Origin of the sequence: Scytonema millei VB511283, from assembly GCF_000817735.3 — a bacterium.
Classification (GTDB): Bacteria; Cyanobacteriota; Cyanobacteriia; order Cyanobacteriales; family Chroococcidiopsidaceae; genus Chroococcidiopsis; species Chroococcidiopsis millei_B.
This window is the reverse complement of sequence record NZ_JTJC03000003.1, coordinates 576,109-633,779: the sequence shown is the minus strand read 5'-3', so window position 1 is coordinate 633,779 and position 57,671 is coordinate 576,109. Positions and strand designations below refer to the sequence as shown.

Genomic DNA, 57,671 nt, shown 5'->3' with positions numbered 1-57,671 from the left:
CGTTGTCTCTACACCCAAGTTGCGAGAGATCGCCACGATTGTTCGCAAAATCTCTAAGCTCTCTTCATCAGTATCAATTTGATTGACGAGGGAACGATCGACGCTGAGGCGATCGAATTTTTCATAGCACATGCGATTGGGTAGCCTTTGCAGTAAGCTCAAAAATGAATAGCCGATACCCAAATTATCAATTTGCAACTCTACGTTTAAGGCTTTGAGTTCTATTACCCTTTGATTCGCAAATTCAATATCCGATAAGATGGCGCTTTCAGGAATTTCCAGACGCAAATTTCGAGGATTCAATCCAGTCTGTTCTAGAACTAGCCCCAACTGCGCCACCAAATTTGGATGAGCGAACTGGGTGTTGGAAAGATTCACGCTCACAGTCAAAGGAATTTTGGGATAGCACTCTTGCCACAGGCGTAGCTGTTGACAAGCTTGCCGCAACGACCACCAGCCGATAGTTGAGATCGCATCTGTTGCTTCTAGAGCAGAAATAAAGTCCGTAGGTGAAACTATACCTTGCGTGGGGTGCTGCCAGCGTAAGAGCGCTTCAAACCCAACAATTCTATTGGTTTGCAACACAACAATCGGTTGGTAGTGAATCTCAAATTCACCCTGCTCGAATGCTTGCTCAATTTCCTGTAGCTGAATTTTGGACTGGCGATCGAGTGCAGCAATAGGTGTATCTAGAATATGCTGCCGCTTCGATCTTGGAACGATAAGTTCATCCAGCAGTTTTTCTTGGCTTGCAGGTAATTGTTTGGGAATTGGAGAGTTTTGTGGCTTATATTCAGGTACGAGCTGTTGTAATAAGAAGGCGATCGCCGGAGCATCATTTTGCCGCGCGGCATCGCACAGTGCTTCTACCAAAGAATTTAAAGTTTTTGGCGTAAAGTTACTGGCATTTTTGACAATCAGAATTTTTTCGTGTTCTGTCTTTTCGTACTGTTCGCCAGGAATAAACAGTTCTTCAAATAGCTTTTCTCCTGGTCGCAACCCGGTAAACTGAATCTTAATGTCTTTATTGACCTGCAATCCAGACAGCCGAATCAAATCTTTCGCTAGATCCACAATCTTCACTGGCTGTCCCATATCTAGCATTAATATGGCTCCGCCACAGCCAACAACTGCCGCTTGCAAGACTAATTGCACGGCTTCGGGAATGGTCATGAAATAGCGTCGAATATCGGGATGAGTAACGGTAATCGGTCCCCCTTTAGCAATTTGTTGCTTGAAGGTAGGCACGACACTACCTCTGCTACCCAGCACGTTACCAAATCGGACGACGACATAGGGTTTGCCGCTCTTTTGCGCTGCTTGCAGAACGAGCATTTCGGCAGTCCGCTTGCTAGCTCCCATAATATTAGTTGGGTTGACTGCCTTATCCGTAGAAATCATTACGAATTGGTTGACATCGTATCTCAGCGCCAGATCGAGCAGGTTTTTCGTCCCCAAGACGTTGTTGGTGATCGCTTCTGGTGAGTTTACCTCCATCAGGGGTACGTGCTTGTGCGCGGCAGCATGAAAAACGATATCTGGGCGAAATTGGTCAAAAGCATACTCTAAGCGCGATGGAAAGCGAATATCGGCGATAAAAGCGCGCAGGCGTGGCATATATCCCTGCAACGCGCCGTCTTGCCGTAGCACTTCCATGACTCGTTCTAATTCTTGTTGGATGTAAAAGACCGAATTTTCGCCGTGTCCTATCAGCATGATTTCTGCCGGACGACAGCGAAAGACTTGACGGCAAAGTTCGCTACCAATCGACCCACCTGCGCCAGTGATGAGTACTTTCTTACCTGTTAATAACTGCGAGACTTTTTGCCCGTCTGTTTGAATTGGTTCCCGACGCAATAAGTCTTCAATTTTGATTTCGCGAATGCTTTCGATCGCCACGCGACCGTTGAAACCGTTGACGATCTCGCTGACGCTAGGTAAAGTGCTGGTACGCACACCGCTCGATTGGCAGATATCTAAGATCTCGCGAATGACTTCGCCAGGGGCGCTCGGCATGGCGATCGCGACGCGATCGACGCGCAAGGATCGAACAATTTTCGGGATCTGATGGCGATCGCCAACTACAGGTAAATTGCGAATTCTTAATTGAAATTTCGCTGGATCGTCGTCGATAAAAGCGATGGGGTAAAGATTGAAGTGTGGGTTCTGCTGCATCTGTTGGGCAATTGTCACGCCTGCATTACCTGCACCAACAATTAGCAAGCGTTCGCTACTTTTAGGTTGAGCCTGCCTGTGGTTTGCTCTTTCGACCACTCGAATGCTCAAGCGAAGTCCACCTACGAAGATTAGGCTGAGCATTCCATCTAGCAGCGCTAGCGATCGCGGCAAGACAGCGGAAAAATTAGACCAGTTATTGAAGGCATAGACAATTATTGTTTCGAGAACAATCGCTGCTAGCGTCAGCATGACGATTTGTGTCAGCTCGTCAATACTAGCGTAGCGCCAACACCGTCGATAAAAACCAAAACTATATAAGATGCTCAGTTTTACGATGATAAATAGGGTAGAGACGATCGCTAACTGAAGCCCATGAGTGTTGAGGGTTTCAACAATGTTAAATTCGTCCAAGCGCAGGCTTAGTGCTAGGACTGGCGCGATCGAAAATACGATTGTATCGAGAATAATAAAATGTCGATTTCTGATTCCCAATAAAGCTTTGGATACTTGTTCTACTATGATTTTCATTTTGTTGACAGGTGCTTCGGAAATTGAAGAGTTTAAGCTTCATTTACTTAAGAGTTTGCAGCAGATACTAGATGCAATTTTTGCACGAATACTTATCTCTGCTTTCCATCACTACAGTCTGCAATCGGAGTAAACCTCAGAAAAATTTAGGCATTTTACGCCCGATTCAGGATATTGCGATATTTTTGAAATCTGAAAAAACATGAGGAATCTAGTGCTTAGATATCTCTAGCACAACGACAGAATGCTCGCCAAATTAGACCAAGCTTCTCGTCCATTTTTTCAGAAAAAGCTAATACGCTCTATTTTAATTGAATGGATTTTAACGTTGTAGATAAATCAATAATATGATGCCAGGATTTACATTAGCATCTTTTAACCTTGCTAGTTCGATCGCGAAAAATTGAGTTATTAACCGTTGATTTTATTTTTGTGCTCCTCCTTTCCGATCTATGCAATACTCGCTAAGAGTTTACCACAACTTTCACGCCCCTTGAAAGAATTTTTACCGCAGATTCATAGAATTTTGAGTTTTCATGTTGCTGAATCTCAGTAAATCTACAGTTGCTAAAGCATTTTTAGATACATATACTTCGTCAAAAGAAAAACTACTACTTCACCCAATCTAGTTCAAATTCGATCCGGTTTTAGAGCGATACTGCAAATTTCGACACGATTTTTGCTGATGTAGTTGCACCGAGTTAGATGAGATTGGACGTGGGGAGACATCACAGCCACCTGGACTTACAGCCACTATACCAATTTAAAAAGGTAAATTTTAACTAAAATATTAGTAACACTTAACTAGCAAAACTCGCAAAAACAGACAGAGTTTAGATTTGTCTGAAGAAAAGGCAGCTGGCTATTAAAAATGCTCTAAAAACTCTAAAAATAAGATCAGAAGTATAGTTTTATAAAAACTCGATCGAGCTGAAGTATCTATCAAATACTAAAGCTAAAGCCAATCGTACTGAGTCTTGATTTTAATAGGTTGGAGAGACAAAAGGGAAGTCTCCAAGTCAAAAGTCAGAAGTCAAAAGATTCTACACCTCAAATCGCGGATTACCGATCGCCGATCGCGTGGCAGTATAGATAAAGAATACGTCAGCCATGTCGTAGATCGACAGCAGCCGCAGTGCAGATTACTTTTTTAGGAACGAGTTCCGGTGTACCGACGCGATCGCGTAATGTTTCTAGTGTTGCCCTTCGCCTACCGCAACGAGCAGAAGTCTGGCTATTTGACTGCGGGGAAGGAACTCAGCATCAGATTATGCGGAGTGACTTAAAAATTAGCCAAATTAACCGCATTTTCGTCACTCACATGCACGGCGATCATGTTTTTGGCTTAATGGGATTGCTAGCCACCTGTGGTTTGGCGGGTAGTCCGCACCGAATTGATATTTACGGTCCGCCAAAGTTAGAAGAGTATCTCCGCGCCTGCGGTCGCTATTCTCAAACTCATCTATCTTACCCGCTGCACGTCCATACAGTACAGCCTGGGATGGTTTACGAAGATGAAGAATTTACAGTGAGTTGCGATCGCTTAGAGCATCGCGTCCCCGCTTTTGGCTATCGGATTGCTGAAAAAGATCGTCCTGGGCGGTTTGATGTCGAAAAAGCCAAGGCGCTAAACATCCCTCCTGGGAGAGTATACGGTCAACTAAAGCGGGGTGAAACGGTAACTCTCAATGACGGGCGGGTGATTCGGGGAGTCGATCTATGCGGTGACACAGAAGCAGGGCGCAAGCTAGCATACTGTACTGATACAATTTTCTGCGATGGGGCAGTTGCTCTTGCCCAAGGTGCGGACGTACTAATCCACGAAGCGACATTTTCTCATATCGATGCAGAACTCGCTTTTCAACGTTTGCATTCCACATCAACAATGGCAGCACAAACAGCATTAGCTGCCCAAGTAAAGCTACTGGTTATGACACATTTTAGCCCTCGCTACGCCCCTGGGAATGACATTCAATTACAACACCTTCTAGAAGAAGCGCGGGCGATCTTTCCCAATACTGAAATGGCACACGACTTTTTAACTTATGAAATTCCCCGTCGTCGTCAACCAGAAGGAGAAAAGCAAGCGGCAAAGGTCTAGTTGAGCTGCGTGCCTAATTTATTTAAGCTATCTAACCGCGATCGCGCATTGACATCAGCCGTTGTTGTATGTCTTTGAGTCTAACTTGGGAATTGACTGGCGATCGCGGCTGCGGAACGTCAAGGTTGGGCCAATTCAATAAGTCGTTGCAAGGACAACAAGCAGGAGGCATTCCCACATGACGCATGGGTACGGGCATAGCGCAACGGGCGCAAGGAGACACATCCCATTCTGGCGTGAGTAAATCGGCTACTGATTCCTCTGTTGCCTCCAAGTAACAGTCGCCTGCATCAGGTGCGCTAATGCGTTGCCAGCACTCTTCAAAAGCTTGGCTGTAGCGATCGCCTTCTATCACTGGTTGTGGTAGCAAGCGTTCTTGTCCGTCACGAATGACGACATGCTTACCTAACTGAAACCAGTATGCGAGATATCTTCTAACGTCTTGTGTGGATGCCATTTTAAGAAGGGAGTAGGGAGTTGCTAGTTGCTAGTGGCTAGTGGCTAGTGGCTAGTAGTAGAATTCTTCATCTAGTCACTAGTCACCAGCCACTAGTCACTCTCTTGCTGATAACTGATAACTGACTCTATGCTATCGTTTCTCATTTAAAGGGGTAGGTAACGGGGAACCTAGTAGACTGAGGTTGAGGACGTGTCCGCCTGCGATGAGGTAAACGGAGTTGGCAACAGCTCCTAAGCGACGGACTAATTGACCCAAGCGATCGCGAAACAGCCTACCGCTTGCATAAGCTGGCACTACGCCCCAGGCAGCTTCTTCTGCTACAACAATTACATCTTTGTTGTCTAAGCGCTCTAAACTTAAGATTAAATTTTGCTCCGTTGCTGCCCAAGTAATGCTATCCTGCTCCAGCAAATTCGCTACCCACGTTCCAAGCGAATCGACTAGCAAGCAGCAAGAGGAGGGAGCTGTGGTGATTGTTTCGATCAAGTTTTCTGGCGCTTCTACGGTTAACCAGTCAGCAGGACGGCGATCGCGATGTTGAGAGATCCGCTGTTGCCACTCAGGATCGTCGGCATTGGTTTGAGCCGTCGCAATGTAAATCACCGATTTTCCAGATTGCATTGCTAGAGTTTCTGCCCATTCGCTTTTACCAGATTTAGTTGGTCCAGTAACGAGTACAATTCGACTCGAAGGAGAAGTTGGCATCATTGCTGTAAGTCGTAAGTCGTAAGTCGTAAGTCGTAAGTCGTAATTAAAACACGCACCACTCACTACACCCCACAACGCCAGTTGCTCATGGGGGGAACCCCCAAGACCGCACTGGCTCCCCCACACCCTATTGATTACTAGCCACTAGCCACTAGTCACCAGCCACTAAATATAAACACATGAAACAGGCACTACAACGCATTCACGCAACTTTAGACCAACTAGAGACGCTCAAGCAGTCTACCACTGAACCGTCTCCTGTAACCGATCGCCCGCTCTCATTTCAGATTTTGCCAGTAGCGCCAAAAGTCGATCTACCTCCGCCATCAGCAGAGAGCGAACGTCCCCATTCACCCCAGTCACCACAGTTACCCCAGTTTTCTACTAGCAGCGTTGAACCGTCACCAACAACGACAATTCAAGTAGAGCGATCGCCGTCAGCACCAATTGTCGATTTAGAACGAATAGCACAGAGAATTCAAGCACTCTACTACGAAGGTCCAATTGTTGATGCTTGGATCGATTCTTATCCAACTGCTCCAGAATCGGACGACGAGATCGAGGAAATCGTGTTTGAACGTCCAGATTTATTGACAACAGATTCATCTGGTAGTCTCGATCGCTCGTTATCTCCAACTAGCTATCGTGTTTGCGGTTTCGATGCCTCTGGTGAGCAATGGTCTTATCCTTGTCCTCTCGATCAATTGTTGGAGCTGAGTGTAGCGATCGCTCGCTATCACAAAATACAAGAACTTTTAGCACAAAAACGACAACTAGAATCTCAGATCGAATCAAATGCGATCGGAGAGAATATTAATAACTCCTGAAAGTCTAATTTAGCAATTTGTGCTGAGGTTATCTATGAATATCTCGCAAGTCGAGCTACCAACCGATACCTGGGTGAAAGCTAGTTGGGATGAGTACGTTCAGATCGTTGAAAATCCGCAGTTAGAAAAAGCTAAGGGCTACTATTTTAACGATAGGATGAGAATTGAAATGCCTCCAGTGGGAAATGACCATGCTAGCGACCACTCAATAATTAATTACGCCGTTCACTTATGGGCGGCGATAAAAGGTATAGATTTAAATGGGAAAGACAACTGTACCTACCGGAAAACAGGTATTCGAGAAGCACAGCCCGACGTGTCTTACTATATTGGTGGCAATGCCGAAGCAATTCCTTGGGGAACGACAATTATCAATCTCGATCTTTATCCACCACCAACTTTAGCGATCGAGGTGGCTAATACTTCTCTATCAGATGATAAAGGCGAAAAGCGTCTGCTTTACGAACAACTAGGAGTAGCGGAATATTGGATTGTAGATGTAAAAAATATTGAAATTTTTGCTTTTTCTGTTGCCAATGGTGGTAGTAGAAGAATTACTCAGTCTCAAGTTTTACTAGGTTTAGAAATTGCTTTATTAGAAGCAGCTTTGCGGCGAACTCGTGAGATGAATCACGGTAGAGTTAGCGCGTGGTTATTATCTCAGTTTCAACAATAGTTAGATTTGCAGCTTTGCTTCTCTTCACAAATTAGTGTTGGCAAAGGTAGAAATAGTTGCATCTTCTGATAAACTATGCCTCATACTGTTCTTACAGGGTAGAAGTTGCCAAATTGGAATAGTGCAACGCTATGGGTTGCCAGGTTGGTGTCAGGTAGTTGAATTTAACATAAAATATTAAGTTTTGCGATGATTAAAACTTTTTTAGGTATCTGTTCCCACAAACCAGAGGAGAGGTGGGAATGGATGTAAGCTTGATCGCGTCTAACGTCCTGAGTCCGCCAGTGCTGTTCTTTTTTCTGGGGATGTTAGCTGTTTTTCTCAAATCAGATTTAGAAATTCCTCAACCATTACCTAAACTTTTTTCGCTTTATCTCCTATTTGCCATTGGGTTTAAAGGAGGAAACGAACTTGTCAAAAGCGGAGTCAGCCAAGAAGTCATACTCACACTTTTGGCAGCGGTGATGATGGCTTGTATCGTGCCGATTTATACATTTTTTATTCTCAAAGTCAAACTCGACTTATATAACGCAGCTGCGATCGCGGCTACCTATGGTTCTATCAGTGCTGTCACCTTCATTACTGCTGGTTCTTTTCTGACTGAACTGGGAATCGATTTTAGCGGTTACATGGTAGCGGCTTTAGCTTTGATGGAATCCCCAGCAATTATTGTCGGACTGCTTTTGGTGAAACTATTTGCGATCGACAAGGAAGATGGCGATTTTTCTTGGTCGGAAGTTTTGCAAGAGGCTTTTCTTAACAGTTCGGTTTTTCTTTTAGTTGGTAGCCTAATAATAGGTGCAGTGTCAGGAGAAAAAGGCTGGAAGGTAGAAGAACCATTTACTCAAGGCATATTTTACGGAGTCCTGACCTTCTTTTTGTTAGATATGGGATTAGTTGCTGCTGGAAGAATCAAAGATTTAGGTAAAACTGGTACGTTTTTGATTTCTTTTTCTATATTGATACCAATAGTTAATGCGGCAATTGGCATACTTTTAGCAAAAGCGATCGGGATGCCGCAAGGAAATGCACTGTTATTTTCGGTGTTGTGTGCGAGTGCGTCTTATATAGCGGTTCCAGCTGCTATGAGGATGACGCTACCAGAAGCCAATCCCAGCCTTTACGTTACTGCCGCTCTAGCACTGACATTTCCCTTCAATATCATTGTGGGAATTCCTTTGTATTTGTACGGCATCAACCTGCTTTGGGGGTAGAAATTATGCACGCGGTCAAAAGAATAGAAGTCCTCGCGGATTCGGTAGAACTGCCAAAAATTTTAGCAGGCTTTGATAAAGCAGGCATCATCGGACACACTGTCATCCGCAATGCGATCGGTAGAAGTCCTGGTGCAGATGCAACACAGCTTGATAATGTCTACATTATTGCTTTTTGTATGCCAGAACAGATTAAGCCAGTCATAGAAAATGTGCGACCGATTCTGAATAAATTCGGCGGTGCTTGTTATATCTCCGATGCGATGGAAATTCGTTCTGTTAGATGTATTGCTTCGCTTTAATCAGTTATCAGTTATCAGTTATCAGTGACTGGTGGCTAGTGACTAGTGGCTGGTGGCTAACGTGCTGCTGTCTAGTTACTTGCTTTGTTAGGAAGAATTATGAGTCGTCAGAATAAGTTTATCGATCGCCGTCAGTTTTTAAAGATAGCGGGTGTTGGTGTTAGCGTTGCTGCGAGTAGCTTACTTGGTGGCGAACCAGCACAAGCCGCAGTTATAGAGGATATTGAACCAGATAGTCCTAATACAGCATTGCAAAGGTTGCTAGCGGGAAATCAACGTTTCGTGCAGCAAAAGCTGGAACATCCGCATCAATCGCAGACACGCTTGCATGAAGTGGCTACAGCACAGCATCCGTTTGCGACTCTCCTGAGTTGTGCTGATTCTCGGGTTCCGGCGGAAATTTTGTTCGATTTGGGAATTGGCGATTTGTTTGACGTGCGGATTGCTGGGAATATCGTGACTGCTGAAGCACTTGGCAGCCTAGAATATGCCGCAGTAATGTTAGGGACTCCCTTAATTATGGTACTAGGTCACGAGCGATGCGGTGCAGTGACAGCAGCAGTCAAAGGCAAGCCACTCCCCGGACAAATTAGTAGTTTTGCAAAAGCGATCGAACCCGCGATAACTACGTTAAGCTCCGCTAACGCGCAACTTAATAATAAATCAAATAGTAAATCAGAAGACGATTTAGTTGAAAATGCAGTTGTGGCAAACGTGCGCTATCAAGTGAAAAAATTAGAGCAATCCGATCTTTTAATGCAACTGGTACGAGAAGGCAAACTGCAAATTGTTGGGGGACGATACGATCTAGACACGGGAGAAGTCGCGATCGTGACTTGAGGTTTAAAAATTTCAACTTGCAAAAGTCACGCGATCGCCAATCTTCAGCCGATCTTCAATTGGCTTTTGGAGATGAGCGATCGCCCCCAAATACCAACCGACTCTTTACAAGTCAAGTGGACTATGCACCCTCGACCACCCCGATTTAAGACGTGGGTGGAAATCATCGTTAGGCTGCTAGCTGTTCAGTGGGGATAGCAGCCTGAAAGTTATCTGCGAGCATTCAGAGCCAAGCTATTCGTATTTTGTAGTATTTTGTAGTACGATTGGTGTGGTTGACTAACCCTATAACCATTGCACATGATTCGACTGCTCTGATTGCCCTAGCAGATGCAACTGGGCTTTTTCCACCGAGTGGATTAGAGTTATTGCGCCAGATGTTGAACGATTCTTTGGGAGGCAACAGTGACACAGATCCCTTCTGGATTACTGACAAAGTGTTGAACGCAGACTAGATCGCTATCTGGGGCAGTGAGCGACAAATGAGCCTAACAACCCTGTTGGAGCGGACTACCGAAAGATTTTGATGGAGTTGTCAAGGTTACTTGTAGCTGCTCAACAGGAACGTTAAGTGTTCAATTACTAAGAGAATACACTGACAGAAATGACTATGCTGATTGAATTGGATAGTGACAACCGAGAGTCCGTACGGAGGCTGTTCGATCGTTATCCGTGCCTGCGTGGTTTTGTCGCAGCAGCCATCGAAGGTGGCATGGGGAAGGTCTTTGCAGATTCACAAGAGGAGCCTTGTGTAGCCCTCGCCGTGCTTGATTTTCATTTCCTGGCAGGCGATCCACTCCACGCAAATGCCCAGCAGCTCTTCAAGTTGCTGTAGCCTGGGGGGATGTTGATTGCCCCCACCCCAGCGTGGCAGCATCTGGTCGCCGCGACCTATCCGAATGCGTTGACTGTAGATCGTCGCGAAGCCTTTCAGGCAGACAAGTTCGATGTCGATAAGTTGAGGAGGTTTTGTCAGGCACTGTCCAGCGGGTTTGAACTGCGGCAAGTGCGCCTCGAAGAGGTGGCGCAATTCGCCGCAGACCTCGATCCTTGCCTGGTCGGCAGTTTTGGCAGCTTTCGTTCTCACGAAGAGTTTATTACCCAGGGAGTCGGTCTGGGCATCCTGCATCAGGGCATGTTTGTCTCCGGCGCTTCCTCCGCAGCGGTTGGCGGGAGAAAATTGGAGATCGAGATCCAGACCCACCCTCAGTTTCGTCGCCGTGGGTTGGCTAGAGCTGTCGCGGCAGCCCTGATACTGTATTGCCTCGAACGCGGGTTAGAGCCATGTTGGGATGCGGCGCATGAGCCGTCTTCAGCCCTCGCGCGACAACTGGGGTTTCGCTCGACGGGGAAATACGAGGCACTGAACCTGCCGGACGATGAGGGTGCCGCAAGCTGATGCCTCACGGCGCACCGAACAAGGCAGTGGGCCCGACTGCCTACAGCGTCCGTTTCCGCTTCCGGCGGCGGCTCATCGCCAGCGGTATCTGTATTTAGAAATTTGGCACAGGATTAGACTTTTCCTCTTACTATGCAGTAAGCAATATCAATTTATTTAAACCAAGGTTTTTCAGGGCGAGTTAACATATAGCCGTCGCGATCGCGCCCTTCCACTTTAAAATGACGATCGCGCCGCTTAGCTTGTCGGGACTTTTATGATATTACTATCGAAGAGTATACCGCCTTTGACATCACTTTTTAGCCTCTATCTATTCACGTCCAAACAATCGCGAAGTTGTAAATCGATCCGTCCAATTTTCGAGATCGGCTATACTTATTTGTTACTCTAATGGATCTTTTATATTTGCCGGATAAGGCATCAACAGTAGAACGGGCGCTCGAAACTGATGAAGCAACGGCAACTATATTGATGAATCAGCGAATTTAGGCTCTGGAGGCAAAACTGACATGACTATTACTGCTATTGAATTACCGATAGAAAAAATTGCTGAATTTTGCGATCGCTGGCAAATTACCGAGTTTGCTCTATTTGGTTCCGTCCTGCGCGATGGCTTCCGCCCCGACAGCGATATTGACGTGATGGTGCAATTTCACCCAGATGCTCGCCCTACGTTCAGTACTTTGGATCGGATGGAAGCAGAGTTAAAAACCATTTTCCAGCGAGACATTGACTTAATTACCCGTCAGGGCGTTGAAACCAGTCGTAATTACCTACGCCGCCAAGAAATTCTTTCCTCTGCTCAAGTGATTTATGCAACGGGATCTTCAATTCTTGCTTGATATGCTGCAATCTGCAGAACTCATCATCATCTACACTGCTCAATGCTCGAAAGGTGAGTTTGTGAAAAATGTGCAGCTTCAAGATGCAGTAATTCGACGATTGCTGGTGATTGCCGAAGCCGCAAGACGAGTTTCCGAAGCAACCCGACAGACCTTGCCAAACGTTTCATGGCAAGAAATTAACGGAATGCGAAATCGGTTAGTACATGAATACGATGCTGTCAACTTCAACATCGTTTGGAATGTCGTGCAAAATGAGATACCGATCTTGATTGAAGAATTGAAGACACAAATTCCTCCTGAAACGTAAGTTAGGCGAGGTAACTGGGCAAGGGACAGGCTTCACCAATAGCTGTAGAGAGAGTGGCGATCGCACCCTTCCATCCTAAAACAATGCGATCGCCTCTCACCATCTACCTATTCACATCCGACTATCTATTTACATCCAACAACCGCGAAGTCATAAACCGATCCATCCAATTTTCGAGGTAAGTAATATTTGCCTGCTGTTCTGACGGATCTTGAGTATTTGCTGGATAAGGCATCAGTCCTAAAATTGCGGCTGTGGTGACGCAAAACATCGACTTTTGGAAAGTCATACAAATTTGTACCCGCAAGTCATCTTCTCCGCGCTTAGTGCGACGATAGACTTCATGCAGATATTCGGGTAAGTAATGCCGCATATCTTGCATCAACAGCGTCGGAGGAATACCAGCACCACCAATCGGTAAAGGATCTGCATACAACGCACCGTAAGCAAATCGCGCTTGATCGGGGGAAATTTGATGTGCTTGAGCGTTATAAGAAACTGTACCTTGGAACGGCGTACCTCGAAAGAAAACTGCCTCGACGTAGGGTACGGCTGTATCGGGAAGGAAAGTTAAACCCGCGCTTTTGGGAATAATTTCGTAGTCTTTGCCTTTAATGTTTACCGTGTAAGTAATTGGTGTATTAGCATCGGCAACCAAACCATTTAAGATATGCTCGACTACCTGCGGAATAGTTTTGATTTCACCGCGATCGTAGCGATCGCTCAGCTGCAAAAACATATCGCTCATGACGTGCCAAAATTGACCCAAGCCGCTGTAATAAGCTTGCTGGCGCACCAATTCCGGTAAAAATTCGGGGAAAAGTTGGTTTACTCCCAAAACCAAAGGATTGTTTTTAAACTTTGCTTGAATGGCTGCTGCTGCTCGTTCTTTAAATTCCAGCGTGTCTAAATAAGCATCCAAACCGCCGCCACCATGCCAAAACATAGCTTTCATGCAATATTCGGCGTACTCAAAATTGATCCGATCGTGCCACCAATGACGGAGTAATTTGCTAATAGAAAATTCCCCATTGAAATACTTGAAAAAGGGGAAAAAGACTAAAAACTGATTTTCGGAAATATAGGTTAAATTTCGCCAGTAGGCATCTAAAACCACACCGTAGCTTTTGAGGATTCCTACAACTTCTAAAACATTTTCAGGAGTATCTGCGAGTAAAGCTTCTCCGGTTTGTAACCTTTGAATATATTCTGCTAAAGGATGGCTGGTAGGCTTGTTAGTGATGCTGACCATATCAGTTATCAGTTATCAGTTATCAGTTGTCAGTTATCGGCGTACAGACTTTGCGTATATGTCTGTACATAGCGCTCGGCAAATGGCTTTATTATTGGCGGAACAGAACTTTATATTTAATTCTTCCATACATCGGTTGGCAAAATCTGCCCCTATGGATGTGAATCTTGCCAGTAGGGACAGATGTTAGTCAAACTAATTTACGATCGCGGATTCTTGACCGCTAGATGAGCGATCGCCTCTACATTATTTACCATTGCCGTAGTTGTGCGTTCGCTCCAGCGGGACATCCAACTCGGTTGAATCCCCAGCACTACAATTAGTATTGCTAAAGCGATCGCGGGAAGGCGATCCGACCAGTAAACTTTAGGTAAATTCTCAACCTGGGGCGATAGCCGTCCGAAAAAGGCGCGGTTCACCAAGAGTAAGAAATACACCGCAGTCAAACCAGTCCCCACCATACTGAGGAGAGTTTGGGTAGGGAAGACGGGAAAACTGCCGCGAAAAACGAGAAACTCTGCCACAAACCCCACCATACCAGGAATTCCAGCGCTTGCCATCACGCCCAAAATCATCAAGCTGCCAATGACAGGTAAACCTCGTTCGGGGTTGAGTAGTCCTCTTAACACTTGAGTATCCCGACTACCAGCTTTTTCGTAAACTACCCCTACTAGTAGAAACAGAAGTGCTGAAATCAAACCGTGACTGATCATTTGCAACACTGTTGCTAAAATACTCAAAGGTGTCGCCGCCGCTGCTGCCAGTAACACGTAACCCATGTGACCGATAGAGCTATAGGCTACCATCTTTTTCATATCAGTTTGGGCAATCGCGCAGGAAGCCCCATACAGCACGCTGACGACTGCCCAAGTTGCTAGCCAAGGGGCAAATGCTGCCCAAGCCTCCGGTAACAAGTCCATGCCAAAGCGCAACAAACCGTAGGTTCCCAACTTCAACAGCACCCCCGCCAACAGCACGGAAACGGGTGTAGAAGCCTCGACGTGAGCATCTGGTAGCCAGGTGTGAAAGGGAACTAGGGGGATTTTAATCCCGAAACCGGCAACAATTGCCCCTAGTAAAATCAATTGTGTTGTCAACGGTAAACTCAAGGCAGCAGTACGTAAAGGTTCGTAAGCAAAAGAACCCGTCCCACTTAATAAAACCAGACCCAAAAAGGCAGCTAAAATCAGAATGCCCGAAATTGCTGTATAAATTAGAAACTTCGTCGCTGCATAGCCGCGTCTTGCGCCACCCCAAATCGCAATTAACAAATACAGGGGAATCAATTCCAGTTCGTAGAACAGAAAGAATAGCAAGAGATCCTGAGACAGGAAAGCTCCAGCAACACCCGTATTGAGTAGCAGAATCAGAGAATAGTAGAATCGCGATCGCGCCACTTGGTTATTGGTGCTGTAAAGTGCAACGCAAGTGAGTAAGCCATTCAACACCAATAATGGGAAAGATAACCCATCCACACCGAGGCGATAGCTCAAACCCAAAGCATCTATCCAAGGTAGTGCTTCTTGAAACTGAAAAGCACCATCCCCAGGATCGAATCGAAACCCGAGAACAATACTCCAAATAAATGTAGCAGCAGTAACTGCTAAAGCAATATAACGCGATCGGCTCTCACCTGGAGGCAAAACCCAGATTAGCACCGCACCTAAGACTGGTAAGCAAATGAAAGCACTGAGCATCTGTGAAGGAGTGAGGAGTGAGGGGTGAGGGGTGAGGGCTGGATTCTTTATCTAGTGGCTAGTCGCCAGCCACTAGCCACTACTTACTGAAAAATGTATCCTAAAGACCAGCTGATAATTAAGCCGAGCAGACCGACTCCGAGGAGGATGGTGAGCATATAGGCTTGCGATTGACCGGAGATGGTGTACTTCAAGCTTTGACCGCTAAAGATGGTGACAATGCCAACTAAATTTACTAAGCCATCTAAGATGTAGCGATCGATCCAGGCGGAAATTTTGGAGATCGAATTCACTGCCAAAACAACGGTGACTTTGTAAACCTCATCTACATAGAAATCGTAGCCCAACAAGTCTTGCAAAAATCGCCATTGCAATTGCACGGGTCGCGACCAAGCTTTATGTAGGTATATTGTCGAGCCGATTGCTAGTCCTAATCCACTTGATGCCATTAAGAGAGTGACTGCTTGCCAGTTGGTGTTTTCCCAACTCGGTAACAATCCCCACTGCTGTAACATCAACGGAACTAGCAGAGTTACTATTGTCAGCGATACCATAGGTAAAGCCATGTGCCACATGACCTCTGGAGCGCGGCGAGTTTTTGGCTGCGGGTCGCCCCAGAAAACGAGTCGGAAGACGCGAGTGAGATTGAGTGTCGTTAAACCATTCACTACGAGCAACACGCCGACAACCCAAGGGCTAACTATCCAAAAGCCGTTTGCCCACTGCACCATTGCCCAGAAGCTACCCAGGGGAATGAGCGTCACCAGTCCGGCTGCACCGACGACAAAAGCCGTTGTGGTCGCAGGCATCCGCGACCACAAACCTCCCATTTCCGTTAAATCTTGGGTGTGCGTAGTGGCAATGATCGAGCCTGCACTCATAAATAGTAATGCCTTGGCGATCGCGTGGGTAAATAGCAACATCAGCGCTACGCCACCCTGCTGCAAACCTACCGATAAAAATACCAGTCCCATGTAGGCGCTAGTGGAATGGGACAGCGCCCGCTTAATATCAATTTGGGCGATCGAAACTAACGATGCTCCTACTGCCGTTACCGTGCCGAGAATGACTAAAATTTCAGATGCTACAGGTGACAGTGCCAATATGGGTTGCAATTTATACAACACATATGCCCCACCCGATACCACCATCGAGTTTCGTAGTACAGAAGCGGGGTTTGGACCTTCCATTGCCTCGTCTAACCACAAATGCAAAGGAAATTGAGCGCACTTCCCGGCTGGTGCGGCAATTAAAGCTATGCCTAGTAGCGTTGATGTTAAAGGTGATAGTTGAGCTGTTTGCGCCCATTCATTCAAGTCGGAGAAGTTGAGGCTACCAGCGAAGGAAGCGAGGGTCACAACTCCCATCAATAACAGTATGTCCCCCACTCGTTTTGTTAAAAAGGCATCCCTTGCCGCTGTCACTACTAACGGCTGAGCGTACCAAAAGCCGACCAGCAAATAAGTAGAAAGCGTCAGCATTTCCAGTAGAGCGTAGCTGAGGATCAAGGAATCGCTCAAAGCCAAGCCCGATAGCGCTGCCTCAAAAAATCCCATCAAGGCAAAAAACCGCGCTATGGCATAGTCTTTCTCCATGTATCCCAAGGCGTAAATCTGTGCCAGCAAGCTCAAACCAGTAATGAGAACTGCTGCACCAAGGGTGACTGGCGACACGTCCAACGCAAAAGATAAATCTAAGTCGGCAGCTTTGAACCAGGTAAAGAGAAAGCTTTGCGGTTCTCGATCCCACATATCCCTGAAGAGGATAACGCTGTGGATAAAAGCTACCACAGTCATCAATAAATTTAGGTAAGCAGCAGGTCTAGGTCCAGTGCGACGCACTATTCCCATTGCCCAAGGTAAGGTGAGGACTGCACCAATCAAGCCATAGAAGGGAACCCACCAACTATTTATGAATAAAAACTGCGTCATTTGCAATTTTCCCACTTATTTGCAACTAAAAAAAAATTTATTTGGGGGCAATTCTAGTGTTCTCAGTAGAGACGTTTGAATTGTTTTAATTTCTGTTTGTCAATCTCGTTTGGACTATTTTCGTTCTCTGAATGTTTTTGTTATTAATAGTTTTTCCTTGCAAAATGTAGCCGGGTGAGTATTTTCTCAAATGATTTGCACTCTTGCCAAAATTCACTCTTTGTATTAACCATGTCAAACTGATTTAGCTTGAGTGTAGGCAATTATAGCACCCAAGCAGGCGAGATTTCGTCGGTCAGTGGCTATTGGTCAGTAAAAACTCCTAGAGCCATCAGACGTGACCTTCGGCAATCGCTCTAGAGGATGAAGTGGATGAGGTATAAGTTTGCTTTATCTAAATGTAATTAAAAAATTATAAAACAAAAGTAGAATAGCGATAAACAGGGGCGGTTTAGATGTCAGATCGAGCGAAAAATACACCGTTAAGTTTTTTTAAACATTCTCATTCAAAATTATCATAATGATTTATATTGTCAGGGGAGCAAAGCTTCCCTATGCTTATTTCAGGAAGACTTTTTTCTAATTAAGAATGGGTATTCTCGTCAAAAATTTACTGTCAAACTAAATCCACTAGGTTTACTTACGCGCCATCAAGGAGAAGAGTAAAAATGCCGATCGCGGTTGGAATGATTGAGACTAAGGGCTTTCCCGCAGTTGTTGAAGCAGCTGATGCGATGGTAAAAGCTGCCCGTGTCACTCTAGTGGGTTACGAGAAAATTGGTAGCGCTCGCGTCACGGTGATCGTGCGGGGCGACGTTTCAGAAGTACAAGCTTCGGTTTCCGCTGGCATTGAAGCAGCTAAACGAGTCAATGGTGGTGAAGTTCTCTCCACCCACATCATTGCCCGTCCCCACGAAAACCTCGAATACGTACTGCCAATTCGCTATACCGAGGCTGTAGAACAGTTCCGCACTTAGCCGCAATAAATCCTCAGCTTTCAGTTTTTCAGTTTGATAACCTTACGCTACTTTCAGTTACGGAGTAAAACAAAATGGCAATCGCAGTAGGAATGATTGAAACGTTGGGCTTCCCCGCAGTTGTGGAAGCAGCTGACGCGATGGTAAAAGCAGCTCGCGTCACTCTGGTGGGCTATGAAAAGATCGGTAGCGGTCGAGTCACGGTGATCGTACGAGGCGACGTTTCGGAAGTGCAAGCTTCGGTATCCGCTGGTATAGATTCCGTCAAGCGCGTGAATGGCGGACAGGTCTTGTCTACCCACATCATCGCTCGTCCTCACGAAAACCTAGAATACGTGCTGCCGATTCGTTATACAGAAGCTGTAGAACAGTTCCGCGAGAGCGTCAGCGGTATCCGTCCTTACAACAGACCGTAACCCTGAATGCAAATCGCTCAAGTTCGGGGTACGGTCGTCAGTACCCATAAAGAACCGAGTTTGCGAGGAGCCAAGCTACTGCTGTTGCAATTTATCGATGCTGACGGTCGCCTGCTACCCGAATATGAGGTAGCAGCCGATTGGATAGGTGCTGGTGTGGATGAGTGGGTTTTAGTTAGTCGCGGCAGTGCTGCCCGTCAGATCGAGGGCAATCAATCGCGTCCCCTAGATGCATTGGTAGTAGGAATTATCGATACTGTCAGCGTAGACAATCGCAACCTGTACAGCAAAAGAGAGCAAGATCGATCGAGCTTTCCTTAGGCGATCGCGGCAAAGTCAATTCATAGCAACAGGATATTTCTGAGGATTTTAACGTATGGTAGCCCGCAGCTATGCTGCCCCGCCTACCCCCTGGTCGAAAAATTTGGCAGAGCCACAGATTGACGAAACTGCATACGTACATTCCTTTTCCAACGTGATTGGGAACGTCCATATCAGTTCTAACGTCCTAATCGCGCCAGGAACCTCAATTCGCGCCGATGAAGGCACTCCTTTTCATATCGGTGCAGGCACGAACGTGCAGGATGGGGTAGTGATTCACGGACTGGAACAAGGTCGCGTGATCGGGGACGATGGCAAACAATATTCGGTATGGATCGGGAAAAATACTTCCATTACTCACATGGCGTTGATCCACGGACCGGCATACGTGGGAGATGATTGCTTCATCGGCTTTCGTTCCACTGTATTCAACGCCAGGATTGGTAATGGGTGCATTGTCATGATGCACGTCCTGATCCAAGATGTAGAGATTCCGGCTGGGAAGTACGTACCTTCGGGAGCGACAATTACCAACCAACAGCAAGCCGATCGCTTACCCGACGTGCAACAAGTAGACCGAGAGTTTGCGCGTCACGTCATTGGGGTCAATAACTCGCTGCGCTCGGGTTATCTTTGCGCTGACGATAAGGCTTGCATCACCCCCATTCGCGACGAGCTGTCACAACCTCAAGCGGATGGGGATAGAGGCGTTAATGGGAGTGCTAGTGGAATTATGGGTAGACGATTGAATACAGAAGCAGTAGAGCAAGTGCGACACCTATTGTCGCAAGGATACAAGATTGGCACAGAACACGTAGACCAGCGCCGTTTCCGCACTGGAACGTGGAAGAGTTGCACGCCACTCGAACCTCGCTCGGAGTCAGAGGCGATCGCGGCTTTAGAATCTTGTTTGGCAGAACATGAAGGCGAATACGTCCGGTTGTTTGGAATTGACCCCAGACGCAGGCAACGAGTATTAGAAACAATTATTCAAAGACCTAACGGACAAGCCTTAATCCAGAGTAACGGCGCGGCGAGAGCTACCGTACCACCAACTAGCAGCAGCTACCGCAGTAGTGCGGCTAGCAGTAGCAGCTATGGCGGCGGTTCGACAGGCAGCTCCAAACTCGATTCCGAGACCGTCGAGCAAATTCGTGGTTTGCTGGCACAAGGCTATCAAGTTGGGACGGAACACGTCGATCGCCGTCGCTTCCGCACCGGTTCTTGGGCTAGCTGCGGCACGATTAACTCTAACCAGTTATCTCAAGTCATCTCAGCCGTGGAAGCCAGCCTCGCTGAGTTTTCAGGGGAGTACGTGCGCTTGATCGGCGTTGACCCCAGACGCAGACAGCGGGTACTAGAAACCATCATTCAGCGTCCCGACGGACCAGTGGTTTCTCAGTCAGCAGGTCATTCAGCAGGTCATTCTAACTACGCCTCTACTCCTTCATATGGTAATGGCAGTAGTTCCAATTCAGGTAGGGCAACAAGTTCTAAACTAGGGGGCGATGTTGTAGACCAAGTACGCCACCTCATAGCAGCAGGGCATACAATTGGCTCGGAACACGTAGACCAACGCCGCTTCCGCACTGGTTCTTGGAAGAGTTGTAGCCCGATTACCAGCAGAAACGAGTCCGAGGTCGTTGCCGCGCTGGAAGCTTGTCTTGCCGAACATGAAGGCGAATACGTCCGGTTGGTCGGGATTGACTCCAAACAAAAACGACGGGTGCTGGAAACGATTATTCAACGTCCCTAGTACCAGGGAATCGTAGGGGCGGGTTTGGTCTGAATTCTTTGCTAATTTGCAAAACATATTTGCTAAACCCGCCCGTACAGGAATCAAGAGTAGGAGTAAGTCAAAAGTCAAAAGTCAAAAGTTAAAATTACCTTCTGGCTCCCTCCTGTCTCCTATCTTCTGTCTCCTGTTCAAAGGTTTCAATTTAAATGTCTTTATCGCCACTACACCCAATTGGTAACTTTAATTCGCATATCAGTGGCGAGGTAATCATCGATCGCACGGCAGCGATCGCTCCTGGGGTAGTTTTCCATGCCGACCCAAACAGTAAAATTATTATTGCAGCGGGAGTATGTATCGGCATGGGAGTCGTGCTGCACGCCCATGACGGAAATTTAGAGATCGAGACGGGAGTTAATCTAGGGGCTGGGGTTTTAGTAGTGGGAAAAGCTACAATCGGAGCAAATGCTTGTATCGGCGCGGCAACGACAATTTTTAATTGTTCTGTCGCCCCCAAACAAGTGATTCCTCCAGGTTCGTTATTAGGAGACACCAGCCGCCACCTAACGGCAGATTCTACCGTTGAAGTTGAAGCACCAACACCGCCAGCTGATGAAACTCAGCCATCGCCATCAACATCGGCAACACTTGGGGCAACACCTGAGTCTAACGGTCAGGTGGCTGTACAAGAACAAGGTCAACTAGAATCAACTCAACCGAGTGGCGATCGCATTGTTTATGGTAAAGCTTCCATCACGCGGTTGATGGCAACGTTGTTTCCCCATAGTCAATCATTAAACCAGCCACCACCAGATACTCCTCCATCTCAAGGAACCTAAGTCAAGGCAATTTTAGATTTGAAAATTGGATGGGATTAACTTTATCTGTAAATAGGATGAAGCAGGAAAATGCCCTGACTGACGATTTTAGAATTATTCTGACTTGCGTTGTCGCGGTACGCACCGACAAATCCTCATTTAAAATCTAAAATCTAGAATCTAAAATCGGTTAGATCTACCATGCAGACACAGAATCAAGGGTTCGCCACTTCTGGGCAAGAACATCGGGTACAAAACTTTCAGGAAATGGCTTTAGGCTTGGTATCTACCCGCAGCTTTCCCGCGATTGTCGGGACGGCAGACATGATGCTCAAGACTGCTGAAGTCACCCTAGTAGGATACGAGAAGATTGGCGGCGGTCACTGTACGGCGATCGTGCGCGGTCGCACTGCCGATGTTCGCCTCGCCGTTAGAGAAGGTGCGGCAACGGCTGAAAGCTTTGGCGAATTGGTTTCCTCATTAGTCATACCCCGTCCCTTGCCGAATCTAGAAGCTGTATTACCAATTGGTCTGCGCCTGCAACAATTGACAGCAAGAGGCTACAGCCGCCTCAGCCATCAAGCTGTCGGACTGCTAGAAACACGCGGATTTCCGGCGATGGTAGGTGCAGCCGATGCCATGCTCAAAGCTGCTGACGTGCAACTTGCCTCTTACGAACGCATTGGGGCTGGGTTGTGTACCGTCATCATTCGCGGTAGCGTCTCTAATGTTGCTGTCGCTGTAGAAGCAGGAATGTACGAGGCAGAACGGATCGGCGAACTCAACGCCGTGATGGTGATTCCTAGACCCTTGGACGATTTAGAACAGACCTTACCACTGGCAAGCTGCTGGATCGAGCAACAGCAACCTCTACAACTACCACTCGCGATCAAAGAGAAGGAAAAAGAAAAAGAACTCGTACAATTACCAGATTTAGCTAATTTGCCCGTGCCACTTAAAGAAGAAGAAATCATCCCTCGCGATCTGTAATTGCTGCTATTGACTGCTACTCGTAAGAACTAAGAAAAAGCATCGCACGCGCTGATGAAATGTCGGTGAAATTCTGCGGCTGGTGGGCTAGACCATTCACAGGAGAAGAGTAAATCAATTCCCTACACCCCATAGCGACGTGCAACGCTGCTTGGAAGTCATCTTACGCTCTTTCAGTTGTAAAGAATGGTAACTCATATTCACTATAAATAAAAGCCATTGTTTTTAATAGGTATTATAGGTACATATCTATAATTCAATCTGCTAGGAGAATAGCAGTGAAGCAAGCAACGCTTCACCAATTAAAGGTGTTTGAAGCTGCGGCGCGTAATGGTAGCTTTACCCGTGCCGCAGAAGAGTTGTTTTTAACCCAACCGACTGTTTCCATGCAGGTGAAGCAGCTAACTAAGGCAGTCGGTCTACCTCTATTCGAGCAAGTGGGTAAGCGTCTCTACCTCACGGAGGCGGGACGAGAATTATTTGCTACCTGTCGGGAAATTTTTGAGAAACTCGCTCAATTTGAAATGACGGTAGCAGATTTGAAAGGTTTGAAGCAGGGGAGGTTGCGACTTGCGGTCATTACCACTGCCAAATACTTCGTACCGCGTCTGTTGGGACCATTTTGCCAGCTTTACCCAGGGATTGATATCGCCTTACAGGTAACGAATCATTCAGGGATTGTCGATCGCCTCAAAGAGAATCTGGACGACTTGTATATCATGAGTCAGCTACCAGAACATCTCGATATCGGTTTCCAGCCGTTTTTAGAAAACCCCTTAGTCGTGCTTGCGCCAGCTCATCATCCGCTAGCAGGAGAAAAAAATATTTCCCTGCAACAGCTCAGTGAAGAACCGTTTATCCTGCGCGAACCAGGTTCGGGGACGCGCACGGCAGTACAAAAGCTGTTTGACGAGCAGGGAATTAAACTGAAAGTCAAGCTCGAATTAGGTAGTAATGAGGCAATCAAGCAGGCGATCGCTGGAGGTTTGGGTCTTTCCGTCCTCTCCCGCCATACCATCATTCCAGAATCGGCTAATCCAGAGTTAACCGTGCTAGATGTGGAATATTTCCCCATCGAGCGCAACTGGTACATGGTCTATCCTGCTGGCAAGCAAATGTCCGTCGTCGCCCGCACTTATTATGAGTATTTGTTAAATGCCGCAAAGCAAATTGTAGAACAAACAAATGGATCTGTGTAATGGGACTCTGTGGAGATGCGATCGCATCTCTCATTTACTTTTTATTGGTATTGTTGTCCATCACGCCGATCTCAAAGCAGTTTTTGATTACAGAGCGTTAGGGGCGCACAGCTATGCGCCCCTACTACAATTATTGCGCCCTTATAAATGTATTGCATTTCAATGGGAACGCTATATCCACCCGCCAAAATCGATTTAATATATTTGGTGTTTGCTAAGAAACTGTAATAATCGATTAAAGAAAGTATTTAAAAATAAAAACGATTTTTACAAATGGCAATCTACTTTTACAAGGTATGCGAACCCTATGGGTGTTTCTCTAACTTTTCACCCCACCCGATTGACATCCAGGGTACTTACTGGTCAACAGTAGAGCATTATTATCAAGCACAAAAGTTTGTCGGTAGTGCTAATGAAGCCATTATTCCTATTATTCATGCAGCGGCAACCCCAGAGCAAGCCGCCGCACTAGGACGCGATCGCACCCTTCAAGTTCGCCGTGACTGGGAAACAGTCAAAACCCAGATCATGCACGTCGCCGTGCGCCAGAAGTTTCTTACCTATCCCGATATTCAATCGATTTTGATTGCAACTGGAGACGAATTACTGGTAGAAAACTCGCCGACTGATTACTATTGGGGCTGCGGTTGCGATCGCACTGGTCAGAACTACCTCGGTAAGATCTTGATGAGCGTGCGCCAAGAAATTCGGGAACTAGCTTTAGTCAGTGACCAGTGACCAGTGACCAGTTATCAGTAACCTCTTCTCACGCACCACGCCACCACGCAACTACCAATTATCCATTACCTATTACCAAATTAGCTTTTCAAAACTTAACTTTGTCTAAAAAGGTAAAGATTATTTTCTAAGATATTGCGTTTAGAACTAACAGTGATAAGTTAGTAATTGAAGCAAAAAAGCTTCCATTGGCAAATTCAAAAGCCAAGTTCTATTGAGCTAAGAGGTAAAAAAGAACTGCTTATTTCTAATCTGTCTCATCAAGTAACACCAACACCCAACTCACAGGTTGATATTTCCTCAGATACTAGCAAATAGGGGGCAATATATTCGCTCTTGCTATACTAATAATAGTAAAGTAAAGTCCAGAATATCCCTACCTAAGCTTGAAAGAGAGAGGAAATTCCTCAGCTAGTGCTAGCTTGGGTGTTGTTGTTTTGCGGTTGAATCGAGAATGGCAATTATTGCACTCAAAGCTTGGTTTCTAGAAAAATACGAGCCAGTCAAAGAATTAGAAAAACGTCCTCACGACTTGCGACTAAGCAAGAATAGCCTGTTGAAATCAGGATTGAGAGCTGATTTTTTAAATGACAGCGAAGAAGTCAAAAAATCGGCATGGTTTCAACGTTATTTAGAAGGGGAAGCGGTCGAGTTTTATATTGAAGGTAGTGGCGGTTACATTATTTCTAATATTGACTTAATCAGCCACGAAATTTATTTTACCAAGCAAGCGGTATCGGCTTTACAAGACCCGACAATTTTTTTGTCTTATCAAACAGAATATAGCGCAGCTAGCGAAATTTTGCGGGAAGGATTGCAACAAGCCTTAGAAACATTAAATAAGCGATCGCGCCTCCCCATATCCTTAGTAGAATCGTATCGTTCCAACGAGAATCCGATTCGACTCAATCGCCAAATGTTACTTAACATTCGTAAGAGCTTACTATTTATTGCCGATAGTACACCAATTGTAAGTATTTCTAAAGAGGATACGAATCAATTAATTCCCAGCCCTAATGTTTGTGTAGAAATTGGCTACGCCATCCAAACAAAACGTTCCGAGCAAATTTTACTCGCACACATGCAGCGAGATTTAGAAGGACAATTACCCTTCGATTTACCATCTTTACAAACTCTACAATTTAAAGACGGTAAAGAATTAAATAAAATTTTGCCCAAAACAATTGAAACCCAATTACAGAGATATAGTTTGTTTTCCTAATTTGTTTTTCTACACGAAATTGCGATTTGGATATTAGGGGCGTACAGATGTACGCCCCTGTGTCATAGGGAGGAATTCCCTACTTGATGTTCGGTTTTCACATATTGAGGCTTTTAGCAAGGAACTGTTACTTTTATTTACATAAAGTTACATAACTTAAAACGAGGTAACAGCGATGACTATTCTAATTGCACTATTAGTAATTGGCTGGGTAGCGGCTTCTGTCATCGGAACCCAAGCATACTTTTTGGGAGAACAAAGAAAACCAATCCACGATCGCAATTGGCGCAGCAAGTCTTTTGAAAAGTTAGCCAAATCTATTACTGGTGCTGATATAGACTACAGCGATCGCACTCCTGCTTATCGAATGGATGCTTATACGAGCAATAATTTACCTGGTTAATGTGTAAACGGAGTAGGGGCGCACAGCTGTGCGCCCCTACCATAGATTTGTGCGTCTTTAGTTGTAAATTACGTCTCTACCTGTAATTTACAAAGGACGATAAACGCGGTAATTAATTTCGGGGAAGATATTATCCATTTGTTCTACCTTCTCCAGCCAGCCGCTATCGATTTTGCCGATTTTGATGTCCTCGTAGAGCTTATTAAACCGCATCAAGTGCGATCGCGTCCTTCTCACCGCATAAGGAACCATCGTTCCCGTCCGCATGATAAACGCCCAGTCGGAAGACTGCGCCAACAATAATTCCCGCGCCGCTTGGTTTAATGCCTTCCATTCCAACTCATCAACGGGTTCGCGGTAGGCAATTTCGATCATTCGTTCGGCGGCTTTGTGGAGATGCGGATAAATCCAAGCATTTGTCTCGTTCAACCAGTATTCGTGAAATCCCTTGTAACCCCAACTCGATTGCGAAGGACGACACACTTGCTGAGTCGGGTTTTCCCGTAGATAATCCGCCAAGTGCGTCATTTGATAAGTCTGCTGGTCGTACCAAGACTTGCGGAATAGATAATCGATAAACCAAGGACCTTCATACCACCAATGCCCGAATAACTCCGCATCGTAAGGCGAGACAATAATCGGCGGACGATGCATAATGCCGTGTAAATGTCGAGCCTGCTGTTCGCGGTTGTACATAAAGTTGCCAGCGTGTTCTGCTGCTTTTTCCCGCGCCCAGTAGGGGTCATAAAGTGCCTTATCGCTCAATCCCAGACCGCGACCAGTGATTTTATGATATTTAATCCCTGTATTTTTCCGCTGTCCGTTGGGCATGATGTAGGGCTTGATGTACTCGTACTCGGCTTCCCAACCTAAATCTTTGTAAAACTCGCGGTATTCGGATGCGCCAGGATAACCGACTTCTGAAGACCAAACTTGTTGGGATGATTCGTGGTCGCGACCGAAAGCAGCCACTCCAGTCTCGGTAAATATGGGTGCGTAGGAACCAAAACGGGGACGAGGGCGGGCGTAAAGAATTCCATGCCCATCAGTGAGGAAGTAGCGCAAGCCAGCATCGGCTAACATCCGCTCTAACCCCTCGAAGTAGGCGCACTCAGGTAGCCAAATTCCTTTAGGGGGTCGTCCGAAAGTTTGCTCGTAGTGTTCGCAAGCGACTTGAATCTGCGCCCAGACTGCCTGGGGATACATCTTCATCAACGGTAAGTAGCCGTGAGTCGCGCCACAGGTGATGATTTCTAAGTTATTACTGTCTTGAAATTGCTTAAATGCCGTAACTAAATCGCCGTTGAAGCGTTCCCAGTATTGGCGAATTTGATTGAACTCATTGACGTAATGTTCGGCAAGATAGCGAATGTGACCGTTGTGAGCGTTACGTTCCGCTTCTAGCTCCACTAACTCTTCCAGCTTAGCTAAATGAGCATCAAACCGTTCTTGGAGTAGAGGATCGCGCAGCATTGACACCAAAGGGGGTGTCATACTCATCGTAATCTTAAAGTCGATTCCGTCTCGTTTTAATCCTTCAAATACCAGCAGTAAAGGGACGTAGGTTTCCGCGATCGCTTCATAAAGCCATTCTTCCTCCAGAACGTAGTCACTTTCTGGGTGGCGCACGAAGGGTAGGTGAGCGTGGAGGACAAGAGCGACATAGCCAATAGCCATAATCAGATTTAGAAATGTTAAGTGAACGGGTATCGCAATGAAGGAACCAGGGAAAGTCAAGCCGTTTTAACAAATTTTATGCCGAAAGCGGGATCGGAAGCGTAGCAAAAGAGCGAGATGATAAGAAAATCTAAAATTTCTGGGTAAGGATCGATCCCTTAGCTGAGACCATAGAATCTTACACCTTGGGGGGGATAGCAAGCCAATCGCTTTTTCGTTACAACCACAACAGGTAAAGTTCGTCTCAACAGTGGTGAACAATGGACGATAATTCGCGACAGCCAGCTCGATCGCCAGCCTCAGTTGAAGAAGTTAAAGTGCAAGTCACGCCTTCTCAAAACAATCAGGTAATGGAGGCGCAGCCAGTCTCAGCTTCCAGGGAAAAAGCGGCTAGTGGATTCTCGTCCTTTTCTGAAACATTAGGTCAAGCAGTAGGGGCGATCGTCCAACTGCCAGAAGTCGCTCTACAACAAGTCCACGATTGGCTCTCCCCAGCTACCACAAAAGCTGGAGAGGCGATCGAGTGGGTAGGGAATAACTGGTTCGTGCGACGGATTAGTCGTTTCCTCAACCTGAATTGGTTGATTGGGGCAACGGACAGCGTAGATTTAGCCAAAGCAGAAGCAGCCGTCAAAAAACTCCAGCAAGAGCATCCCGAAGAGTCCCCCGAACAAATCGCTCACCGAATTATGGTGGAAAAAGCCACCCGCGCTGGGGGTATAGGACTTGCTACTAGTTTCTTACCAGGGGTAGCATTGGCGCTTTTAGCGGTCGATTTAGCTGCCACCACCCAACTGCAAGCAGAGATGGTACATCAAATTGCCGCTGCCTACGGACTCAGTTTAAAAGACCCTAGCCGTAAAGGAGAGGTATTAACCATTTTTGGCTTGGGACTAGGTGGCAGCCGATTGCTGCGGCTGGCAGGTTTAGGAGTCCTGCGTAACGTCCCCTTCGCCGGAGCATTTATTGGCGCGAGTTCTAACGCTGCCATGCTTTACTCGTTGGGATATGCTGCGTGTCGCTTCTATGAAGCCAAATTGAAGTCGCCAGAAACCCTCAACTCCAAAACAGGAATTGCTCAACTCGAACAGCAAAGCAAAAAGTATCTGGAAACGGCGATCGCTCAAGAAGCGGTCATGGATCGAATTTTAGTCCACATGATTCTCGCCAGCAACCCAGAAAAAACTTGGTCGGAGATCCAACCACAGTTAAAGCAATTAAGTCTCAGTCCTTCTTCCTTAGAGGCAATCTCTAGAAACATTCAGTCACCCCAACCTTTAGAGGTGCTTCTAAACCAGCTCAACCGCGACTTTGCGATTCCCTTATTGGCTCAGTGTTGCCGGATCGCTCGATTGGACGGACGCACAACACCAGAAGAAGACCGAGTCATTCAGGCGATCGCGACTAAGTTTAACCTGAACTTAGAGCAGATTGAATCGAAGCTTGAGTCTCCCTAAATATGGTGGGCAATGCCCAATATTGCTACAAAATTATACCGTAGTTATTGAGAGTAAATTTAAACTCCAGAATCAGGCGATCGCTTCTTTGGGGCAGAATTCCTTTGTGAAAGCAGGAGGGGTCTTCGGCGAAACCAACCCCGGCGCGATCGCAAATAGTCGCGATATTTTTGTCACCGTAATATTCTTTGATTTCACTATCTTCTCTTTCTCTCAGTAGCGATAACTGGTGACTCAGCTTTTTGTTTCTATGACTACCTTTCACACAAACGTGCGGACCACCCAATGAATCGACATCTGTGAGATAGAACATGAATTTTACACAGGCGTAATCTTCGAGATCGTAGTGAAACTGATAAAAACCTTGAGCGCGTCCCTCAGCGGGTGCATCGTTAACAAAAGTCCACCACAGCTGGGTGCAAGCAAGCATTGGCTGACTGCCAAAATATTTTGCTGCAATCTCCCATAGCTTCCGATCTTCTGCTAACTTCCTAATTGCCATACATTGAGATGCAGGCTTAAAGTTATAGCCGATCCTAAAATTTTTGCCAGATTTCAGTTCTTGCACCCTTCGATTCGCCAGCGAGAACGGAAATTGTAAGTCCCCATTTCCGTAGTAAGTCGCTGTTCTGGCAAAATCTAGAATCTCTTTGAGTAGATGCGGTGGGATCGTAATCCCCAAATGCAAACCATCGCTTTTTAAAGCTTTAACCACCCGATCTGAGTCAAGATCGGTAAAAACAGAATTTTCTTTAAGAAAATTCATTTTTATCGGTTTTTTAGTTAAGTGCAACACCAAAAAACGAATAATCTGAATGCGGCTAAATGCAAACATCAGCAGCCACTGCGGCTGCTTGAGCGAGATTGCAAAGTATTGTAAAAACCTCCGTTGCAACTTCAGCCATAGTTTTTGAGAATTAATTAGTGAAATCATCTATTTTCGTGAATTCCCTACGATCTTCTGATAACTGCATGGCACGAGAATGCGATTGCCTGTTGCTAATACGTCTGAGCGATCTGATATAGCTTAGAAGTGACGCAACACAACCAAATGAAATTGGACGAAAATGAGGCGTTGTGCCAACTCCAGACATCCGTGAATTGCTTTAGGATATTAGCTTGATGGAGATTCGGAGTCTGGCGTTTATTTATGGCTACACATCCTGCCTCTGAAATTTCGTCCTACTCAATGAGAATCGGGGTTAAACGAACAATAAGAATGTTAAACAACTAACACTTAAGTATAAAAGACTACCTAAAAATAATAATACTTATACCGATAACTTTACGATTATTTTAAATAAATCGAATGCTCCAGGCACAAATCATAAGATATTGTAAAGACAATCGTTCGATCTACCCGGTAATTTACGGTAATTATGGCGTGTAAAATTTAGCTGTTCTTTTCATTGTCATTCAAGGCAACGGAAATCGCAATCGAGTTGCAAAACCATAATTTAAGCAGTGCGATCGCTCGAAAATCGAATCGCGATCGAGATGATTTCAGAAATCAATTTAGGAAGGTTTAGAGGGGCGATCGCTTTGTAGTAGAGAGCCAAACTATCAAACATCCGTTCTATTCTCTTTGTCTTTTGCTCCACAAGTTCTGTATTTTTCAGTAAAATTCATCACAAAAACCAAATAGAACAATCGATACAATTGCATAAAACGAGCAATTGAGAGGTAAGAAAATGCTGCCAGAAATTACGCAAAAACTCTTAGCAGCAAAACAAGAAAAAGGGATATCCTTTGTCGATTTAGAAAAAGCAGTCGGCAGGGATGAAGTTTGGATTGCCGCAGTCTTTTACCGTCAAGCTAGTGCTTCTCAGGCAGAGGCAGAAAAGATTTTATCGGCGATTGGGCTACCAACGACATTAGCACCAGAACTAACAGAATGCCCCTTGAAAGGATTGGGTCCAGTCGTACCGACAGATCCGCTCATATATCGCTTTTATGAGATTATGCAAGTGTATGGAATGCCACTCAAAAGCGTAATTCACGAAAAGTTTGGTGACGGAATTATGAGCGCAATTGACTTTACTTTAGATGTAGAGAAAGAAGAAGATCCCAAAGGCGATCGCGTCAAAGTGATCATGTCAGGAAAATTTTTACCATACAAAAAGTGGTAAAAATTCAGTTATCAGTTATCAGTGACTTCTGACCAGTGACCAGTTCGATAGTTAATAGGTGAAATTAATGCACTTATTACAGAGTCTCGCTCGATATCCAGAAAAGATTATTTCGCACCCAATTGCTGACAACCGATAACTGATAACTGATAACTGGTCACCGATCGCCGATCGCTGTGATTTGAGGTAAACGCCCTCCTAAACCAGTCATAAGTTGCAAGGCAGATCGCTTGACAATAGGCACGCGCCGCAAAACCCACAAGCCGAATTGACGAGCGATCGCCACGGGTAAATAATTATTCGAGAAAGTCCGATCTAGTAAATCGGTAAAGCCTAAAACCACGGAATTTTCTCGCTTGCGCCAGCGTTCGTATCGTTTGAGTACCTGCAAGCTGCCGAGATCTTCTCCTTGACGAGCGGCTGTTTGTAGCACTTCCGCTAAAGCCGCAGCATCGCGAATTCCTAAATTCAAGCCTTGTCCGCCTACGGGATGACAGCAGTGAGCGGCATCACCCACCAATGCCAGACGCGGTAACACATAGCGATCGCTTTGCATCAACTGCACCGGAAACATAAAGCGATCGCCTTCTAGTTGCAGCTCTCCCATCTGAGTGCCATACCTGCGGGTGAGTTCGGCGAGAAACTGCGCGTCATCCAATTCCAATAAAGCTTTTGCTTCGGCATGAGGCGCAGTCCAAACAATACGGCAGCGATTTCCTGGTAGGGGTAAAATGGCGAAGGGTCCGCTCGACCAGAATTTTTCATACGCCGTGTTGTTGTGGGGTTTTTCTGGTTTGACAAAAGCGACAATACAAGATTGCCAGTACTGCCAGCCCCAGGTTTTAATTCCCGCATTTTGGCGAATCCGCGATCGCGCCCCATCCGCCGCCACCAACAACCGCGTGCAGATCTGCTGTGACTTCCCTGAGACGTTGAGCGTCAGCTTGACTCCATGCGATTGAAACTCAGTTCGTACCACCTCCACCGGACAGAGATACTCAACATTGGAGCATTCCTGCAAAAATTCCTGTAGAGGCGTTAATAAAGCTTGGTGTTCGGCAACGTAACCGATAACCTCCGTCCCCAAATCTTCTGGGTGAAACTCTACCACGTTTGGGCGATCGGCATCGGAAAGTTTGACATGATGAAACGTTTCAATTCCAGGCAGAATTTTATCCCAGACACCGATTGCCGATAAAATTAGTCGCGAAGACATGTGAACGGCGTATGCTTGCCCCTTCATCGCTGCTACGGAGTATGGCTTTGCTTCAATTAGTGCCACCCTCAACCCCGAATTTTTCAAGGCACAGGCAAGGGTTATGCCCACAATTCCACCACCGACGATCGCCAAGTCGTAGTCAAAACCATTATCGGGTGCGATCGCGTGCGGGGGTGAAACTGTCTGCGAAAGTTGCTCGAACGCCATGTCTAACAAAGTATATCGAGTTGATTAAGAATAGTTACTTATCTTCATTTTGCCGCGAATCCGCAGGGTAAGCAAGTCATGATGAACTCAGAAGTCAGGAGTGGTAGGGGCGGGTTGAGCAACAGATTCATCGCTAGTGACAATCAATCTTCCATCAAAACCCGCCCGTACCCCAAGTCAGAAGTTAGCTGCGATCGGAAGACGCAAGCTTGACAGGGTTAAACTTCGAGGCTTACTGCTGCTTCAGATGTTTGAGCGTTGGGCGATAAATTTGGTCTCGGATGAGAGGGATGGCTATACCGACGGCAAAGATCTGGGCGTTTTGGGTGTCGAGCCGTATAAACAAAAAACAGAGCTGAGCGCTCTGCTGTACGTAGGCTGCCATGATGGAAAACGCTGTGAGTATCGACAAATATCACTGTACCCGCAGCTCCAACACACGACTTCCATGCAGATCTGGGGACGAGTTGCTCCATCTTGTCATTTTTCAGACCGGAAAAACCCGTGCGGAAAATCTGATAGTCGATCCAAAATCTTAGCCAACCAACGGCAGTGAGGGATTTAGGAATGTATTCAAAAGGTCCGTGTTCTCGGTCAACATCACTCAGATATATGATGACTTTTATACTGCGGCGATCGTCTCCATCCTTATGCCACAGCATTGCGCCAAACTGATCTGGATGACTGGATTCTCGTCGCAACTGGATACCTTGAAATTTAATTGGTAGACCAATATAGTTTTGCACGATGTCAAGCAGTCGCTTGTCATTTCCCCATAAAGAAAAATCTGTTAATTCTGATAGAGCGTAGATTTGAAGTGGAGATTTTGCCACACTCCGATCGCACTCGGGTTCTGTACAAGATAGAACTTTGCTGCAAGCATCAAGTAGTTGTGGAGTGGAAGCAAATCCCAACTTTTCTAAAGAGGTAACATAAACTCCCTCTTGCTGCAGCCGATCGACAATCTGCCGATCGGCTGGAGAAAGCGCGGGCAGTGACTTGGCATATTTTTTTAACGCTAGTCTGTAAACGAATTCAGTTTTCAATTGCCAAACTTTATATCCAATCTCCTTGAGCATTAGGGTTACAGATTAAAATGGAAATAAATGAACTTGCGTATAAAATCATACTCTAAGTTTTCGATCTAGCAAAATAGCGGAAATATTTTTAAGCACAAATAAATCTCGTTTCTAATGGTTTCTATTATTGATAGAACGATGCCGATATTTTTTCTGGAAAAGGTTTTCACAATTTACCACTTATAACTGAAAATTCTAAAAGTGGTACTTGACTAATTAGCCATTACCGTATAAAGACAGAGAGATTCACCGACACTTCTAGCTAAATGAGATACATACGAAATGCATACTTAACAGGAACGCACGGCTGTGCGTCCCGATTAATTTTCTTGATGAAAAGCCTATTGACTGCAAGTTTGCGCTCGTACAATGACTTTTTCATCTGCTCAGCAGCTCCACTCGCTGCTCGTGCGCTCTCTACTGCCTGCTCCCTGCGATAGATCAAGCAAAGTTCATCGCCATTAATCGATCGCTCATTTCAAAGTTAGCGGTAGCATTCTGCACGTCGTCCAAAGATTCTAAAGCATCGATTAACTTCAAAAGCGATCGCGCTAGTTCTGGATCGGTAATTTCCACAGTATTGTTGGGAATCCAACGCAATTCTACTTCGTCTACAACAAAACCTTTTTCTTTCAGCACCTGAGTTAGAGCTTCCAAATTGCCGATCTCTGCGATCGCAGCAGCCGATTGCCCATGCTCATCCTCGCTGATTTCATAGGATTGCGCGCCACCTTCCAGGGATGCTTCTAACAGTTCATCTTCATCTACTTCGCCAGAAACCAGCGCGACTCCTTTGCGCTCGAACATCCAGCTAACGCAGCCTGTTTCACCTAAATTTCCCCCATTTTTACTAAAAGCAGCTCTCAGGTCGGCAGCAGTACGGTTGCGGTTGTCAGTCAAAGCCTCAATCAAAATCGCCACCCCACCAGGACCGTAACCTTCATAGCGAATTTCTTCTAAATTGGCAGAGTCCTCATACGTACCTGCGCCTTTAGCGATCGCTCGCTCGATATTTTCATTTGGAATACCTGCTGCTTTGGCTTTCTCAATTGCCGTTCGTAACTGAAAATTTCCTGCCGGATCGGGTACGCCATTTCTCGCCGCCACAATAATTGCCCGCGACAATTGCGTAAATGTTTTTCCCTTAACGGCATCAACCCTTGCTTTTTGACGTTTAATATTTGCCCATTTACTGTGTCCTGCCATAACTGCTTCTATCTTCACTCTCTGTCTGAAGTTGGGAAACTTTTGACTATTATCACTCTCGATCGTTCTTTCCATACTTCAATCTCACTGCCCGAAAGGAAGGCAGGCACTGTATGTAATACCTCTATATAATGTAGCGGTCAAAGTAGCAATAAAGACTAATTTTTTATCAGTAATAGCTGCTACTGTGATTGCTTAGCGATCGAGCGAGGTATAAATTGACGAATGAGAATCAGCAATAGAAAACTGTGAAGAAACTATTTTTTTCATTTACCTTTCTTTGCATCTATCTATGGTTAAATTTACAATGTTCCCTTACTCCATTAGCGTTAACAAATGCCGTTGTCTAGGCAAGATCTTTTGCAAATATGTTTTGAAGTAGCCATCAATGGGCAAACAACGACCATTAACAGCTATTTTTTGTTAAACGGAGAATTAGTTTTGACGTAGTACAAATAAGACCTTTTTTCCCTATTTATTCCCGATATTAAGAGGAATTAATAGAAAACGAGTATTCGAGCTTTGATGAGACTGGAGTGGAATGGATGAAAACTGTAGGTGCTAGTGTTCGTTGGGTACTAGCGGGACGTGGCGCGACTGCTGCTACCTTGCAAACACTGCTGACGAAGATACTGATTTTAGGTGCGAACACATGTACAGGTGCGATTACAGCACGTATTTTGGGACCTGATGGACGAGGCGAACAAGCAGCGATCGCTCTGTGGCCCCAATTTTTAGCTTTTACTATGACTTTGGGACTGCCAATTGCTTTACGCTATTATCTCAAACGCAACCCAGAGCAGGAATCAGAGATTTTTTCTGCTACCCTCGTCTTGGGTACGATATTAGGTATAGTCGCGGCGATCGCAGGTATACTTTTCATCCCGCAGTGGTTAACTCAGTATTCGCCAGAAGTCATCCGCTACGCTCAATGGTTTATGGTGCTATCGCCCATAATCATGCTGACAACTATTTATACCGCAGCACTGGAAGCAGATTACAATTTCAAAACTGCCAATCAAGCACAATATCTGCAACCGTTAACAACATTAGCCATCTTGACAGGACTAGCAGTTTCAGGCAACCTCACTCCTTTTACTGCTGTCATTGCTTATGCGTTTCCCAGTCTCCCGATATTTTTTTGGCTATCTCGCTATGTATGGCAGCGCTTTCGTCCCCGTTTGAGCGGGTTGAGAAAATCTTATCAACGTCTGATGAGTTATGGTTTGAGGGCATACGGGATCGATCTAATCGGTACGCTCTCAGTACAAGTGGATCAAGCGCTAGTTATCAATTTGTTAGCACCCGAAGCGATGGGAAAATATGTGATTTCTCTGAGCTTATCCCGGATGCTGAATCTATTTCAGCATTCGATTGTCACAGTACTGTTACCTAAAACAGCAGCTCGTCCCATAGCAGAAGTTGTTGCTGTAACTGGGATGGCAGTGCGAATCAGCACGGCTCTGACGACTATGGCAGCTGCGATTTTATTTATAGTAGGACCGATGCTGCTCAACTTGCTTTACGGTGCTGAGTTTATGGGAGCTGTCCCTGTATTTCGCATTCTGGTTGTGATGACTGTGGTTGACGGTAGCGTCTGGATACTGGCACAAGCATTTATGGCATTAGGAAGACCTGGGACGGTGACGCTTCTGCAAACAATTGGCTTGGGGCTGAGCATTCCCTTCCTGTTATTACTCGTACCTCGGTTGGGATTGCAAGGCGCGGGTTGGGCTTTACTCTGTTCAACCGTAGTCCGACTCGTATTTGTCTTGGCTTGCTATCCACTTGTGTTAAAGGTTCGACCTCCAAGCTTGCTAGCAAAGCGATCGGATTTTTACATACTCAAACAAAAAATGCTGCATCGGACGTGAAGCGATCGCATTTGAAACTGAAGCCATCAGCCAATCGCACTCTGTTAACTCACCACTGAGGATTGGTTAAAATTAAAGACTCTGCGGCTGCTAAATCTAGGGGTTTAGAAAATAAATATCCCTGTGCTTCTTCACAATTCAATGCTTGTAAGTTTTGTAAATGAGTAGGGGTTTCCACGCCTTCGGCGATCGCTTTAATTCCTAATTGGTGAGCTAGGGAAATAATTGTGGCGGCAATCTGACGCGATTTGCCACCAGTTCCAATCCCACTAATAAAAGCTCGGTCTACTTTTAAATAATCGATTGGAAAACGGTGCAAATAACTGAGAGAAGAATAACCCGTACCGAAGTCGTCAATACTCAGGCGAATATTTCTCGCCCGCAGTTGTCCGAGAACGAAGATCAGTTCTTCCACGTTGTCCATGAGCATACTTTCGGTCAGTTCTAGGTTGAGACTCTCGCCTGCGATTTCCGTTTCGGTTAATATGCGGTCTATCCTCTCCAGAAAATCGGGTTCTCGCAATTGTTTCAGCGAGAGGTTGACGCTGAGTTTGGCGGGTGGATGAGAAAATTGAGTTTGCCATTGTTTCATTTGGCTGCAAGCTGTGTAAAGCACCCATTCACCAATTGGAACAACTAATCCAGTTTCTTCAGCAATCGGGATAAACTGGGATGGAGAAATCAAACCCCGTTCGGGATGCATCCAGCGTAGTAGCGCTTCAAAACCGATAATTCTACCCGTGTCTAAAGAGACAATTGGCTGGTAATTGAGGTGAAACTCTTGTCCGACTGCTGCTTGACGCAGATCGTTTTCGATTTGCAGTTTGTGGATTGCTTCAGCATACATGGCTCGGTCGAAAATTTCATACCGCGCTTTGCCTTGCTCCTTAGCACGGTACATGGCTATATCTGCATCTCTCAGCAGCTCTGAGCCATGCTGATAGTGAGTTGCACTCGCAGCGATACCGATACTAGCACCGATAAAGACTTCTCTGCTGGCTAGTTGCAATGGCGATCGCAATTGGGTGTGAATTCGCTCGGCGACTCGAATCGCATCATTAATATCTTGAATGGGGTCGAGGAGAATGATAAATTCATCTCCGCCTAAGCGAGCAACTGTATCTGTGGAGCGAACGAGTTGTTGTAGTAGATGGGCGATCGCCAATAGCAATCGATCGCCTACCTGATGCCCTAAACTATCGTTGATCGTTTTGAAGCGGTCTAAGTCGATAAATAAAACGGCAAATAAATGGTCTGGATATCGTTTTACCCGTTGTAACGCCATTTCCAAGCGTTCCATCAACAAGGTACGGTTGGGGAGATGGGTTAAGGCATCGTGCAAAGCACTGTAAACTAACTGCTCTTGTACTTGATGGCGATCGCTAATTTCCTGTTGCAACTGTCGGTTGACTGCCTCTAGTTGCAGCGTTCGCTGGCGAACTCTTGTTTCTAGTTCTTGGTTAAGCCGTTCAATTTCTATTTTGGCTGCACGCAATGCTAATTGATGCTTGACTCGCGCTAATACTTCCTCGGCTGCAAAGGGTTTGGTAATGTAATCAACTCCACCAACCGCAAAGCATTCGGCTTTATTAGTTGCCTCATCTAAAGCACTAATAAAAATAACTGGAATATCTTGAGTTGCTGGATTGGCTTTGAGATGACGACAGGTTTCAAAGCCATTCATTCCTACCATCACTACATCTAATAAAATTAGATCTGGTAACGTATTTTTGATTTTTAATAAAGCTTTTTCACCGCTGTTAGCAACAGAGACTATAAATCCAGAAGCTTGTAAAATTTTAAACAAACCTTTAACATTGATTGGGTTGTCATCAACAATTAAGATAGAAGCTTTCTGATTGAGATCGACCATTGTAGTAAATAGCTATGAGTAGCTAGCTATTAGCGGTTAACTTTGAGGATAGAAAAAATAACTAAATTTTTGTGAGTCGTGCTTTTATCGTGACTTAAGCAAGAGTAATTTAAGTATGTGTACGATGAAGAATTCGATGAAGATTTGAAAAATACGGATTTGTTTCACCCTTGAAACTTGGATAATTTTTTTAAAATTAAAATTAACTGACAAAGAAAATCGCGATCGCAAGGTACAGGTAGGAGCAAATGAGAGATGACGACCGACAGCAGCATGAAGAAATTCGGCTACGTGAAGCAGAACGGCGAGTGACACTGGCTAGCCGTAATGCTACTGTCAGCAAACTGGTACAAATTATTTACTTCCTCGCCGGAGCGCTAGGAATGCTGCTGTTGTTACGAATGATTTTGCGGCTGTTTGGGGCGAACCCAGATAATACATTCGCTCAATTTATCTATAATCTCTCCGAGCCTTTTTACGCTCCAGTTGCCAACCTATTCGGTACGCCCAAGTTTGGCAATTCCCAGGTGTTTGAAATTAACGCGCTTGTGGCAATTGCAGCTTACGCAATTCTTGGTTGGTTAGTAGGAAGATTAGTTTGGTTAATTGGCAGTAGGACAGAATAAGTCGGGAGTCGGGAGTCGGGAGTCGGAAGTCGGAAGTCGGACAAGGGGGACAAGGGGGATAAGGGGGAGAAGAGAGCGCAAGGTTGCTGAGGGAGCTGAAGAGGCTGAGGAGATAAAATAACTAACTGGTCACTGGTCACTGCTCCCTGCTCGTGCGCTCCCTGCTGAAGGAATAGACGCAATAGCGAGCGCGTCCCACTTTTTTAGCATGATAGAGAGTGCGATCGGCAGCATTAATGAGAGCATGGAATTGAAAATTAGCTTGAGGAATTTGGCTGCTGGCTCCTAAGCTGACTTATCCCTTACCCTTTAAAATAAATTTAGAGGATATTGCAAAAGAGAGCTGTCTGTAAATGCCTAAGACTGTTGCCGATGTCATGACCCGCGACCCAATTGTGGTGCGTCCAGAAACCTCACTGCATGATGCAATTAAGCTTTTGGCAGAAAAGCGTATTAGTGGTTTACCCGTGGTAGACGATGCGGGCAAGTTGATCGGTACAATTTCAGAGACAGATCTGATGTGGCAAGAAACGGGGGTCACTCCTCCGGCTTACATCATGTTTCTTGATAGCGTGATTTTCCTGAAAAATCCGGCTCAATACGAACGAGATTTGCATAAAGCTTTAGGGCAAACGGTGGGAGAGGTAATGAGTCAGGATGTGATTACCGTTGCTCCTGATAAACCATTGCGCGATGCAGCGCAACTGATGCACGATCGCAAGATCCAGCGTTTGCCTGTCGTCGATCCTAGCGGTAAGGTAATTGGAATTTTGACTCGCGGCGATATCGTGCGCGACTTAGCAGCCAGCGAGTAGGAGTCAGTTATCAGTTGTCAGTTGTCAGTTGTCAGTTATCAGCGATCGGTTATAACTTTTGACTTTTAACTTGTAACTTCTTGCCCCTAAAAAATGGTAAGAGTAAATACAAATTACCAAATACAAATAAAAAATTCAAAATGGCTGTTAGTCCAGAATCGGTAAAGCAATTACTCGATTCGCAGGATTTGGGCGATCGCTTGCGGGCGATGAATCAAGTTCGCGAATTAGAAGATAAAGGAGTCGCGCTTGAGTTGGCGCTCAAGGCAATTGATGACCCCAATGCCAGAGTGCGCTACTCGGCAGTGAGTCAGTTGGACACTTTGGGAGGACAAGATTTAAATACTAGTTTAAATGTATTGCGCGATCGCCTGCTCAACGACCCCGAACCAGATGTACAAGCTGCTGCGGCTGACTGTCTGGGAGCGCTGAAGTTAACTGATGCGTTTGCAGATTTAGCGCAAGTCTATCACAGTACGCCCGAGTGGTTGGTGCGGTTTAGTATTATTGCAACTTTGGGCGAATTAGGCGATCCGCGCTCTTTTGACTTATTAAAAGAAGCATTGGAATCAGGTAGCGAATTAGATAAAACTGCGGCAATTAGCTCTCTAGGAGATTTAGGCAATCCGCAAGCAATTGAATTACTAGTTCCTTTTGCTACCAACCCCGATTGGCAAATTCGCTATCGTGTCGTGCAAGCTTTAGCTAAATTGGGCGGCGAACAAGCTCGGACTCTGATCGAGCAGTTAGCCAAAGACGAAGTTGAAGCTGTATCCCAAGAAGCAAAAAATAGTTTGTAGTAAAATTTGTTTCTAGGAAGCTTGGCAAATAAAATTCGCAGCTATATAGGCAAAACTCCAATACATCTCGGTTAGTGATGCAAAGATCTTGGAAGATCCCCCCTAGCCCACGGACACTTTAACGCGACGTGCTTTAACGGAGGACACCTCCGCAACGCAGTCGCTCCTCAAGTCGGGAAACCCGCCCACGTAAGTGTCCTCCCCTGAAAAAGGGGGGAACTTAAAGCCCCCGATTTGGCGGGGGTTGGGGGATCTTACCTTAACCGAAAAGCATTGGGCAAAACCCGCTTAGCGGGTTAAGAGACTGAATATATGACAGTCCCCGCAAGCGGACTCTGTTTGTGTAGTCGCGAATTAGATTCGCTTAAAGAACTATACGGGAGGCAAGGCATATGGCGATCGCGACTCTACCTCGTCTGACTGAAGCACAAATTCGTAAACTAGCGACAGAGCAAAGTTTTCAGCGTGGCGATCGCTATTATCGCCAAGGCAGAATTCTCAACCCGATGCGCCAAGATTTAGTCTTATGGGCAGATTGTCAAGGTTCCGAACTTTACCAGCCGCGCATCAAATTGGGCAAACAGGGAGTTGTCAGTGCTGATTGTACTTGCCCCTACGATTGGGGCGGACTCTGCAAGCATCAGATAGCTTTGTTACTGGCTTACGTCCACCAGCCCGACACTTTTCACGTCATACCACCCCTAAGCGAAATGCTTGCTACTCGCAGTCGCGAAGATTTGATCGAGCTAGTTGAGTTAATGGTACAGCGTTATCCCAGTTTACTGTCATTGGTAGAACTTTCTACAGCTCAGCCGCAGCCAGGAAAAGCTCTAGATTTGTCAATCTATCGCCGTCAAGCGCAACGCGCCCTACGTCAAGAAGATATGGAGGCGATCGCCACAGATTTACAACTCTTAATTGATACGGCAAAACAACTTTTTCAGCAAAATAATTGGCTGTGGGCAGGGGCGCTTTACCAAATGCTGCTAGCAGAAATTACCGCAAGTTATGACGATAATTTACAAGCTATTGACTACGATGGCGATGTCTGCGTTGTTGCCCAAGATGCTGCCGAAGGGTTAGGAAAATGCTTAGCCCAAGCTCAATCCTTAGATGCAGAAACGAGGGCGATTTGGCTGCATACTTTACTCGATGCCGTACTGCAAGATATAGAATTAGGTGGCATTGACTTTGCATATTCAGCTAGGGATGCTTTATTAGAATGGGCGACGGATGCAGAGTGGGAATGGATAGAAGACCGAGTTCGCGGTGAAATTCAGCGCAGTAGTAGCAATCGCTGGACGCGAGATGCTTTAGTGAGATTATTAGCCGATCGCCAGAAACAGCAAGGCAGTAATGAAACAGCCAGCAAATTAATTCACGAATTGGGCAGCCCCGAACAACAAGCCTTTTTGTTGGTAGAAGAAGGTAAAATCGAAACCGCAATGGCGATCGCCCGTCAGCATTTTACTCATCTGCCTGGACTCATGTTACAGTTTGCCGATGCCTTGATAGCCGCCCATGCTACCACACAAGCAGTCGAGTTGGTCGCGCATCTAGCACAGCAAGAAAAATCACGAGGTCATTATCAGCAGTGGCTGACCAAATACTACCAAGAGTACGGCGATCCGCAGACTGCCCTCAACTGGCAACAACAAATATTTTGGGAATCACCATCTCTAGAAGGATACAAACAATTACAGGATCTGGGGCAAAAAGCTGAGGCGTGGGAACAACTGCGGGATGAGATACTACAAAAGCTCCAGCGGAACAAACAGCTGCTCTTACTGACACATATTGCCTTTTACGAGCAAAATATCGAGCGGGTGCTAGAATTATTTCCCCAGCTCAAACAATGGGAGCAGTCTAGATTTCGCCAACCCCTAGCCAAGGCAATCGAAACTACCCATCCCCAAATGGCGATCGCCCTTTACAAACACTTAGCTACGCAGGCGATCGAGCAAAAAAATCGCCCTGCTTATCGAGAAGCTGTCCAACACCTACAACGAATCAAGGCTGTCTGTGAATCGTGCAACACTCAATCTGATTGGACGGAATACATCATGCAACTGCGCTCGCAATACCCTACTTTACGGGCGTTACACGATGAGTTGTCCAAAGCAAAACTGTAATCAGTTATCAGTTATCAGTTATCAGTTATCAGTAAGCAGTGGCTGGTGGTTTGTGACTAGAGGCTTCTTAACTTACGACTTACGACTTACAACTTACGACTTACGACTTACGACTTACGACTTACGACTTATATTCACTTTTGCAACATGTATGTTGTTAAAATGCTAGAAACAATGCTTCAGATCTTGTAAACAAAACTTAAAGTTTCGTCAAGAAAGGTTATGAACACAACAGAAAACAACGCTCTATCGACTGAGAAAAGCCTAGAGGCAATGTGGCAGTTCTCTCAGACTTACGCCAAGCGCACGGGAACATATTTTTGCGCCGATCCTTCCGTGACAGCTGTAGTGGTGGAAGGGCTTGCCAAACACAAAGACGATCTTGGTGCGCCTTTATGTCCCTGTCGCCATTATGAAGACAAGGAAGCAGAAGTTCACGCAACTTTCTGGAATTGCCCTTGTGTACCAATGCGCGAACGTAAAGAGTGTCACTGTATGCTGTTCTTAACTCCAGACAACGACTTCGCTGGAGAACAACAGGACATCGATCTAGATTACATCAAAACCGTGCGAGAAAGCATGGGGTAGGGAATTCGGAATTCGGAATTCGGAATTCGGAATTGTAGAGGCGGGTTCACCAAAAATTCCTAACTCTAGTTGAAAAACTGGATGAACCCGCCCTTACCAAATATTTGTACAAGAGGCATGAAATCTTGAATCAAGAGGAACCAGAGGAGTTTTGGCAGGGTGTAGAACAGTTCAATCAAGGGCAGTTCTACGCCTGTCACGATACCTTAGAAGCCATATGGATGGAAGCAACCGAACCGGAAAAAACTTTCTATCAGGGAGTTTTGCAAGTTGCTGTAGGGCTTTATCATCTGGGTAATCAGAATTGGCACGGGGCAGTTATTTTATTAGGAGAAGGTATTAAGCGTTTGGATAAATACCCTAGTACTTATAGTGGGATTGATGTTGATGAATTGATAATTTCTAGCGCCGATTTATTAAAAACACTACAACAAGCGGGTGCAGAAAAGGTGGGTACTTGGCAATTGGGTAAAGAGGCGATCGCAACAGAGACTTCTACCTTGCCCCTGCCGAAAATCGTACCAGCTGAGCCAGAGATTTTGTAGGAAGACTTTGCTACTCGCTTCTACAAATATTGAAACAAGTCAGCAAAACCGTAGAGGCTGAGGATAAATAACAGTACGGCAATAACTTGGGTGGGACGCGCTTGGTAGGTAGGGGCGATCGCTTCACGTATCCACATGGAAGCTGATACCCCAATTAAGTAACTCCAGGCTAATGCTTGGTAAGACCAGTGGGGTGAAATCAGCCAAGCTCCCAGTAATATAGTTGCTAGCAATAACATCAGCATTTCGATCAGCTGAGGTGGATTGTGCTGACAAGAAAAAACTAGAGTGTTCCACCAAATTAGCCAAATTCTCATAGGCAAGTCAAAAGTCAAAAGTCAAAACTTGTAGGGGCGGGTTTTGACTAAAAATTACAGCTAAAGCTGTTAATCTATTTGATAAAGCCGCCCGTACACAAATTAAAATATTCGATCGTGGGGAATTTAAGGCTAGCGATAGCGTCCGCCCGCTTGTCCGATACCATTAGCTTGCGCTGTCTTCTCAGGCATTTCATCTGTCGTTGGTTCAATCCCAAACACGCGGCTAAATGCCTTTTCTACTTTATAGCCAGAATCGATCGCCTCTAAGGGGTCTTTCCGCAGCCTGTGACGCAGGCATAGAGTAATCACACGACGAATATCATCTACTGTGACTTCAGTACGACCTTCAAACGCCGCGATCGCTTTAGCTGCGCGGTTGGTTACAATGTCACCCCGCAAGCCATCAACATCGAGTTCGGAGCAAACTTCAGAAATTTTTACCCGCAGATCGTAATCCATTTGTACTGAAGGTAACAATTCTTGAGCCTTAATCAGCTGTTGTTGTAAAGCTTGTTGCTGTGGCTGATATTTGTCAGAAAATTGCAGTGGATTTTGGTCGAAATCCGACCTTTGTTCCACAATTTGTACCCGCAAGGCTGGTTCTTTTACAGTATGAATTTCCGCGTGCATCCCGAAGCGATCGAGCAGTTGGGGGCGCAATTCACCTTCTTCTGGGTTGCCAGAACCAACGAGAACAAAACGGGCGGGGTGACGGATCGAAATGCCTTCCCGTTCTACAGTGTTCCAACCACTGGCGGCGGAGTCTAGCAATACGTCTACAAGGTGATCGTCAAGTAGATTAACTTCATCGACGTAGAGAATACCGCGATTTGCCTTTGCCAGCAGTCCTGGTTCAAAAGCTTTGACACCTTCAGATAAGGCTTTTTCAATATCAATCGTGCCGCAAACTCGGTCTTCTGTCGCTCCTAGCGGCAGATCGACCATAGTAATTTTTTTCTTAGCGACGGGAATTTCTACACCTTGTTCTAATTTTTGCCGTGCTGCATCTCCCATCAGATCGGGATCGCTAGGATGGCTGTTGAACGGATCGTCCGCTACAACTTCAATCTCTGGCAATAGGTCAGCTAAAGCGCGGATCGTGGTGGATTTGCCAGTACCGCGATCGCCCATGATCATTACCCCGCCAATTTTCGGGTCGATAATGTTGAGTAAAAGGGCGAGTTTCATTTCGTCCTGACCCACAATAGCGGTGAAAGGAAACACGACACGACGAGCAGCGGTAGCAGTTGTCACGGGATTACCTATTAAAGTTTTTTCTTAACACCGTCTTTAATTTTGCCACATAATGCAGTGCCACCATTGACACATAATGCAGTAATGCCAGTGACACGTTATGCAGTACTAGAGCTTGCAGCAGGCAAATAAAATTCGCACGCCAGTTGCTACAACGGAGGAGACCTCCGCAACGCACTGGCTCAGCTATACAAAACAAAACCCGCCTGCGCGGGTTCAGACCTTGACTTTCCATCAATCCGTGCCGGCGGACTAGCCTACGGCAAGCCGCTATGCGTCTACGATTGTGTAGTTGCGACTTATAGTCGCCCAAATGACAAATGCAACGGTTTTGTGGAGTGTAACTCGTGACATTCCTCAGCAGATTTCTCGTGTCGGACTGTATAAGATACAGGCAGGCTATCTGCCTAAAAATAGCAGTATTGTCATTCTAAATAATTACGAAAAACAGATACTTTTCTGGTGAGTGGGAAACGCCTACCCTACTCTAATTTTCGGTTTCAGAAGTTTTTTTCAGCTCAATTGCATAATCTGGAATTACCAGACCTATGTAATAGATACAAGCAGTTCAGCTAACAAAATGAAACTCATCTACCGCGCTCAAATTTACGATGATACACCTGCTGCTATCCAACCCTACATCAAACCCCACGCTTTAAACTGGCGGTTTCATTCTCTTGGACAAAAGTTTGAACCCACGCCCTGTCTCAGAGTACGTACAGCTACGGGCAATGAACTGGCGCTTTCAACTTGCAGCTAGTCACAAAAATTCATAACTTAAAATCCGAAATTCAGAATTATTGAGAGGTAGTTAAGAGTAAGACAACGGTAATTCTGTTCGCTGGATTTCTTGCAATTCCATAATATCTGTATCGCGTTCAAAATCTTTTCAAAAACCAACTTTAGCAAGGAATCTACTGCATTCAAATTTGTTCTATTTCCACGTTTATCCGACACATTTTACCTAAAGGAGAAGTAACCAATGCAACTTTCTTATCGTGGTTTAGCTTATACCAAATCTAATCAATCACTTCAAGTAGTTACCAAACAAGTAGTAGGAAAATATCGGGGTGTAAGCTTCGGTTCTCGTCCAGCCGCGCCAGCGATCGCACCACAACCCACACGGCATCTGAAATATCGGGGGTTAGCATATTAATTAGTCATTGGTCATTGGTCATTTGTCATTGGTGAATAGTTAGTTTTGACTTTTAACTTTTAACTTTTGACTTAACTTATTGGCTAATAATTCCCGACCATTGAACTTTTTTCTGTTTGTCGCGACGATAGGAAAAGAAACGTTCTGGTTCTTGATAGGTACAGTGAGGAGCGATCGCCACTTGTTCGGGACTAATACCCAATTGCTCTAATTGCAAAGTAATCACCCGCCGGATATCCAACCGGACTCTCTCTGGATGAGAGTCGGGGAATAAAGGGGAGTTGGGTATTTCAGCTAAAAAGTCGAGAATTTCGGTTTTGGTTTCAGTTGCAGTGATGCTAGCTCCAACTTCAGCTGCTACCTGTTGAGAAACCTGATAGACACTCCCCGCGATCGCTGGACCCAAAGCGACGCGCAAATCTTGAATTTTGCTACCTTGTGCTTGCAAACGAGCGATCGCTTGCGGCACAATTTTCATCGCCGTTCCCCGCCAGCCTGCATGAACGGCTGCAACTTGTCCCGTATGGCGATCGGCAATTAATACAGGCGTACAATCGGCACTCGCAACCCAAACCGCCTGTAGCGGCTGTTCTGTGAGCAATCCATCTGCCTCAACTAGGAGTGAGGAGTTAGGAGTGAGGAGTGAGAGAGAATTTTGAATTGGTAGTTGGTAGTTGGTAGCTGGTAGTTGCGTGGTGCGTGGCTTCTCTCCCCCGGCTTCCCCAACTTCCCCAACTCCCTCAGCTCCCTCGCTCCTCGCTCCTCGCTCCACTCTCCGAGAAGCCGCTGTCGCGTCTACGCTCCTCACTTCAGATGGAGTCACGACAACATTCCCGTGTACCTGCTTGACGCGATAAGCCTCGGCTTCTGGGTGTAAGGCTGAGGTCAAATCGTGGGGAGCATGAGGGTGAAAATGTCGCGTGAAAAAACCGTGGGGAAATGCTTCTAACAAGCTACACGATAGATAGAGAAAACCTTCGCAACCGCGCCAATCCCAAGTATGCATGGATTAAATCTAAAAATTAGCAAACAATTAGCAAACAACTAGCAAACAAAATGAAACTAAATTCGCCGAACTGCCATCTATTGTAGAAGCAGACCATAACAGGTTTATTTGCAGCAAATTAATGCTAACTTAATTGACACAGTTTGCACTTGCCAGCGTGAGACTAGACAGACAAAAGCTATTAGCAACTCTTGCTCCAATGGCAGCAGAAGCGGATTTTGCTGTAGAAGTCTACGAAAGTATACCCTCGACCAACCAGAAAGCCTGGGATGCGATCGCGCAGGGAGCAAAACCAGGAACGGTCATCATTGCCGAACGACAAACATCTGGACGGGGACAATGGGGACGGCAGTGGGTTTCGCCAGCTGGAGGCTTATATTTATCTGTAGTTTTAGAACCAAACTTACCAGTTAACTGCGGTTATCAGTTGACTTTAGCCACTGCTTGGGGCATTGCAACAGCTTTAGGCGATCGCGGTGTTCCCGTAAAATTGAAATGGCACAACGACCTAATTTTGCTAGGACGTAAACTGGGTGGGATTCTGACAGAAACAAAAGTGCGACATGAAAAAATTATTCATGCTGTAGTCGGAGTTGGGATTAACTGGGCTAACCCTGTCCCAACCACAGGGATCGGTTTGCAATCTTTCTTATCTCAACAACCGTTGGCTGCAATTGACTGCTTAGAAACATTAGCGGCTGTGACACTACAAGGCACAATTTCAGGTTACAAGTTTTGCTCCCCAGGGGGAATCGATCCTCTTCTGCCGTCTTACCACAAACTATTTATAAATATGGGACAGCGCATCACCGTAGAAGGACAAAACGGTGTTGTAGTTGGTATTAGCGATCGCGGTGAACTACGAGTCAGGCTTGACTCTCAGTCATACAATTCCAGCCCCAATTCAGAAATTTATCTCCCCCCTGGTGCTGTGAGTCTGGGTTATGATGGCTAATTGTTTGACAAAGCATAAATATTTCGTTTGGATCGTAAGGAAGTCATAGGGAGCAGGGAGTAGGGAGTAGGGGGAAAAGAGCTGAGGAGGCTGAGGAAGCTGAGGGAGAAAAAACAACCAACTACCAATGACAAATGACCAATGACATGACAAATGACAAATGACAAATGACTAACTACTAATTACCAGTTACTATGCCTACTAACTCCAAACATATATTTCTGATAAGTTTTATTAGTATTTCTAGTTTGCTTGGTGGCAACTTAGTCTTGGCTCAGTCAGAAGCTGCGATCGACAATTCATTGAATACCTCTCCCAGTCCCGATGTACAAATCAACTCAAAGTCGGTCAAAACTGAGAGATGGCAAAAACTACAACAAAAGCTAAATACTGCACCTGTCAGGCGATCGCCGAACTTACCTGACAATCCTGCTCCAGATCCCAGTGGTGCGTACATCGACCCCACAGGATATAGTCTCGGTGCTACCACTGGCTACGAAGCACCAAGCTCAATAATATTAAAATCCAGAATATCCGGTTGTCGGGCTGTTGCTAGACCTGGTTTGAGTAGCCTTTGTCGTCCCAGCCTCCGCCAGCAGCGGATGAGACAACTAGCTCGTTCTAGAAACTTTGGTAGAAGCGTCGCCCCGCTCGATCGCCACTCGGTTGCTAACGGCATCAAACCAATTCAGCTTGGACCGATCGATATTACTGCTGAAGGCTTTCGCGTGGCGACCAACTTGAAAACCCAGCGTAGCGTTCTCAGCTATCAATACCGCGATCCCGAAGCCCAAGGACAGGGAAATTTCATGTTTCCACTGACAGTTCCCTCTCCCGTCACCTCAGTTTTTGGCTGGCGCGTCCATCCTCTGTTTGGTGATTTCAGCTTTCACTCTGGTACAGATATAGGTGCGCCCCTGGGAACGCCAGTGTTAGCGGCTTATCCAGGTACGGTAGAAGTTGCCGATTATGTCGGTGGCTACGGTTTAACTGTCGTTCTCAACCACAACAAAAATACGCTCCAAACCCTTTACGGTCATTTATCTGAGATTTTTGTCTCCCCAGGAGAAACAATTCTGCAGGGAACTGTCATCGGGCGGGTTGGCAGTACGGGTAATTCCACAGGTCCTCACCTCCACTTTGAGACGCGACAGTTAACTGCAAACGGTTGGATTGTTGCCAATCCTGAAGCATACTTGAAGACTGGGCTAGCACGATTGGATAAAGCTATCCGCTTAGCCAACTCCCAACCACGTCATCACGAAACGGCGATGCCTGCCACTGTTCGCGAAGCGATCGTCGCCAGCGCCAGCAGTACTCGATTCAACTTTGAAATTAAGCAAGTCGATTTGGATGGCTTAGTTGCCCGCGATCCTGGTGCAGAATTAGAATCTGCCGTAGTCCAGCTAGTTAATGCCCTTCGCGGCGATCGCAACGCTGTAAGCAGGAGCGAGGAGTTAGGAGTGAGGGGTTAGCTTCTCATAGATATCCGTGTTCGACTAAAAACGCTGGTGATAACTCTTCTCTGGCTTGGTGAGGAGAGTTGTAATTCAGCAGCTTTTCAACATATTTGCCTAAAATATCAGCTTCTAAATTAACTAGACTGCCAGGGCGGAGATCGCGCAAATTAGTGCAATCGTAGGTATGGGGAATAACGGCAACTTTAAACCAATTTCTAGTAGGGTCGAGATCGGCAATGGTAAGGCTGACACCGTTGATGGCAATACTACCTTTGGGAACGATGTAACGGGCGATCGCTTCTGTAGCGGTAAAGCTCATTTCCCATGAGGTAGCTGTTTCTTCTACCGTTTCCAAGCACCCCGTTCCATCTACGTGTCCCATGACAAAATGACCTCCCACTTTACCACCAACGCGCAAAGAAGTTTCTAGATTGACATATCCTGCATCCGCTTCGCGCTGTCCCAGAGTAGTACGGCGGAGGGTTTCCGGCGAGGCTGCGGCGATAAATCCTTGGGGTAGAATTTCCATGACCGTGAGGCAAACTCCATCCACCGCAACGCTATCTCCAAGCGCGAGATCTGGCAAAATTAAATTTTTCTCGTCGCTAGAGCAAGTAATTTGATAATAATAGTTGTCTAGCGCTTGAATCTGACCCAAAGCTTGTACTAATCCCGTAAACACAGTTTTTCTCCCAAAAATCGATAATTTTGCCCAATTTAGCTAGTTTGTCTCATCCGAGCGGTCTTGGATGCAATTTAGACAACTGATTCTGGCAAAATTTACTCACGCTAAATCCATAAATTCAGCTTACAATCAGGGCATACTTAGGATAGGCTATCGTACAGCAAAGAACTAAGGGCAATTCTCTGTCTTTGCTGACAGCAGATCGGAAAAGTTGTTATGTAAGGCTATAAAGTATGTTTATTTTTGCTATACAGAATCAAACACCTTCAACCCCATCTACCAATTACCCTTTGCCTAGAGAGTTTTAGAGGCTACGCAAATGATCGAAATGAAAGTCGCTGGCATTGCTTTAGATGCGGTCAACCGCAGTCCAATCGTGCTGTTGAAAGACGGTAAAGAGCGTAGAGCATTACCCATCTACATTAATCAAGATCAGGCAAAGGCGATTATTGGCGCTTTGGAAAATCAAAAACCGCCCAGACCTTTAACTCACGACCTCATAGTAAATATTCTAGAGGTCTGGGGTATGACCTTGGAAAAAGTAGTCATTCATTCAATTCAGGATGGGACGTTTTACGCAGTTTTGTGCGCCCGCCAGGGTGAGGTCAAAAAAGAAATTGATGCTCGTCCCAGCGATGCGATCGCGATCGCCCTACGCCTGAATAGCCCGATCTGGGTGATGGAGGAAGTGGTAGCTGATGCTTCAATTCCCGTCGATCGCGAAGCAGATGAAGCTGAGCTGAAAGCTTTTCGAGAGTTTCTCTCCAATATTAGACCAGAAGATTTGATTCAAGGAGGTGGCGAGTTTCGTACAGGCTGAAATCAGTTGTCAGTTGTCATTTGTCATTCGTCATTCGTCATTGGTAAATCTTCTAACTGTCTGATGACTGATAACTGATAACTGTCAAAACGTAATCCATTCTAAATGCTGCGGGTTCTCCATTAAGTCTTTGGCGACAATGTAAGCGGCGATCGTCCAGGTTTGATAGCGCATTGCCTTTTTACCGACTAAATTGCCTTTTCTGCCATCGTAGTATTCGGGCCAACGATCTTTATCTTTATACTCGCACCAACGTTTTTCGGCAATTCTAATTCCCCGTTCGGCTATACTTTTTCTCCCCACCTTTAAAGCTGCCGCGACTAAAAACCATAACAGAACGGGCCAACTTCCTCCATTATGATAAGACCAACTCACATTTTTTGGGTCGCAGCCTGTAATTAATTCCCACTCCTTGTCTTCTATAGCAGGAAAACAAAGCTTCATTGGCATATTTCCGACTAGATCGATCCATCGTTTACCGATCAGATTCATGATCTTTTGAGATTGCGTTTCATCTGCTAACGAGCAAATCACCGACATCAAATTCCCAATTGCAAAGAAGCGAAAATCCATCCGTCCTGGTCCCAGATTTCCAGCTAGATAGCCTCCTTCTTTAGGAACCCAATCGATCGCCCAGGCTTCCAAAGACTCTGGATATATATTGAATTTATTACAAATTTCTTCTCCAAACTGCTCGTTTTCGTAGCGATGAATTTCATTCACTTTTTCTAAATCGAGCCAATAATGTTCGCGAATGTGCGTTTTCAATCTTGCCAATCGCTGCTCGATTTCTGTATGAATGTCCTGCTTATTTTTGGCTAACAGCAATTCATCTGCTGCTAGTAGAGCCGCATAAAACAGCGCTTGAATTTCTAACGGACGCTCGTATACTCCCATGCGACGGTCAATCATAAATGCCCCTTCGGGAACCAACAGCGTCGGGTACATATCGAATTGCTTCAGCATGTAGAGATTGAGAATTAACCTAATTCCCCGCTGAAATCCTGCTTCTTGAACTAACTCTTCGTCGCCTGTAGCTCTTTGATAAATCCGTAGTAAAATCAGCCACCACAAACAAGAATCTACAGGTGTAACCCTACCGATTGCCCGTTCGCCAAAATCGGCTCTGACAACTTGTTTTCCTTCTTCTTCTACGATCTCAAAACTTGCTGGCATTAGACCCATACCTGGTCTTACGCCATCCATATGCGCCCTAACTTCATCGATATTTTTGTCATTAATCTGTAACTTCAGGGTTTGTCGTAAAAAATTGGCGACAATTTCACCCTGACCTCTAGTCAAAAATGCTATGGCTGAAGGCACAAAATCGCGAATAAAGCAATGCCCGTAATTGAACTGTTGGGTGCTTTTATCAATTGCAGCAGCTACTGTACCAATTGGTTCATTCTCAAACTTTAAAACCGATGCTTCTAATCTCGTCCACGCCTCACTCAGTAGCTCCTTTTCTGTATACATGAACCAGTTAGTCCCCGCAAATTTTTGAGCAACCTTTATTTTAAAGGGATGTGGAGTGAGGAGTGAGGGGTGAGGGCAAGAATGAGGAGGGATAAGGGGAATAAGCGAGATAGGGAAGACAACAGGGACAAGAAAGAGGTCAAAAGTAATTTTTCCTCCTCAACTGCCGATCGCTCCCTCAGCTCTCTTTCCCTATAAAGAGGGGGTTAGAGATTAGAATCCCTCACCCCTAACCCCTCACCCCTAGTTTTAGGCTTTTGCCGAGACTGCCATTTTGATTTCTTTGGCAGTGAGGCTTTCGTATACTGCCCGCATCTTCAAGCCTGTTAGGACTTGGAATAGACCAGTTCCGTTGTTGGAACCAGGATATTCGCGGTGCTGGAGCAACAAATGAGTCATTTCACCTTGGTATTTGGTAAAGGTATTGCTCAGGTGAGTTTCGATGTAAGCAACTTCCTCTAGGTTGTCAAATTGTCCGTCTACTTCTAATACGGAGACGTATTGACCGTAGTAAACGTCTGACCCGTAGAACATTTGCATTCCTGGGTAGGAACAGGTCAGTTTGCGTCCGCAAGGTGTCCACTGAATGGTAGAGCCTTCGTCGAACAGGTAGGTTGGTGTCATGCCGTGTACGTCTTCTTTTTGTAGCATCCGCACGCGCAATACCTTCCGCTCTTTGTCTTCTTTGATCAGGTTAGTTGGCAACACCTGAATCACAACATCGGCAAATTCTCTTTGCGGCTCGATGTAAGCGTCAAAGTCGGGTTTGCGAGAGTTAATTGCAGCAACCACGTCTTCATAGCGATGACCGCGTTCTGCCATGTCGCGTTGAATTTTCCAAGCGATTTTGACTTCATTGCTAATGTCAAGATAGACGCTGAAATCAAGTAGCGATCGCACCCGTTCGTCATATAGCGGATGCAAACCCTCAACTACAATAATATGATTTGGCTCGATGTGTTCCGGCGGGTCGATGCATCCGGTTTCGTGGTTGTAAATCGGCTTTTCAATTGCTTGACCGTTTTTCAGAGCTTTGATTTGCTCGTACATTAGGTCAAAATTATTTGCCTTGGGATTGAGGGCAGTGATTCCTGTTTCTTTGCGCTGTTTGCGATCCAGGCTGTGATAGTCATCTAAGCAGATAACGGTGACTAACTCTTCTCCAAACAAATCTGTTAAACGGCGCAAAAACGTGGATTTACCGCAACCGGAATCTCCGGCTACGCCAATCAAAACCACGCGATCCGGCTTACTGATCATAGGTTTCCTCTAACTGACAAGATGGGCTGTTTTTGTATGTTGTTTGTTTGGCTTACTTGGTAGCCTGGAACTTAATCTGGTAGTCTTAACTTGGATTGCTTGGGTTGCCTCCAAGCTTCAGCTGGTGCGATCGCGCTTCCCGATGGAAGAAATCGCGCCTGATAGCTGCTAAGTATTTAGTCCTACTGTTATAGTAGATCCTACCAGAAGGGGATCGCCCTTACAAGGCTACTTTTGGGCTATATCGTCTAGTGGCTTAGTACTTATGCTAAGGTTTTGTTGCACATTTTTATTAAAAAAAACAAAACTCGATCGCTCTTAACATTCTGCAAGTGACTAAATTTGTAGTCTGGTAGAGGAGTTAAGCAAGGAATTTGCCATCCCAGGCGCTCCTTTACGGGCGAGAATAATAAAAGTTCATCACAGCTAATTTTTGGAAGTATTTCTCGCGACTCTTTTTTGCAGAAGCAGAAATCTCTCTCTCAAGAGAGCTGTTTTAGAACACCAATTTTCAGTTTTCAGTAGTGATGTAGGGTTCGGAGAGAGTTAATCGATGTACAATTCCAACGCCGCTGATGCAGCCGCCAACACCGAAGCTGGTAGCCGCGTCTTTGTATACGAAGTGGTGGGCTTACGTCAGAATGAAACAACTGACCAAATGGGCTACCCGATTCGTCAAAGTGGCAGCGTATATATGAGAGTGCCTTACAACCGCATGAACCAAGAAATGCGGCGGATCGCCCGTATGGGAGGCAAAATTGTCAATATTCAACTTCTGACAGTTGATGGCAACGGTAACGGCAAAGCTCCTGCTGTGGCTCCAAAACAAGAAGCAGCAAAAGCTGCACCACAAGAGCAGAAAAAAGCAGAAAATAAAGGCAAGCCCATGACTCAAGCACAGCCAAAGCCTGAGAAAGCCAAACACGCAGATGTTCCCGTCAATATCTATCGTCCCAATGCTCCTTTTATTGGTAAGTGTCTTTCCAATGAAGAATTGGTTGGCGAAGGCGGAATTGGTACTGTTCGTCACTTAATTTTCGATCTTTCCGGTAGCGATCTGCGTTACCTGGAAGGTCAAAGTATTGGTATCATCCCTCCAGGGACAGATAAAAAAGGGAAGCCGGAAAAAATTCGGCTATACTCCATTGCCTCCACCCGCCACGGTGACAAAATGGATGACAAAACCGTTTCTCTTTGCGTGCGTCAGTTAGAGTACAAGCACCCTGAAACAGGTGAAACTGTTTATGGTGTCTGCTCGACTCACCTCTGTCACTTAGAAGCAGGGGCAGACGTGAAGATCACCGGACCCGTGGGTAAGGAAATGCTACTGCCAGAAGACCCCAACGCCAACATTATCATGTTGGCAACGGGTACGGGTATTGCTCCCTTCAGAGCTTACCTGTGGCGGATGTTTAAGGATGAAGAAAAAGCAGCCAACCCCGATTATCAATTTAAGGGTTTTGCTTGGTTGATCTTCGGTATTCCTCAAACTCCCAACATCCTTTACAAACAGGAACTAGAAGAGTTACAAGCGAAGTATCCCGATAACTTCCGTCTCACTTATGCCATCAGCCGCGAGCAGAAAAACGCTCAAGGTGGCAAAATGTACATCCAAGACCGAGTAGCCGAACAAGCAGCAGAACTGTGGAAGCTGATCCAGCAAGAGAATACCCACACCTACATTTGCGGCTTGAAAGGTATGGAAGGCGGGATCGACGAGGCACTAGCAGCGGAGGCGGCTAAATCTGGTATCAAGTGGTCGGACTATCAAAAAGAGATGAAGAAAGCCGGACGCTGGCACGTTGAAACTTACTAGTGACTAGTGGTTAGTGGCTAGTGGCTAGTAGGGTGGGCATTGCCCACCCTACAATTGTTTTTGGCGAACTAAGTGGAAAAGTTGTGGCTTTTAAGGTTGGTTTACTAGGATTAGGTACGGTAGGAACGGGGACGGTTCAGCTATTGCAGGATAGGGCTGGACGACATTCTCTCATGCAGGAGTTGGAAATTTATCGAGTGGGAGTCCGATCGCTCGATAAGTCCCGTGCGGTCAACCTACCAGATGGAATATTGACTACAGATTTACAGGCGATTGTCACCGATCCAGAAGTAGAGATTGTCATTGAGGTATTGGGGGGGCTGGAGCCAGCGCGATCGCTGATTATGGAGGCGATCGCTCATGGCAAGCATGTCGTTACTGCTAACAAGGCTGTTATCGCCCGTTACGGCAATGAAATTTTTGATGCTGCTAATGCGGCTGGGGTATATGTCATGTTAGAAGCCGCCGTAGGGGGTGGTATCCCAGTCATTCAACCGCTAAAACAATCTCTAGGTGTAAATCGGATTCACGCGATTACTGGCATTGTCAACGGTACGACAAACTACATTCTGACGCGGATGCAAGCAGAAGGTAGTAGCTTTGATGACGTGTTAGCAGACGCGCAAAAACTCGGTTACGCCGAAGCCGATCCCACTGCCGATGTAGACGGTTTAGATGCTGGCGATAAGATAGCGATTCTCGCCTCCTTAGCTTACGGTGGCAGGATCAAGCTACCCGATGTTTACTGTGAAGGTATTCGTCAAGTCAGCCAAACAGATATTACTTACGCCCAGAAACTCGGTTTTACAATCAAATTACTCGCGATCGCCCAACGAGAAAGGGCGGGTTTGTCAGGCAGATCTGTGGCACAACAGGCAAATGGGTTAAACTCGCCTCAAAGAGAAAGGGCGGGTTTGTCAGGCAGATCTGTGGCACAACAGGCAAATGGGTTAAACCCGCCCCTACTGTCTGTCCGCGTCCACCCTACCCTCGTACCTGAATCGCACCCGTTAGCCAGCATTCATGGGGTCTACAACGCGATTTTGGTAGAAGCCGAACCCCTCGGACAGGTGATGTTTTTTGGTCCCGGAGCGGGGGCAGGAGCAACCGCTAGCGCCGTTGTCTCGGATATCTTAAATGTTGCTGCCGTTT

Annotated in this window: 57 protein-coding genes and 1 pseudogene (2 of these 58 only partly in view); 39 read left to right on the top strand and 19 right to left on the bottom strand. The window is 45.9% G+C overall.

Annotated elements, in window-relative coordinates:
* Window positions 1-2,706, bottom strand: partial view of a polysaccharide biosynthesis protein gene (locus QH73_RS14735; protein WP_039713196.1) — the 5' portion only. 141 nt of this gene lie to the left of the window's left edge; 2,706 of the gene's 2,847 nt are visible here — the first part of the coding sequence; its start codon is at window positions 2,704-2,706; its stop codon lies off the left edge, out of view.
* A gap of 977 nt (window positions 2,707-3,683) precedes the next feature.
* Between QH73_RS14735 and QH73_RS14730 the strand changes: the two genes are divergently transcribed.
* A complete protein-coding gene (locus QH73_RS14730; RefSeq protein ID WP_165587703.1) occupies window positions 3,684-3,860 on the top strand; it encodes a hypothetical protein in 177 nt (58 codons plus the stop codon).
* On the top strand, window positions 3,842-4,807 hold the full coding sequence (locus QH73_RS14725) for a ribonuclease Z (RefSeq protein ID WP_039713197.1): 966 nt from the start codon (window positions 3,842-3,844) through the stop codon (window positions 4,805-4,807). The genes QH73_RS14730 and QH73_RS14725 overlap by 19 nt, the downstream gene beginning before the upstream one ends.
* A 31-nt stretch (window positions 4,808-4,838) precedes the next feature.
* Here the strand turns inward: QH73_RS14725 and QH73_RS14720 are convergent, their stop codons facing one another.
* Window positions 4,839-5,264 carry a hypothetical protein gene (locus QH73_RS14720; protein WP_039713198.1) on the bottom strand — a complete coding sequence of 142 codons (426 nt, stop codon included), beginning with the start codon at window positions 5,262-5,264 and terminating at the stop codon, window positions 4,839-4,841.
* Window positions 5,265-5,396: 132 nt separating this feature from the next.
* Window positions 5,397-5,972, bottom strand: a complete 576-nt coding sequence (gene cobU / locus QH73_RS14715; protein WP_039713199.1) for a bifunctional adenosylcobinamide kinase/adenosylcobinamide-phosphate guanylyltransferase — start codon at window positions 5,970-5,972, stop codon at window positions 5,397-5,399.
* A 182-nt stretch (window positions 5,973-6,154) separates the two neighbouring features.
* Here cobU and QH73_RS14710 point away from each other — a divergent pair, with 182 nt between their 5' ends.
* From QH73_RS14710 to QH73_RS14665, 8 genes and pseudogenes are all read left to right on the top strand, one after another.
* Window positions 6,155-6,802 (top strand): hypothetical protein, encoded by a 648-nt coding sequence (locus QH73_RS14710; RefSeq protein WP_052289727.1) that lies wholly within the window; start codon window positions 6,155-6,157, stop codon window positions 6,800-6,802.
* A gap of 34 nt (window positions 6,803-6,836) precedes the next feature.
* Window positions 6,837-7,478, top strand: a complete 642-nt coding sequence (locus tag QH73_RS14705; RefSeq protein ID WP_015157002.1) for a Uma2 family endonuclease — start codon at window positions 6,837-6,839, stop codon at window positions 7,476-7,478.
* Between the two features lie 242 nt (window positions 7,479-7,720).
* Window positions 7,721-8,692, top strand: coding sequence for a sodium-dependent bicarbonate transport family permease (locus QH73_RS14700; protein ID WP_039713200.1), 972 nt, complete (start codon window positions 7,721-7,723; stop codon window positions 8,690-8,692).
* 5 nt (window positions 8,693-8,697) lie between these two features.
* Window positions 8,698-8,994: a P-II family nitrogen regulator gene (locus QH73_RS14695; RefSeq protein ID WP_039713201.1), complete on the top strand. Its 297-nt coding sequence runs from the start codon at window positions 8,698-8,700 to the stop codon at window positions 8,992-8,994.
* 99 nt (window positions 8,995-9,093) lie between these two features.
* Window positions 9,094-9,834 carry a carbonic anhydrase gene (locus QH73_RS14690; RefSeq protein ID WP_039713202.1) on the top strand — a complete coding sequence of 247 codons (741 nt, stop codon included), beginning with the start codon at window positions 9,094-9,096 and terminating at the stop codon, window positions 9,832-9,834.
* 604 nt (window positions 9,835-10,438) lie between these two features.
* Window positions 10,439-11,233 (top strand): annotated as a pseudogene (locus QH73_RS14675) (GNAT family N-acetyltransferase).
* Window positions 11,234-11,742: 509 nt separating this feature from the next.
* Window positions 11,743-12,075, top strand: coding sequence for a nucleotidyltransferase family protein (locus QH73_RS14670; protein ID WP_039713205.1), 333 nt, complete (start codon window positions 11,743-11,745; stop codon window positions 12,073-12,075).
* Between the two features lies 1 nt (window position 12,076).
* A complete protein-coding gene (locus tag QH73_RS14665; protein WP_201278145.1) occupies window positions 12,077-12,385 on the top strand; it encodes a HepT-like ribonuclease domain-containing protein in 309 nt (102 codons plus the stop codon).
* A gap of 121 nt (window positions 12,386-12,506) precedes the next feature.
* On the opposite strand, the gene QH73_RS14660 is transcribed toward QH73_RS14665, so the two are convergent.
* Window positions 12,507-13,637 (bottom strand): CO2 hydration protein, encoded by a 1,131-nt coding sequence (locus QH73_RS14660; RefSeq protein ID WP_039713207.1) that lies wholly within the window; start codon window positions 13,635-13,637, stop codon window positions 12,507-12,509.
* On the opposite strand from QH73_RS14660, the gene QH73_RS14655 reads away from it, so the two are divergent.
* The gene (locus tag QH73_RS14655) at window positions 13,627-13,827 is read left to right on the top strand and encodes a hypothetical protein (protein ID WP_132867048.1); all 201 of its coding nucleotides are present in this window, start codon (window positions 13,627-13,629) and stop codon (window positions 13,825-13,827) included. The two genes, QH73_RS14660 and QH73_RS14655, sit on opposite strands and share 11 nt — an antisense overlap.
* Window positions 13,828-13,837: 10 nt before the next feature.
* On the opposite strand, the gene QH73_RS14650 is transcribed toward QH73_RS14655, so the two are convergent.
* Both QH73_RS14650 and QH73_RS14645 read right to left on the bottom strand, forming a co-directional pair.
* Complete coding sequence (locus QH73_RS14650) at window positions 13,838-15,334, bottom strand: NADH-quinone oxidoreductase subunit M (protein ID WP_039713208.1); 1,497 nt, start codon at window positions 15,332-15,334, stop codon at window positions 13,838-13,840.
* Window positions 15,335-15,417: 83 nt separating this feature from the next.
* Window positions 15,418-17,265: an NAD(P)H-quinone oxidoreductase subunit F gene (locus QH73_RS14645; RefSeq protein WP_039713209.1), complete on the bottom strand. Its 1,848-nt coding sequence runs from the start codon at window positions 17,263-17,265 to the stop codon at window positions 15,418-15,420.
* Between the two features lie 668 nt (window positions 17,266-17,933).
* Here QH73_RS14645 and QH73_RS14640 point away from each other — a divergent pair.
* The 12 genes from QH73_RS14640 to QH73_RS14590 all read left to right on the top strand — a co-directional run bounded on the left by QH73_RS14640 (window position 17,934) and on the right by QH73_RS14590 (window position 26,084).
* Window positions 17,934-18,242, top strand: coding sequence for a carbon dioxide-concentrating mechanism protein CcmK (locus tag QH73_RS14640; protein ID WP_015153092.1), 309 nt, complete (start codon window positions 17,934-17,936; stop codon window positions 18,240-18,242).
* 74 nt (window positions 18,243-18,316) lie between these two features.
* Window positions 18,317-18,658, top strand: coding sequence for a carbon dioxide-concentrating mechanism protein CcmK (locus QH73_RS14635; RefSeq protein WP_015153091.1), 342 nt, complete (start codon window positions 18,317-18,319; stop codon window positions 18,656-18,658).
* A gap of 6 nt (window positions 18,659-18,664) precedes the next feature.
* On the top strand, window positions 18,665-18,979 hold the full coding sequence (gene ccmL / locus QH73_RS14630) for a beta-carboxysome shell vertex protein CcmL (protein WP_039713210.1): 315 nt from the start codon (window positions 18,665-18,667) through the stop codon (window positions 18,977-18,979).
* Between the two features lie 55 nt (window positions 18,980-19,034).
* Entirely contained in the window at window positions 19,035-20,735 is a 1,701-nt protein-coding gene (gene ccmM / locus QH73_RS14625; RefSeq protein ID WP_039713211.1) for a beta-carboxysome scaffolding protein CcmM, read from the top strand.
* A 188-nt stretch (window positions 20,736-20,923) separates the two neighbouring features.
* The gene (gene ccmN, locus QH73_RS14620) at window positions 20,924-21,553 is read left to right on the top strand and encodes a beta-carboxysome scaffolding protein CcmN (protein ID WP_039713212.1); all 630 of its coding nucleotides are present in this window, start codon (window positions 20,924-20,926) and stop codon (window positions 21,551-21,553) included.
* Between the two features lie 180 nt (window positions 21,554-21,733).
* On the top strand, window positions 21,734-22,522 hold the full coding sequence (ccmO, locus tag QH73_RS14615; RefSeq protein ID WP_015153087.1) for a beta-carboxysome assembly protein CcmO: 789 nt from the start codon (window positions 21,734-21,736) through the stop codon (window positions 22,520-22,522).
* 278 nt (window positions 22,523-22,800) lie between these two features.
* Window positions 22,801-23,721 carry a LysR family transcriptional regulator gene (locus QH73_RS14610; RefSeq protein WP_039713213.1) on the top strand — a complete coding sequence of 307 codons (921 nt, stop codon included), beginning with the start codon at window positions 22,801-22,803 and terminating at the stop codon, window positions 23,719-23,721.
* Window positions 23,708-23,920 (top strand): hypothetical protein, encoded by a 213-nt coding sequence (locus QH73_RS14605; RefSeq protein ID WP_132867046.1) that lies wholly within the window; start codon window positions 23,708-23,710, stop codon window positions 23,918-23,920. The genes QH73_RS14610 and QH73_RS14605 overlap by 14 nt, the downstream gene beginning before the upstream one ends.
* Before the next feature lie 74 nt (window positions 23,921-23,994).
* The gene (ybiA, locus tag QH73_RS14600) at window positions 23,995-24,459 is read left to right on the top strand and encodes a riboflavin biosynthesis intermediates N-glycosidase (protein WP_039713214.1); all 465 of its coding nucleotides are present in this window, start codon (window positions 23,995-23,997) and stop codon (window positions 24,457-24,459) included.
* Entirely contained in the window at window positions 24,456-24,590 is a 135-nt protein-coding gene (locus QH73_RS28830) for a hypothetical protein (RefSeq protein WP_286194116.1), read from the top strand. The genes ybiA and QH73_RS28830 overlap by 4 nt, the downstream gene beginning before the upstream one ends.
* A 323-nt stretch (window positions 24,591-24,913) precedes the next feature.
* The gene (locus QH73_RS14595) at window positions 24,914-25,681 is read left to right on the top strand and encodes a hypothetical protein (protein WP_039713215.1); all 768 of its coding nucleotides are present in this window, start codon (window positions 24,914-24,916) and stop codon (window positions 25,679-25,681) included.
* A 175-nt stretch (window positions 25,682-25,856) separates the two neighbouring features.
* A complete protein-coding gene (locus QH73_RS14590) occupies window positions 25,857-26,084 on the top strand; it encodes a photosystem II protein, Psb35-related (protein WP_039713216.1) in 228 nt (75 codons plus the stop codon).
* Window positions 26,085-26,171: 87 nt separating this feature from the next.
* Here QH73_RS14590 and QH73_RS14585 read toward each other — a convergent pair whose 3' ends face one another.
* Window positions 26,172-27,761, bottom strand: coding sequence for a glycoside hydrolase family 57 protein (locus QH73_RS14585; RefSeq protein WP_039713217.1), 1,590 nt, complete (start codon window positions 27,759-27,761; stop codon window positions 26,172-26,174).
* Between the two features lie 350 nt (window positions 27,762-28,111).
* On the opposite strand from QH73_RS14585, the gene QH73_RS14580 reads away from it, so the two are divergent.
* Window positions 28,112-29,218, top strand: a complete 1,107-nt coding sequence (locus tag QH73_RS14580; RefSeq protein ID WP_052289900.1) for a hypothetical protein — start codon at window positions 28,112-28,114, stop codon at window positions 29,216-29,218.
* Between the two features lie 25 nt (window positions 29,219-29,243).
* On the opposite strand, the gene QH73_RS14575 is transcribed toward QH73_RS14580, so the two are convergent.
* Window positions 29,244-30,152 carry a phytanoyl-CoA dioxygenase family protein gene (locus QH73_RS14575; RefSeq protein WP_039713219.1) on the bottom strand — a complete coding sequence of 303 codons (909 nt, stop codon included), beginning with the start codon at window positions 30,150-30,152 and terminating at the stop codon, window positions 29,244-29,246.
* 523 nt (window positions 30,153-30,675) lie between these two features.
* Window positions 30,676-30,819 carry a hypothetical protein gene (locus QH73_RS14570; RefSeq protein ID WP_165587702.1) on the bottom strand — a complete coding sequence of 48 codons (144 nt, stop codon included), beginning with the start codon at window positions 30,817-30,819 and terminating at the stop codon, window positions 30,676-30,678.
* Between the two features lie 90 nt (window positions 30,820-30,909).
* On the opposite strand from QH73_RS14570, the gene cynS reads away from it, so the two are divergent.
* On the top strand, window positions 30,910-31,347 hold the full coding sequence (gene cynS, locus QH73_RS14565; RefSeq protein ID WP_039713220.1) for a cyanase: 438 nt from the start codon (window positions 30,910-30,912) through the stop codon (window positions 31,345-31,347).
* Between the two features lie 157 nt (window positions 31,348-31,504).
* On the opposite strand, the gene QH73_RS14560 is transcribed toward cynS, so the two are convergent.
* The 3 genes from QH73_RS14560 to QH73_RS14550 form a co-directional block, all read right to left on the bottom strand.
* Window positions 31,505-32,773 (bottom strand): FAD-dependent hydroxylase, encoded by a 1,269-nt coding sequence (locus QH73_RS14560; RefSeq protein ID WP_039713221.1) that lies wholly within the window; start codon window positions 32,771-32,773, stop codon window positions 31,505-31,507.
* A 218-nt stretch (window positions 32,774-32,991) separates the two neighbouring features.
* Window positions 32,992-33,852, bottom strand: coding sequence for a phytanoyl-CoA dioxygenase family protein (locus QH73_RS14555; RefSeq protein WP_039713222.1), 861 nt, complete (start codon window positions 33,850-33,852; stop codon window positions 32,992-32,994).
* Window positions 33,853-34,293: 441 nt separating this feature from the next.
* Entirely contained in the window at window positions 34,294-35,058 is a 765-nt protein-coding gene (locus tag QH73_RS14550) for a YebC/PmpR family DNA-binding transcriptional regulator (protein ID WP_039713224.1), read from the bottom strand.
* Window positions 35,059-35,603: 545 nt separating this feature from the next.
* Here QH73_RS14550 and QH73_RS14545 point away from each other — a divergent pair.
* Window positions 35,604-36,932 (top strand): lipopolysaccharide biosynthesis protein, encoded by a 1,329-nt coding sequence (locus tag QH73_RS14545; RefSeq protein WP_052289728.1) that lies wholly within the window; start codon window positions 35,604-35,606, stop codon window positions 36,930-36,932.
* 49 nt (window positions 36,933-36,981) lie between these two features.
* On the opposite strand, the gene QH73_RS14540 is transcribed toward QH73_RS14545, so the two are convergent.
* Window positions 36,982-38,805: a two-component system response regulator gene (locus QH73_RS14540; protein WP_039713226.1), complete on the bottom strand. Its 1,824-nt coding sequence runs from the start codon at window positions 38,803-38,805 to the stop codon at window positions 36,982-36,984.
* 248 nt (window positions 38,806-39,053) lie between these two features.
* Here QH73_RS14540 and QH73_RS14535 point away from each other — a divergent pair, with 248 nt between their 5' ends.
* From QH73_RS14535 to QH73_RS14510, 6 genes are all read left to right on the top strand, one after another.
* Window positions 39,054-39,431, top strand: coding sequence for a YggT family protein (locus tag QH73_RS14535; protein ID WP_039713227.1), 378 nt, complete (start codon window positions 39,054-39,056; stop codon window positions 39,429-39,431).
* Between the two features lie 353 nt (window positions 39,432-39,784).
* A complete protein-coding gene (locus QH73_RS14530; protein ID WP_039713228.1) occupies window positions 39,785-40,246 on the top strand; it encodes a CBS domain-containing protein in 462 nt (153 codons plus the stop codon).
* 140 nt (window positions 40,247-40,386) lie between these two features.
* On the top strand, window positions 40,387-41,046 hold the full coding sequence (gene nblB / locus QH73_RS14525) for a phycobilisome degradation protein NblB (RefSeq protein WP_039713229.1): 660 nt from the start codon (window positions 40,387-40,389) through the stop codon (window positions 41,044-41,046).
* Window positions 41,047-41,438: 392 nt separating this feature from the next.
* Window positions 41,439-43,178, top strand: a complete 1,740-nt coding sequence (locus QH73_RS14520) for an SWIM zinc finger family protein (protein ID WP_039713230.1) — start codon at window positions 41,439-41,441, stop codon at window positions 43,176-43,178.
* A gap of 222 nt (window positions 43,179-43,400) precedes the next feature.
* Window positions 43,401-43,766: a ferredoxin thioredoxin reductase catalytic beta subunit gene (locus tag QH73_RS14515; RefSeq protein ID WP_039713231.1), complete on the top strand. Its 366-nt coding sequence runs from the start codon at window positions 43,401-43,403 to the stop codon at window positions 43,764-43,766.
* 125 nt (window positions 43,767-43,891) lie between these two features.
* Complete coding sequence (locus QH73_RS14510) at window positions 43,892-44,311, top strand: DUF309 domain-containing protein (RefSeq protein WP_039713232.1); 420 nt, start codon at window positions 43,892-43,894, stop codon at window positions 44,309-44,311.
* A 20-nt stretch (window positions 44,312-44,331) separates the two neighbouring features.
* Here QH73_RS14510 and QH73_RS14505 read toward each other — a convergent pair whose 3' ends face one another.
* Together QH73_RS14505 and bchI are read right to left on the bottom strand one after the other, a co-directional pair.
* A complete protein-coding gene (locus tag QH73_RS14505; protein WP_039713233.1) occupies window positions 44,332-44,628 on the bottom strand; it encodes a hypothetical protein in 297 nt (98 codons plus the stop codon).
* A gap of 132 nt (window positions 44,629-44,760) precedes the next feature.
* Window positions 44,761-45,885, bottom strand: a complete 1,125-nt coding sequence (bchI, locus tag QH73_RS14500; RefSeq protein ID WP_039713234.1) for a magnesium chelatase ATPase subunit I — start codon at window positions 45,883-45,885, stop codon at window positions 44,761-44,763.
* A gap of 580 nt (window positions 45,886-46,465) precedes the next feature.
* On the opposite strand from bchI, the gene QH73_RS14495 reads away from it, so the two are divergent.
* The gene (locus QH73_RS14495; protein ID WP_132867044.1) at window positions 46,466-46,645 is read left to right on the top strand and encodes a hypothetical protein; all 180 of its coding nucleotides are present in this window, start codon (window positions 46,466-46,468) and stop codon (window positions 46,643-46,645) included.
* A 222-nt stretch (window positions 46,646-46,867) separates the two neighbouring features.
* Window positions 46,868-47,041 carry a DUF4278 domain-containing protein gene (locus QH73_RS14490; RefSeq protein ID WP_132867042.1) on the top strand — a complete coding sequence of 58 codons (174 nt, stop codon included), beginning with the start codon at window positions 46,868-46,870 and terminating at the stop codon, window positions 47,039-47,041.
* A gap of 76 nt (window positions 47,042-47,117) precedes the next feature.
* Here QH73_RS14490 and pgeF read toward each other — a convergent pair whose 3' ends face one another.
* Window positions 47,118-48,047 (bottom strand): peptidoglycan editing factor PgeF, encoded by a 930-nt coding sequence (gene pgeF / locus QH73_RS14485; protein ID WP_039713235.1) that lies wholly within the window; start codon window positions 48,045-48,047, stop codon window positions 47,118-47,120.
* Between the two features lie 157 nt (window positions 48,048-48,204).
* Between pgeF and QH73_RS14480 the strand changes: the two genes are divergently transcribed.
* Both QH73_RS14480 and QH73_RS29175 read left to right on the top strand, forming a co-directional pair.
* A complete protein-coding gene (locus QH73_RS14480) occupies window positions 48,205-49,002 on the top strand; it encodes a biotin--[acetyl-CoA-carboxylase] ligase (RefSeq protein WP_039714447.1) in 798 nt (265 codons plus the stop codon).
* Between the two features lie 194 nt (window positions 49,003-49,196).
* Complete coding sequence (locus QH73_RS29175; protein ID WP_132867041.1) at window positions 49,197-50,477, top strand: M23 family metallopeptidase; 1,281 nt, start codon at window positions 49,197-49,199, stop codon at window positions 50,475-50,477.
* A 4-nt stretch (window positions 50,478-50,481) separates the two neighbouring features.
* Here QH73_RS29175 and QH73_RS14470 read toward each other — a convergent pair whose 3' ends face one another.
* The gene (locus QH73_RS14470; RefSeq protein ID WP_039713236.1) at window positions 50,482-51,144 is read right to left on the bottom strand and encodes a riboflavin synthase; all 663 of its coding nucleotides are present in this window, start codon (window positions 51,142-51,144) and stop codon (window positions 50,482-50,484) included.
* A 322-nt stretch (window positions 51,145-51,466) separates the two neighbouring features.
* On the opposite strand from QH73_RS14470, the gene QH73_RS14465 reads away from it, so the two are divergent.
* Window positions 51,467-51,967, top strand: a complete 501-nt coding sequence (locus tag QH73_RS14465) for a bifunctional nuclease family protein (RefSeq protein ID WP_015153061.1) — start codon at window positions 51,467-51,469, stop codon at window positions 51,965-51,967.
* 84 nt (window positions 51,968-52,051) lie between these two features.
* Here QH73_RS14465 and QH73_RS14460 read toward each other — a convergent pair whose 3' ends face one another.
* Together QH73_RS14460 and QH73_RS14455 are read right to left on the bottom strand one after the other, a co-directional pair.
* Window positions 52,052-53,443: a glycoside hydrolase 100 family protein gene (locus QH73_RS14460; RefSeq protein ID WP_039713237.1), complete on the bottom strand. Its 1,392-nt coding sequence runs from the start codon at window positions 53,441-53,443 to the stop codon at window positions 52,052-52,054.
* A gap of 249 nt (window positions 53,444-53,692) precedes the next feature.
* On the bottom strand, window positions 53,693-54,703 hold the full coding sequence (locus QH73_RS14455) for a phosphoribulokinase (protein WP_039713238.1): 1,011 nt from the start codon (window positions 54,701-54,703) through the stop codon (window positions 53,693-53,695).
* A gap of 553 nt (window positions 54,704-55,256) precedes the next feature.
* On the opposite strand from QH73_RS14455, the gene cpcD/petH reads away from it, so the two are divergent.
* Both cpcD/petH and QH73_RS14445 read left to right on the top strand, forming a co-directional pair.
* Window positions 55,257-56,519 carry a bifunctional rod-capping linker CpcD/ferredoxin--NADP reductase PetH gene (gene cpcD/petH, locus QH73_RS14450; RefSeq protein WP_039713239.1) on the top strand — a complete coding sequence of 421 codons (1,263 nt, stop codon included), beginning with the start codon at window positions 55,257-55,259 and terminating at the stop codon, window positions 56,517-56,519.
* Between the two features lie 32 nt (window positions 56,520-56,551).
* Window positions 56,552-57,671: the 5' portion of a homoserine dehydrogenase gene (locus QH73_RS14445; RefSeq protein ID WP_132867091.1), read on the top strand. It continues 365 nt past the right edge of the window; only the first 1,120 of its 1,485 coding nucleotides appear in the window; the start codon lies at window positions 56,552-56,554; the stop codon falls past the right edge of the window.

Bases quoted from the DNA above. Each gene is read 5' to 3' on its own strand.
- QH73_RS14720 (WP_039713198.1), bottom strand. From the start codon at position 5,264: ATGGCATCCACACAAGACGTTAGAAGATATCTCGCATACTGGTTTCAG.
- cobU (WP_039713199.1), bottom strand. From the start codon at position 5,972: ATGCCAACTTCTCCTTCGAGTCGAATTGTACTCGTTACTGGACCAACT.
- QH73_RS14710 (WP_052289727.1), top strand. From the start codon at position 6,155: ATGAAACAGGCACTACAACGCATTCACGCAACTTTAGACCAACTAGAG.
- QH73_RS14705 (WP_015157002.1), top strand. From the start codon at position 6,837: ATGAATATCTCGCAAGTCGAGCTACCAACCGATACCTGGGTGAAAGCT.
- QH73_RS14700 (WP_039713200.1), top strand. From the start codon at position 7,721: ATGGATGTAAGCTTGATCGCGTCTAACGTCCTGAGTCCGCCAGTGCTG.
- QH73_RS14695 (WP_039713201.1), top strand. From the start codon at position 8,698: ATGCACGCGGTCAAAAGAATAGAAGTCCTCGCGGATTCGGTAGAACTG.
- QH73_RS14690 (WP_039713202.1), top strand. From the start codon at position 9,094: ATGAGTCGTCAGAATAAGTTTATCGATCGCCGTCAGTTTTTAAAGATA.
- QH73_RS14670 (WP_039713205.1), top strand. From the start codon at position 11,743: ATGACTATTACTGCTATTGAATTACCGATAGAAAAAATTGCTGAATTT.
- QH73_RS14665 (WP_201278145.1), top strand. From the start codon at position 12,077: ATGCTGCAATCTGCAGAACTCATCATCATCTACACTGCTCAATGCTCG.
- QH73_RS14655 (WP_132867048.1), top strand. From the start codon at position 13,627: ATGCTGACCATATCAGTTATCAGTTATCAGTTATCAGTTGTCAGTTAT.
- QH73_RS14660 (WP_039713207.1), bottom strand. From the start codon at position 13,637: ATGGTCAGCATCACTAACAAGCCTACCAGCCATCCTTTAGCAGAATAT.
- QH73_RS14650 (WP_039713208.1), bottom strand. From the start codon at position 15,334: ATGCTCAGTGCTTTCATTTGCTTACCAGTCTTAGGTGCGGTGCTAATC.
- QH73_RS14645 (WP_039713209.1), bottom strand. From the start codon at position 17,265: ATGACGCAGTTTTTATTCATAAATAGTTGGTGGGTTCCCTTCTATGGC.
- QH73_RS14640 (WP_015153092.1), top strand. From the start codon at position 17,934: ATGCCGATCGCGGTTGGAATGATTGAGACTAAGGGCTTTCCCGCAGTT.
- QH73_RS14635 (WP_015153091.1), top strand. From the start codon at position 18,317: ATGGCAATCGCAGTAGGAATGATTGAAACGTTGGGCTTCCCCGCAGTT.
- ccmL (WP_039713210.1), top strand. From the start codon at position 18,665: ATGCAAATCGCTCAAGTTCGGGGTACGGTCGTCAGTACCCATAAAGAA.
- ccmM (WP_039713211.1), top strand. From the start codon at position 19,035: ATGGTAGCCCGCAGCTATGCTGCCCCGCCTACCCCCTGGTCGAAAAAT.
- ccmN (WP_039713212.1), top strand. From the start codon at position 20,924: ATGTCTTTATCGCCACTACACCCAATTGGTAACTTTAATTCGCATATC.
- ccmO (WP_015153087.1), top strand. From the start codon at position 21,734: ATGCAGACACAGAATCAAGGGTTCGCCACTTCTGGGCAAGAACATCGG.
- QH73_RS14605 (WP_132867046.1), top strand. From the start codon at position 23,708: ATGGATCTGTGTAATGGGACTCTGTGGAGATGCGATCGCATCTCTCAT.
- ybiA (WP_039713214.1), top strand. From the start codon at position 23,995: ATGGCAATCTACTTTTACAAGGTATGCGAACCCTATGGGTGTTTCTCT.
- QH73_RS14595 (WP_039713215.1), top strand. From the start codon at position 24,914: ATGGCAATTATTGCACTCAAAGCTTGGTTTCTAGAAAAATACGAGCCA.
- QH73_RS14590 (WP_039713216.1), top strand. From the start codon at position 25,857: ATGACTATTCTAATTGCACTATTAGTAATTGGCTGGGTAGCGGCTTCT.
- QH73_RS14585 (WP_039713217.1), bottom strand. From the start codon at position 27,761: ATGGCTATTGGCTATGTCGCTCTTGTCCTCCACGCTCACCTACCCTTC.
- QH73_RS14580 (WP_052289900.1), top strand. From the start codon at position 28,112: ATGGAGGCGCAGCCAGTCTCAGCTTCCAGGGAAAAAGCGGCTAGTGGA.
- QH73_RS14575 (WP_039713219.1), bottom strand. From the start codon at position 30,152: ATGATTTCACTAATTAATTCTCAAAAACTATGGCTGAAGTTGCAACGG.
- cynS (WP_039713220.1), top strand. From the start codon at position 30,910: ATGCTGCCAGAAATTACGCAAAAACTCTTAGCAGCAAAACAAGAAAAA.
- QH73_RS14560 (WP_039713221.1), bottom strand. From the start codon at position 32,773: ATGGCGTTCGAGCAACTTTCGCAGACAGTTTCACCCCCGCACGCGATC.
- QH73_RS14555 (WP_039713222.1), bottom strand. From the start codon at position 33,852: ATGCTCAAGGAGATTGGATATAAAGTTTGGCAATTGAAAACTGAATTC.
- QH73_RS14550 (WP_039713224.1), bottom strand. From the start codon at position 35,058: ATGGCAGGACACAGTAAATGGGCAAATATTAAACGTCAAAAAGCAAGG.
- QH73_RS14545 (WP_052289728.1), top strand. From the start codon at position 35,604: ATGAAAACTGTAGGTGCTAGTGTTCGTTGGGTACTAGCGGGACGTGGC.
- QH73_RS14540 (WP_039713226.1), bottom strand. From the start codon at position 38,805: ATGGTCGATCTCAATCAGAAAGCTTCTATCTTAATTGTTGATGACAAC.
- QH73_RS14535 (WP_039713227.1), top strand. From the start codon at position 39,054: ATGAGAGATGACGACCGACAGCAGCATGAAGAAATTCGGCTACGTGAA.
- QH73_RS14530 (WP_039713228.1), top strand. From the start codon at position 39,785: ATGCCTAAGACTGTTGCCGATGTCATGACCCGCGACCCAATTGTGGTG.
- nblB (WP_039713229.1), top strand. From the start codon at position 40,387: ATGGCTGTTAGTCCAGAATCGGTAAAGCAATTACTCGATTCGCAGGAT.
- QH73_RS14520 (WP_039713230.1), top strand. From the start codon at position 41,439: ATGGCGATCGCGACTCTACCTCGTCTGACTGAAGCACAAATTCGTAAA.
- QH73_RS14515 (WP_039713231.1), top strand. From the start codon at position 43,401: ATGAACACAACAGAAAACAACGCTCTATCGACTGAGAAAAGCCTAGAG.
- QH73_RS14505 (WP_039713233.1), bottom strand. From the start codon at position 44,628: ATGAGAATTTGGCTAATTTGGTGGAACACTCTAGTTTTTTCTTGTCAG.
- QH73_RS14495 (WP_132867044.1), top strand. From the start codon at position 46,466: ATGAAACTCATCTACCGCGCTCAAATTTACGATGATACACCTGCTGCT.
- QH73_RS14490 (WP_132867042.1), top strand. From the start codon at position 46,868: ATGCAACTTTCTTATCGTGGTTTAGCTTATACCAAATCTAATCAATCA.
- pgeF (WP_039713235.1), bottom strand. From the start codon at position 48,047: ATGCATACTTGGGATTGGCGCGGTTGCGAAGGTTTTCTCTATCTATCG.
- QH73_RS29175 (WP_132867041.1), top strand. From the start codon at position 49,197: ATGCCTACTAACTCCAAACATATATTTCTGATAAGTTTTATTAGTATT.
- QH73_RS14465 (WP_015153061.1), top strand. From the start codon at position 51,467: ATGATCGAAATGAAAGTCGCTGGCATTGCTTTAGATGCGGTCAACCGC.
- QH73_RS14460 (WP_039713237.1), bottom strand. From the start codon at position 53,443: ATGTATACAGAAAAGGAGCTACTGAGTGAGGCGTGGACGAGATTAGAA.
- QH73_RS14455 (WP_039713238.1), bottom strand. From the start codon at position 54,703: ATGATCAGTAAGCCGGATCGCGTGGTTTTGATTGGCGTAGCCGGAGAT.
- cpcD/petH (WP_039713239.1), top strand. From the start codon at position 55,257: ATGTACAATTCCAACGCCGCTGATGCAGCCGCCAACACCGAAGCTGGT.